Origin of the sequence: Pantoea sp. JK (genome assembly GCF_026130245.1) — a bacterium.
Lineage (GTDB): Bacteria > Pseudomonadota > Gammaproteobacteria > Enterobacterales > Enterobacteriaceae > Pantoea > Pantoea trifolii.
In genome coordinates this window covers 57,286-114,643 of sequence record NZ_JAINFN010000013.1, presented here as the reverse complement: position 1 = coordinate 114,643, position 57,358 = coordinate 57,286, and the positions used below count along the sequence as shown (strand labels likewise).

The window sequence follows — 57,358 nt, the reverse complement described above, 5'->3', positions numbered from 1 at the left end:
AATATTCTGTGGCGTGAAGGCCCGATGTTTGTCGATCTTGATGATGCCCGTAACGGACCAGCAGTGCAGGATTTGTGGATGCTGGTCAATGGCGATCGTCAGGAACAATTGATTCAATGGGACATTTTGCTGGAAGCCTATAATGAATTCGGTGATTTTGATTTACATGAATTGTCACTGATTGAGCCTTTACGCGCTATGCGCATGGTTTATTATTTGGCCTGGGTGGTACGCCGCTGGCAGGATCCCGCTTTTCCGCGCGCCTTTCCCTGGATGACAGATGAGGATTTTTGGCGCCGGCAGATTGCATTATTTATCGAGCAGGAAAGGCTGCTACAGGAACCGCCGTTGCAGCTTAGCCCGCAATATTAATGAAGTACTCAGGAGATTGTTTCACGATGAAAAAGATCATGTTTGCGCTGGTAGGTTTAATGCTGGCATTTGGCGCCTCAGCGGCACAGTTCAACGAGGGTAAGCAGTTCGTTACTTTGCCAAAGCCAGTGGCGGGTGAGCCGCAGGTTCTGGAGTTCTTCTCCTTCTTCTGCCCACATTGCTACCAGTTCGAACGCGTTTATCACGTGAGCGATGCAGTGAAAAAGAACCTGCCGGCGGATACGAAAGTGACCAAATACCACGTTGATTTCCTTGGCGGTCAATTCGGTCCGGTTGTCACTCAGGCATGGGCTGTTGCCATGGCGCTGGGCGTAGAAAGCAAAGTTACTGCACCGATCTTCGATGGTATTCAGAAAACCCAAACCGTTACCGATGCAGCAAGCCTGAAAGAGACCTTTATTAAAGCGGCGGGTATCTCTTCAGAAGATTACGATGCAGCGTGGAACAGCTTCGCTGTAAAAGCGCTAGTTGCGCAGCAGCAGAAAGCGGCAGCAGACGTCAATCTGCAAGGTGTGCCAGCAATCTTTGTTAACGGCAAATATATGGTTAACAACGGTGGCCTGGATACCAGCTCAATGGACAACTTCGTTGCTGATTACGCCAACGTAGTGAAATTCCTGGTAGAAAAGAAGTAATTTAGTTTTCAGAACGCCGGCACTGCCGGCGTTTTTTATTGCCTTTTCTCTCATACTTATAAGATGTATTTATTGACCTTCCGCTTAATATCCACATCGACGATCGTCTTTTAATTAGAGCGGATGAGGTCACGGTAAGTATTTAACTAACTGATATAATTTAATTTTTAATATTAAAGTAATTGCAATTAACGTAAATAACAATACGTTATGATTTTTACGCACAAACTTATCCACAGATTGATCCTTGCGATCCATGCCGCGTAACGACGAAAAAGATCCTGACTTCCCCGAGTGCATTCAACATTCTCCTCCGGTTGTGGCATCCTTATAGCCCTCATTATCGCAACGAAGAAAATACGAACCTATGGCGCAAATTGCAGAAAATCCCCTGATTCTGGTCGACGGCTCATCTTATCTGTACCGTGCATATCATGCCTTTCCGCCGCTAACGAACAGTGCAGGCGAGCCAACTGGCGCCATGTATGGTGTGCTCAACATGCTGAAAAGCTTGTTGATGCAGTATCAGCCAAGCCATGTGGCTGTGGTCTTCGATGCAAAAGGCAAAACTTTCCGCGATGAGCTGTTTGAGCACTACAAATCGCACCGTCCGCCGATGCCAGACGATCTGCGTGCGCAGATTGAGCCGCTGCATGAAATGGTGAAAGCGATGGGTCTGCCGCTATTGGCGGTTTCTGGCGTTGAGGCGGATGATGTCATCGGTACGCTGGCGCTAGAAGCGGAAAAACTCGGTCGCCCGGTGTTGATCAGCACCGGCGATAAAGATATGGCGCAGTTGGTGACGCCTGCGATCACCTTGATCAACACCATGACCAATACTGTGCTTGGTCCGGAAGAGGTCGAGCAGAAATATGGCGTGCCACCCGCGTTGATTATCGATTTCCTTGCCATGATGGGCGACAGCTCGGACAACATTCCGGGCGTGCCGGGCGTCGGTGAGAAAACCGCACAGGCGCTGCTGCAAGGCTTGGGTGGTATGCAGTCAATCTATGACAATCTCGATAAAGTGGCCGATCTCTCGTTCCGCGGCGCGAAAACCATGGCGGCTAAGCTGGAGCAAAATCGCGATGTCGCTTTCCTGTCTTATCAGCTGGCAACCATCAAAACCGATGTTGAAATGGATCTGACGTGCGATCAGCTCGTTGTCAATGAACCCAATGTAGAAGCACTGCAAACCTTGTTTAGCCGCTATGAATTTAAGCGCTGGATCACCGATTTGCAGGATGGCTCATGGCTGCAACAAGGTAAAAAGAGCAACGCGCAGACTAAGAAAGCGCACCTCAGCGAACCTGCTGCGCCCGCTGCCGAAGCGACCAGCGTGCTCTCTGCGGATGGCTACGTCACTATCCTCGATGAAGCGACATTTACTGAATGGCTGAAAAAGCTGAAAAGCGCCGAGCTCTTCGCTTTCGATCTTGAGACCGACTCGCTGGATACCTTAAGCGCCAACATTGTCGGTATTGGGTTTGCCGTCGCGCCGGGTGAAGCGGCTTATCTGCCGGTCGCCCACGATTATCTGGATGCGCCAGATCAGCTGGATCGTAGCGAAGTACTGAAGCAGCTAAAACCGCTGCTGGAAGATGGCAAAGCGGCGAAGGTTGGCCAGAATCTTAAATACGATCGTGGCGTGCTGAAGAATTACGACATCGAACTGAACGGCATCAAATTCGACACCATGCTGGAATCCTATTGCCTGAACAGCGTGGGTGGAAAACACGATATGGATAGCCTGGCCGCGCGCTGGCTGAACCATAAAACGGTGACGTTTGAAGAGATCGCGGGCAAAGGCAAAAATCAGCTCACTTTTAACCAAATTGCTATCGAGCAAGCCGGTCACTATGCGGCGGAAGATGCCGATGTCACGCTGCAATTGCATCTGAAAATGTGGGAGAAGCTGGAGCCGGAAGCGGGGCCGAAACAGGTATTTGAAGAGATCGAAATGCCGTTGTTGAAGGTGATATCGCGTATTGAGCGCAACGGTGTGCTGATTGACCAGAATATCCTGGCGAAACACTCGCAGGAGCTGACCACGCGTGTGGCCGAACTGGAGCTGAAAGCGCACGAGCTGGCGGGCGAACCGTTCAATCTCTCTTCACCTAAACAGCTGCAAACCATTCTGTTTGAAAAGCAGGGAATCAAGCCAACCAAGAAAACGCCGGGCGGCGCACCGTCGACCAGCGAAGAAGTATTGGCTGAGCTGGCGCTCGATTATCCATTGCCGAAAGTGATTCTTGAACATCGTGGTTTATCGAAGTTGAAATCGACTTACACCGATAAGCTGCCACTGATGATCAATCCGGTTACCGGCCGCGTGCATACTTCCTATCATCAGGCGGTAACCGCGACAGGACGACTCTCGTCTACCGATCCTAATCTGCAAAATATCCCGGTGCGCAACGAAGAAGGGCGCCGAATTCGCCAGGCGTTTATCGCCGGGCCGGGCAATCGTATTGTTGCTGCGGACTACTCACAGATTGAACTGCGCATCATGGCGCATTTGTCGCAAGATAAAGGTCTGCTGGATGCGTTTGCTCAGGGCGAAGATATCCACCGCGCCACCGCGTCAGAAGTATTTGGTGTGGCGCTTGGCAAAGTATCGGGCGAGCAGCGTCGCAGTGCTAAGGCGATCAACTTTGGCCTGATCTACGGAATGAGCGCGTTTGGTCTCTCTCGCCAGCTGAATATCGGCGCGGGTGAGGCGAAGAAATACATGGATCTCTACTTTGAACGCTATCCGGGCGTGTTGCGTTATATGGAAGAGACGCGCGCGAAGGCGGCAGAGAAAGGCTATGTTGAAACGCTTGATGGTCGTCGCTTGTGGCTGCCTGATATTACCTCCAGCAATGCCATTCGTCGTAAAGCAGCGGAGCGTGCGGCGATCAACGCCCCAATGCAAGGCACGGCGGCAGACATCATCAAACGCGCGATGATTGCGGTGGATGGCTGGCTGTTAGAGCAAAAAGACGATGCCGTGCGCATGATTATGCAGGTACACGATGAACTGGTGTTTGAGATTCGCAGCGACGCGGTAGATAGCTCGATTAAGACCATCCGTGACCTGATGGAGAACAGCATGAAGCTGGATGTGCCGCTGCAGGTTGAGGTCGGGTCCGGCGATAACTGGGATGAGGCGCACTGATTATGCGTATTCAGCGGTATTTGCGTGCCGCTGACATCATCATAAGAAAAATGTTTACTTAATCGGTTCAGCAACCTCACAAAGCGGTCTATTAAATGCGCGTTTTGTAACTACTTATCGGCTAAGCATTTTTTTAGTAATTAAACTACATCGCACACGTGAAAGTGTGATGAACTTAGTAAAAAAGATGTCGAATCCTGAAACTTAACAACAAAAAACCCTTTGTAGGGCGCGGAAAATCAGGTAGAGTTTGTCGCGTAGGGTACAGAGGTAAGATGTTCTATCTTTCAGACCTTTTACTTCACGTAATCGGATTTGGCTGAATATTTAGCCGCCCCAGTCATTTATGACTGGGGCGTTTTTTATTGGGCTTTTTCGCAAAAGCCGCAACAAAATTACTCTGCTGTTTCTTCGCCGTCGCCTTCTTGCGCAGGCTCCAGTTCGCTAAACCAGCTGTCCAACTTCTTACGCACAATATCAACGCCCATCTTCTTCAGTGACGAGAACATTTCTACCTGCACATCACCGTTAAAGGCCAACGACGCTTCGCGTACCATCGTCAGCTGTGCTTTACGCGCGCCGGATGCCAGCTTGTCGGCTTTGGTCAGCAAGACCAGCACGGGAATCTGGCTCTGCACGGCCCATTCAATCATGTTCTGATCGAGATCTTTCAGCGGATGGCGTATATCCATCAATACCACCAGGCCTTTCAATGCCTGGCGTTTCTGTAAATATTCCGCCAGAGACTTTTGCCATTTGCGCTTCATCTCTTCCGGAACCTGGGCATAGCCATAACCGGGTAAATCGACCAGACATTTACCTTCAACCACTTCAAACAGGTTAATCAGCTGGGTACGACCTGGCGTTTTACTGGTACGTGCCAGACCCTTTTGGTTGGTGATGGTGTTCAGCGCGCTGGATTTGCCTGCATTCGAGCGCCCGGCAAAAGCAACTTCTATGCCCACATCCGCCGGTAAATGGCGAATATCCGGGGCGCTGAGCATGAAATGGGTCATGTGATAGTTCAAAGCAGACAAAGTGAAACTCCAGCAAAATGAATCGGGCAATTGGGCTGATTATACCTGTAATGGCGCAAAAGTGCCCGATAGCGTCTAAACGCGTCATTTTGTAAGAGATCTATGATTTTTACTGCCAGCGATTACCGCTTCATGGAATATTAACAATGATTTTAGGCATTTAATTTCAATGGGTTGAAGTGTTTGTAGGAAATACCACTCTAAAATAGAGACAAGTCTCACTTGTTGATTTTACCTATTAGTCTACATTTGTTGTCAGTGCACGGCAGCACCCATCAGGATGATGAGCTCAGGAGTGTCGGGGATGACCAAGAGCATGGCGGGAAGCGATTCAGGCAGGAATCGAACAAGGACAGGGATTAATCGCAGGAGCGATGTGGCGATGGAGCAACCGGGACGTTGTGAGCCGTAAAGGATTTATTCAGTGTTTCCTTCGTATGAAGGTGCGATAAAAGGCGATAGCATAGGCTATCGCCTTTTTTCTTTGCTTACTTTCTGCTAGATTTCGCCGCAATTCTATACTGAACTCACAAAGCATCGCCGAGACCGGACACCATGAAGCAACCTGCATCAGCCCCGCGTGGCAAACCTGCTGCGAAAGCCAAACGCAAATCGCGTGAAGACCTTAATCAGGAAGCGCGCGATCGCAAACGCGATAAAAAGCATAGCGGCCATAAATCTGGCAGCCGCGCTAATCCGGAAACGCAAACCGCTGGCAAAGGTCAGGGTAAAAAAGCTCAGGATCCACGCCTGGGCAGCAAAACGCCGATTGCATTAGTCGCTGATGGTAAAATCCAGCCGGCGAAAAAGCCTGAAGCGAAGCCAAAGCCAAAAGCGGAAAAAGTTCGCCTGACGCCGCAAGAAGAGCTGGCGAAGCTGGAAAATGACGAACGTCTGGATACGCTGCTGGATCGCCTGGAAAACGGTGAAACCTTAAGTGGCGAAGATCAGGCCTGGCTGGATCAAACCTTAGACCGCATTGACGAGCTGATGGAAACGTTAGGCATCGCGCTGGATGACGAAGCGGAAGATGAGCAGGCTGAAGAAGATATGATGCGCCTGCTCAAAGGCAATTAAGGCCAATTTTGATCGGCATGCGTTTTCGCGCATGCCGTGCTAAACAGGTATTCACCTATGTTTTGGCCTGGATCAATTTTCGCGCTGCTACTGACATGTTATCTGATCTGGTTATTGTTTAAACTACGCCGCCTGTCGCGTCTGAAGTCGCGTTTACGTCGGCGTTCAGCCCATCGCTTCGTCCACTCTTCTGCTACGCGACCCTCTCTCAGACGACGTCACCGTAAGGAGTGAGCATGTCATCGCAGCAGATTGATTGGGATCAGCGCCTCATCGAAAAATACAATTACGCTGGCCCGCGTTATACCTCTTATCCTACCGCGCTTGAGTTCAGTGAGAACTTTGGCGAGGCTGATTTTCAGCACGCCGTGCAGCGCTATCCCGATCGTCCGTTATCGCTGTATGTGCATATCCCGTTTTGCCATCGTCTTTGCTACTTCTGCGGTTGCAATAAAATCGTGACACGCCAGCTGCATAAAGCCGATCGCTACCTCGATGTGCTGGAGCGGGAAATCCGCCAGCGTGCGCCCTTGTTTGCGGGGCGCAGCGTCACTCAGCTGCATTGGGGCGGCGGTACGCCGACATTCCTCAACCAGCAGCAGGTGAGCCGGTTGGTGGCGCTGCTACGCGATCATTTTACCATTGCCGATGATGTCGAAATGTCGATCGAGGTTGATCCGCGTGAAATCGAACCGGAGATGATCGATCATCTCCGCGCGGAAGGTTTCAATCGCCTGAGCATGGGCGTGCAGGACTTTAATAAAGCGGTGCAGGAGCGCGTGAATCGCGTGCAGGACGAAGAAACCATCTTCGCGCTGGTACAGCGTGCGCGTGAGCGGGGCTTCCGTTCGGTTAGCCTCGATCTGATTTATGGTTTGCCGCTGCAGACACCGGAAAGCTTCGCCTTCACTTTACAGCGCGTTATTGCACTTAATCCCGATCGCCTCAGCGTCTTCAACTATGCGCACATGCCGACGTTGTTCGCTGCGCAGCGCAAAATTAAAGATGACGAACTGCCAGGCGCGGCACAGAAACTACAAATCCTGCAGGAAACCATCGCCACCTTAACCGGCGAAGGTTACCAGTTTATCGGCATGGATCACTTCGCGCGTCCGGATGATGAACTGGCGGTGGCACAACGCGCCGGCGAACTGCATCGTAATTTTCAGGGCTACACCACGCAGGGCGAAACCGATCTGCTCGGTTTGGGCGTGTCGGCCATCAGTATGCTGGGCGACAGCTATGCGCAAAATCACAAAGAGTTGAAAGCCTATTACGCAGATGTCGAGCAGCGCGGCAATGCGCTGTGGCGCGGGCTCACGTTGAGTGATGATGATGGTTTGCGCCGCGATGTGATTAAAGCTTTAATCTGCAATTTCGCACTGGATTTTGCCGCGATAGAAGCGCAATACCCGATTGAGTTTGAACGTTATTTTGCCGAGGATTTAGCGCTGTTATCGCCGCTGGTGGCGGATGGATTAGTGCAACAGCGCGGTCGCAGTCTGCACGTTACTGGCGTCGGCCGTTTGCTGATTCGAAACATCTGTATGTGCTTCGATGTGTATATGCGCCAAAAGGTGCGCATGCAGCAGTTCTCGCGAGTGATATAAAAAAGGGGAGCTCATTCGCTCCCCTGTATCAAAACGCACAACGTGCGCGTTATTCCATTCCCAGCTCTTTCAACTTACGCGTAAGGGTATTACGTCCCCAGCCGAGCAAGCGTGCCGCTTCCTGTTTGTGCCCTTGCGTGTGACGCAGCGCGGTGGTGAGCAGGGTGCGCTCCATCTCCGGCTGTGCTTCCGACAACAGATTTTGATGACCGGAACGCAGGGCGCGATCTGCCCACTGCGCCAGCAGCGTGGCCCAGCTGTCCGGTAACGACTGCACCGGATTGTCTGGCGTGCTGGATTCAAACAGCTCAGGCGGCAGATCCTGAATCAATACTTCCTGGCCCGCTGCCATCACCGTCAACCAGCGACAGGTATTTTCCAGCTGGCGCACGTTACCGGACCAATGCAGACGCGTCAGCGCGGTTTCGGTTTCCGGATGCAGAATCTTCGCTTCCACGCCTAACTCACGTGCAGCGACCTGCAGGAAGTAACGCGCCAGGCGCGGAATATCCTCGCGGCGTTCACGCAGCGGCGGCAGATGAACGCGAATCACGTTAAGACGATGGAACAAGTCTTCACGGAATTTGCCTTCCTGCACGCGCAGCTCAAGATTCTGATGGGTTGCCGCGATAATACGCACATCCACTTTCACCGGCGCATAGCCGCCAACGCGATAAAACTGGCCATCGGCCAAAACGCGTAACAAGCGGGTCTGCACATCAAGCGGCATGTCACCAATTTCATCGAGGAACAGCGTGCCGCCATCGGCCTGCTCAAAACGTCCCTGACGAATCTGGTTCGCACCGGTAAATGCGCCTTTCTCGTGACCAAACAGCTCTGATTCAATCAAATCTTTGGGTATCGCCGCCATGTTCAGCGCGATAAAAGGGGACTTCGCACGCGGACTATGACGATGCAGCGCATGTGCCACCAACTCTTTACCGGTACCGGATTCACCGTTGATCAGCACGCTAATTGAGGAGCGTGAAAGACGACCAATGATGCGGAACACATCCTGCATGGCCGGCGCTTCGCCGATAATGTCGGTGGTTGGGCCGCTGACGGGCTGATTACGCGGCTGCTGCTGTTCCTGATAATGGCTAATCGCTCGCTCAACCAGCGCCACCGCTTCATCAATATCAAACGGCTTTGGCAGGTAATCAAACGCACCTTGCTGATAAGCACTGACGGCGGCATCCAGATCGGAGTGCGCGGTCATAATGATCACCGGCAGCATCGGATGACGCTGCTTAATCTGTTTCAGCAGCGTAAGTCCATCCATGCCAGGCATACGAATGTCTGACAATAATACGTCTGGGGTTTTGCTTGCGAGCGCGTCCAATACCTCGTTAGCGCTGTCAAAGGTTGCACAGCTCAAACCGGCTCCAGTGAGTGCCCTTTCAAGCACCCAGCGGATGGAGCTATCGTCATCGACGATCCAGACTATCCCTCGTTGCATAGAAACCTCACTGGCGAATAGGCAGGTAAACCGAGAATTCGGTGTGTCCTGGCCAACTGTTAAATTCTATTTTCCCTGAATGCTGATCGATCAGGCTACGGGCGATGGACAGACCTAAACCGGTGCCGCCTTCGCGTCCGCTAACCATCGGATAGAACAGGGTGTCTTGTAGCTGGGCCGGAATCCCTGGGCCATCATCTTCAATATCAATACGTGCAACTAAACGATAACGCGTGCCGTGCAGCGTGAGCTGGAAGGCCGTACGCGTGCGAATCACAATGGTACCGCCTTCATCGCCCAACGCTTGCAGCGCGTTACGCACCACATTCAACAGCACCTGTTCAATCTGGTCGGGATCGTGCGGCAGTTCCGGCAGGCTTGGATCGTAATCACGCACCAGCGAGACGTTATCCGGCAACTCCATCGACACCAGATTCACCACGCGCTCGGCGACCTGATGAATGCTTTGCGTTACGTGCAAGCCCGGCTGTTGCGGGCCGAGCAGGCGATCGACCAGATTACGCAGTCGATCGGCTTGCTCAATAATGATGCGTGTATATTCATGCAGGGAAGGATCGGGTAACGCGCGAGTCAGCAACTGCGCGGCACCACGTAATCCTCCCAGCGGGTTTTTGATTTCATGCGCCAGGCCGCGCACTAAATCGCGGGCCGCGACCTGCTGAGCATGCTGAATTTGTTCCTGGCTAAGACGACGTTGATTATCCATCGGCGCCATTTCCAGCAGAATAAAGCCATCCGGTAAGCGCTGTGCCGTGAGCGACATAATGTGCGCGCGGCCATCGACCACCAACGTGACTTCGCTATCGGTAAAGCCCTGGCCAGCTCCGAGACTCTCGCTCATCACCTCAATATTCAGCGAAAAATAGCCGGTTAATTCCGGTAATGGCGTGCCGAACAATTTACGTGAGCTTTGCGCCAGTAATTGCTGAGCCGCCGGATTGGCGTAATGGATAACTAAATCGTTATCGACCAGCAAAATACTGTTGATCAGGGAGTTGAGAATCTGCCCCGCGTCGGGCAGCGTGCCAGTTGCCATACAGCGTTCCTCTGCACTAATTTAGTGCATTATAGCCTTTCAGGACGGAAATCTGTGCTTCGAACCATGAATGCGCGGAGAAAAAAGCCCATCCGGAGATGGGCTAAAGTTTCCACGGCAATATAAAATCTTCGGCGTCTTTTACACCGCCGCTGCGTTGGCTGCACTCGTTCACCCGAGTCACTGAGTTATCTCAGCTCCCCGGGATTCTCTCGATTGCCGCCTTGCGGCGATGCAAAATCCGCGAATCTTTAATGCTGATTAAACGCTGTAGTACAGTTCGAACTCAACTGGGTGCGGAGTCATACGCACGCGGTCAACGTCTGACTTACGCAGTTCGATGTATGCATCGATAGCGTCATCAGTGAACACGCCGCCACGGGTCAGGAACTCGCGATCTTCGTTCAGTGCGTTCAGTGCTTCTTCCAGAGAACCTGCAACTTTTGGAATCTCAGCTTCTTCTTCCGGAGGCAGGTCATACAGGTTTTTGTCCATCGCATCGCCAGGGTGGATCTTGTTGATAACGCCATCAAGACCGGCCATCAGCAGCGCGGTGAATGCCAGGTATGGGTTAGCCGCTGGATCCGGGAAGCGTGCTTCGATACGACGTGCTTTCGGGCTAGCAACCACTGGGATACGGATAGAAGCAGAACGGTTACGGGCAGAGTAAGCCAGCATAACGGGCGCTTCGTAGCCTGGGACCAGACGCTTGTATGAGTTGGTGGTTGGGTTCGCCAGGGCGTTAATCGCTTTAGCGTGCTTAATGATACCGCCGATGTAGAACAGAGCAGTTTCAGACAGGCCGCCGTACTTGTCGCCAGAGAACAGGTTCACGCCGCCTTTTGACAGGGACATGTGGCAGTGCATACCAGAACCGTTATCACCGAACATTGGCTTAGGCATGAAGGTTGCAGTTTTGCCGTACGCGTGAGCGACGTTGTGCACCACGTATTTGTAGATCTGAATTTCGTCAGCTTTTTTGGTCATGGTGTTGAAGCGGGTTGCCACTTCGTTCTGACCAGCAGTCGCTACTTCGTGGTGATGTGCTTCAACCACCAGACCCATCTGCTCCATGGTCAGACACATGGCAGAACGGATGTCCTGTGCTGAGTCAACCGGTGGCACTGGGAAGTAACCGCCTTTCAGACCTGGACGGTGACCTTTGTTACCGCCTTCGTACTCTTTACCGGTGTTCCATGCTGCTTCGATATCGTCGATAGCAACGTGTGAACCTGAAGTAGAAGAACCGAAACGGATGTCATCGAACAGGAAGAACTCTGGCTCTGGTCCAAACAGCACGGTATCCGCGATGCCTGAAGAACGCAGGAACTCTTCTGCACGCTTAGCAATGGAGCGTGGGTCACGGTCATAGCCCTGCAGTGTGCCTGGCTCAAGGATGTCGCAACGGATGATCAGGGTCGAGTCTTCGAAGAACGGATCCATTACTGCAGTGGTTGCGTCCGGCATCAGCACCATGTCTGATTCGTTAATGCCTTTCCAGCCACCGATGGAGGAGCCATCGAACATTTTGCCTTCTTCGAAGAAGTCAGCGTTAACCTGGTGAGCAGGGATAGTAACGTGCTGTTCTTTACCTTTGGTATCGGTAAAACGCAGGTCAACAAACTTAACTTCATGCTCGTTCATCATCGAGAGAACGTGTTCAGCGGACATACTCAACTCTCCTGGAAATGGTCATTATCGTCATGGTGAGAGAACTTCGTTGCCGGGAATGTGTCATGACTGCTGACCATTCCTAACCAAAGATCTCGGCAAGCTCTATCAACCGTTTTATAACTGTCGTTTTCGCTTAAAATATATAAAGCGAATTCTGTGCCAACTTTATGACAATGGCGAAAATGGCGCTACAATGCGCCCTTTCGTGAGTCGAAGGCTGCACCAGGATGGATTGCATGCATCGTAATGGTGCGCCGCAGGTCAAGTTAAGCACTAATTTGGTGCAAATTGCCATCGCAGTGCAGATTAATGCACCGTAAACGGTGCTAAAAACCAGCGCTACGAGAAACTTTCGGCGAAATCTGTGATCATGTTCAGTCTTCCGCTTAATCCGTGTACAATACCGCGTTATTTCTATAATGCCTGAGGCAAAGCTGTGATCGAAAATTTGCGTAACATCGCCATCATCGCGCACGTTGACCATGGTAAGACCACCCTGGTTGACAAGCTGCTCCAACAGTCCGGTACTTTTGATGCTCGTACCGAAGCGACTGAGCGCGTAATGGACTCCAACGATTTGGAGAAAGAGCGTGGGATTACCATCCTCGCAAAAAACACCGCCATCAAATGGAATGACTACCGTATCAACATCGTTGATACCCCAGGACACGCCGACTTCGGTGGTGAAGTGGAGCGCGTCATGTCCATGGTGGATTCGGTGCTGCTGGTTGTAGATGCGATGGATGGCCCTATGCCGCAAACCCGCTTCGTAACCAAGAAAGCATTTGCTCATGGTTTGAAGCCGATTGTGGTTATCAACAAAGTTGACCGTCCGGGCGCGCGTCCTGATTGGGTTGTTGATCAGGTATTTGACCTGTTCGTTAACCTGGATGCGACTGACGAGCAGCTGGACTTCCCGATCATCTTCGCTTCGGCGTTGAATGGTATCGCGGGTCTGGAACACACCGACATGGCTGACGACATGACCCCGCTGTATCAGGCGATCGTTGACCACGTTTCTCCACCTCAGGTTGAAGTTGAAGCGCCACTGCAGATGCAAATCTCGCAGCTGGACTACAACAACTATCTGGGCGTGATCGGCATCGGCCGCATCAAGCGCGGTACCGTGAAGCCGAACCAGCAAGTCACTATCATTGATAGCGAAGGCAAAACCCGTAACGGTAAAGTCGGTAAAGTGCTGGGCCACCTTGGTCTGGAGCGTATCGAAAGCACCCTGGCGGAAGCGGGCGACATCATCGCGATCACCGGTCTGGGCGAGCTGAACATCTCTGACACCATCTGCGACACGCAGAATGTGGAAGCGTTGCCAGCCCTGAGCGTCGACGAACCAACCGTGACCATGTTCTTCAACGTGAACACCTCACCGTTCTGCGGTAAAGAAGGTAAGTTCGTGACTTCGCGCCAGATTCTGGAGCGTCTGAACAAAGAGCTGGTCCACAACGTGGCACTGCGCGTTGAAGAAACCGAAGATTCGGATGCGTTCCGCGTTTCTGGTCGTGGTGAGCTGCACTTGTCGGTTCTGATCGAGAACATGCGTCGTGAAGGTTTCGAGCTGGCGGTATCCCGTCCGAAAGTAATCTTCCGTGAGCACGAAGGCCGTAAGCAGGAGCCATTCGAAAACGTGACCCTCGACATCGAAGAAACCCACCAGGGTTCTGTGATGCAAGCGATGGGTGAGCGTAAAGGCGACCTGAAAAACATGGATCCAGATGGCAAAGGCCGTGTACGTCTTGACTACATGATCCCAAGCCGTGGTCTGATCGGCTTCCGTAACGAATTCATGACCATGACTTCAGGTACCGGTCTGCTGTACTCCACCTTCAGCCACTACGACGACGTTCGTCCAGGCGAAGTGGGCCAGCGTCAGAACGGCGTGCTGATCTCAAACGGTCAGGGTAAAGCGGTCGCGTTCGCCCTGTTCGGTCTGCAGGATCGCGGTAAGCTGTTCCTGGGTCACGGTGCGGAAGTGTATGAAGGCCAGATCATCGGTATTCACAGCCGTTCTAACGACCTGACAGTAAACTGCCTGACCGGTAAGAAACTGACCAACATGCGTGCGTCAGGTACTGACGAAGCCACCACTCTGGTTCCACCGCAGAAAATGACGCTGGAACAGGCTATCGAGTTCATCGATGATGACGAACTGGTAGAAGTGACTCCGTTGTCAGTCCGTATTCGTAAACGTCACCTGACCGAGAACGATCGTAAGCGTTCTTCTCGCGGCAGCAAAGAGTAAGCGAAACAGTCTGATATTGAGCCCCGCACTTGCGGGGCTTTTTTATGCCTGCAACCCGCTGCAACGCTCGCTTAATGAAGTTTGGCTCCGCCTCCAGATTACTGATTTCCCGCCTTTCGTCCCTGTTCAGCTCCCACTTTTGCCGCTAAAGTGAATGATCCAGGGAACGAAAAGAGGAGGCGTCATGCTGTACATCTTTGATTTAGGCAATGTGATTGTTGATATCGATTTCAATCGTGTGCTCGGCGTCTGGAGCGATTTGGGGCGCGTGCCGTTATCCACGCTGCAAAGTCGTTTCCGCATGGATGAGGCTTTTGAGCAACACGAACGCGGTGAAATCAGCGATCCGGAATTTGCTGCACGTATCTGCGACCAGCTGGATATCGCGCTGAGCTATCCGCAATTCACCGCTGGCTGGCAGGCGGTCTTTGTCGGCGTGCGTCCGGAAACGCTGGCGATCATGAACAAGCTGCGTGCCAAGGGCGAGCGCGTGGTGATCCTGTCCAATACCAATCAGCTGCACTTCGAGTTCTGGCCAACCCAATATCCCGATGTTCAACAGGCGGCCGATCATCTTTATATGTCGCAGGATATTGGCATGCGTAAGCCGGAAGCGCGCATCTATCACTATGTGCTGCAGCACGAAGGTTATCAGGCCAATCAGGCGGTGTTTTTCGATGATAACCAGGCCAATATCGACGCTGCGCGCGCGCTTGGTATTGAAAGCGTGCTGGTGGTTGATGATAAAACCGTGCCGGACTGGTTTGCGGGTCGTCTCTGAGTGCTGAACCAACGACATCTGCGCCACTCGGCGCATGCCTTTTATTTGTGGGTAAAACTGCTGTGGCGACGCATTGACGATGACAACATGACGACGCAGGCGGGTAATCTCGCCTACGTTTCATTGCTGGCATTGGTGCCGCTGATTGCCGTGGTGTTCGCGCTGTTTGCTGCTTTTCCGATGTTCTCGGATATCAGCGTGCAGTTGAAGAACTTCATTTTTACCAACTTCATCCCAGCAACGGGCGACGTGATTCAGCGTTATCTCGACCAGTTCGTCGCCAACGTCAATAAGATGACGGCGATTGGTATTGTGGGGTTGATCGTCACCGCGTTGCTGCTGATGCATTCGGTGGATAGCGCATTAAACGCCATCTGGCGCAGCGATAAGCCGCGTCCGATGGTCTATTCGTTTGCCGTTTACTGGATGATCTTAACGCTCGGGCCGCTGCTGGCGGGCGCAAGCTTAGCGCTCAGCTCCTATCTGTTATCGCTGCGGTGGTTGAGTGTGACAGGCGTAACCAGTCTGGTTGATCAGCTGCTCCGTATTTTCCCGCTGTGCCTCTCAATCCTCGCTTTCTGGCTGCTGTATAGCATTGTGCCGACGCGGCGCGTGCCCACGCGCGATGCACTTATCGGCGCCATCGTTGCCGGATTGCTGTTCGAGCTGGGCAAAAAAGGCTTTGCGCTCTATGTTACGATGTTCCCTTCGTATCAGTTAATTTACGGCGTTCTGGCGGTCATCCCCATTCTGTTCCTTTGGGTCTATTGGTCGTGGTGTATTGTGTTGTTAGGCGCGGAAATCACCGTCACGCTGGATGACTATCGCCAGCTAAAACAGCAGGAACGCGAAAAAGAACGTGAGGAAACATGATTGCTTTGATTCAGCGCGTCAGCCGCGCCAGTGTTAGCGTTGACGACGCAACAGTGGGCGAAATTGGCAATGGGTTATTGGTGTTATTGGGTGTGGAAAAGGGCGACGACGAACAAAAAGCGCAGCGTCTAACCGAGCGCGTGCTGGGCTACCGCATCTTTGCGGATGAGAACGACAAAATGAATCTCAATGTGCAGCAGGCAGGTGGCAGCGTGCTGGTGGTGTCGCAATTCACCCTCGCCGCAGATACCAATAAAGGTATGCGTCCCTCTTTCTCTGGCGGCGCAGAACCGGCGGAAGCCGAGCGCCTCTATGAATACTTTAGCGATTGCTGCCGAGCACAGGGCGTGGCCACCGCAAACGGGCGCTTCGCCGCCAATATGCAGGTTTCATTGGTAAACGATGGTCCGGTGACCTTCTGGTTACAGGTGTGAGGGTTTCAGCCGAGCGGCAAGGACTTAGCCACGTAAGCTTCGAACGAGAGAATCACTTTATGTATCATCTTCGCGTACCGCAAACGGCGGAAGAGCTGGATATGTATTACCAGTTCCGCTGGGAAATGTTACGAAAGCCGCTGCGTCAGCCGCAGGGTTCTGAGCGTGATGCCTGGGATGCGCTGGCACATCATCAAATGGTGGTGGATGAGCAGGGCAAACCGGTGGCGATCGGTCGTCTGTACATCAACGCTGAGAACGAAGCGGCGATTCGCTTCCTTGCCGTGCATCCTTCCGTGCAGGGCAAAGGTCTTGGCACGCTGGTGGCGATGACGCTGGAATCGGTTGCGCGTCAGGAAGGAGCGAAACGCGTCACCTGTAGCGCGCGTGAAGACGCGGTCGAATTCTTCGCCAAGCTTGGCTACGTCAATCAGGGTGAAATCACCGCGCCGCAAACCACGCCGGTGCGCCACTTCCTGATGATCAAACCGGTGGTGACGCTCGACGATATTCTGCATCGCGCCGACTGGTGCGGACAGCTGCAACAAGCCTGGTATGAGCACATCCCGTTGAGTGAAAAAATGGGCGTGCGCATTCTGCAATACACCGGGCAGAAATTCGTTACCACCATGCCCGAAGCGGGCAACCAGAATCCCCATCACACCTTATTTGCGGGCAGCCTGTTTTCGCTCGCCACGCTCACCGGTTGGGGTTTAATTTGGCTGCTGCTGCGCGAGCGCCATCTCGGTGGCACCATTATTCTGGCGGATGCGCATATTCGCTACAGCAAACCGATCAGCGGCCGTCCGGGCGCGATTGCCGATCTCGGATCGCTCAGCGGCGATCTAGACCGTTTGGCGCGAGGCCGCAAAGCGCGTGTACAGATGGAAGTGGAGCTGTTTGGTGATGATGAGCTGGGCGCGGTATTCGAAGGCGTGTATATCGTCTTGCCCGCCGATTCGGACGGGGCGCTGGAGGAGGGCGGTTCCGGCGCTCGTATCAACTAACACGTAGGGTCGCCATTCATGGCGACCTTTCTATTTTACCTCACTGAACCTGCCCGCCCCGCATCGTCTGCTGCACCGACTGCGCATCGGTCGTCACTGACAACGTACCCTCCACGCTTGGGCGCAGCGGCGCGCTGGCGTTCAACGAACCTTTCACCTGCAGCTGCAAATTACTGTTGCCACTTAACTGCAGCGTAGGCCAACCCCAATTTCCCAGCACGTTTGCCGGCACAGCCTGGCCTTTCAGATTCAGCGTCAGCGGACGTTGCGCATCCTGCCCAACCGTTGCTGAACCTTCCAGTAAACCGCTGCCGTTAAAGGCGCTCAACTCCGTTACCTGAATCTGCTGGTCATTGGCATTCAGCGCAATGGATGGATGGCGCAGATCGGTGCGATTGAAGGTGGCTTCAGCCGCGTTGAAGCTGGCTTTACCGGCCCAGATTCCCCACTGATGTTGACGTGCCAGCAGCAGGTTATCCGCGCTGCCATCCAGTGACGTCATCTGGAACGGGAACGCCGGATTGATATCAATAATCAGGTTACGGTTGGCGGTAGCGCGGGTTATCAGCACGCTATCCAGCCAATCCGGTAAGGTTTGCTGCCAGCGCTCACGCCAGTTTTGCGGCAAGGTATATTCCAGCCCGGCGACCGCCAGTTCATCCAGCGTTAAACGTTTGTCGCTGCGCGTCCAGTTGCCGCTGGCGCGCACCACGCCATTCACCCAACGCGAACTGAACTGCGTCAGCGCGATACCCTGCGGCGAGAGATCGGCATTAACGATAGGATCGTTGAGCTCAAAGCCACCGTTAATGAAATTCCCGGCGTTCATGGAGAGAGAGCCGCCATCGCTTTCCCAATCATCGCCGCGCAGCGTGACATTTTTCAGGGTTAAATCGAGATCGGTCACCGCCCAATCCGGTCCTTGCAGGCGCGCATCGGTCATATCCAGTCGGTTGATGCTCACTGATGGCACATCGCGCAGCGGATTGAGGAAGTCGCTCATGCTTTGATGGGTTTGCAAACGGATATCGTTGAGGCGCAGTTGGTCGATCTTCCAGTTACCCTGCGCATCACGTTCGGCGTTGCCGGTCATCGAACCGCGCGCCAGATCGGCACCGATATTGCTCAGCACCAGACGACGTTGCTTAATGCTGCCCTGCAGCAGCACGTTGTTGCCCGGCACACCATCCAGCGTCAGAGTGCCGGCGCTGATCTGGAACTGCGCGTCGCTGCCCAGCACGTCGTTAGGCAGCGGTTTCCACGGCAGAAGACCGCCGTTCACGCGCTGAGCGGTCATCGGCAACGCGCTATGCGGATTCTCAATGCGCACGTTATTCAGCTGCAGGCGATTGGCCTGAATCGGCAGCGTGGTATCGGGCGCTTGATTAGCCAGATTGATTTCACCGTCGCGTATTTCGATGCTGTTGAAGTGCAGCGGATCGCTAAACTGAACCAGCGCAAGGCCGAGATCAACGCGTTTCGCCACCAACACGGCGGGCTGGCCATCATGGCCAAAGCTGAAGTCATCGAGAATGATGTGCGAAGGAGAGGAGAAGCCGTGCTCAATCTTGCTGAGAGAGAGATGCCAGGCGGTTTTATCGCTTACCCAGCGGCTAAACCAACCTGCGCCCCATTGTGTTTGCAGCAACACATACAGCACTACCAGCGCCAGCAGAATTAGCAGCAGTAAGGTAAGGAAAAACTTGCCTAAAAATTTCATCGCACTCATCCATCCCGATATTTATCCGGTGAGTGGTTGTTATGCCTGAATTACCGTTACAGCTCAACAGCCTGGATGTAAATGCGGATAAATATCAGGCAGGCCGAAGCCTGCCGTCTGGATTACTTTTCTTGCGGGAAGATCAGGTTCAGCACGATGGCGGTAATACCACCGGCCGCAATACCAGATGAAAGCAGGGTTTTCAGCCAGTCTGGGGCAAATTGCAGAATCAGCGGCTGCTGAGAAACGCCCAAACCGACCGCCAGCGACAGCGCGATAATCATGATGGCACGACGATTCAGCGGCTCGCGTGAAACAATGCGCACGCCAGACGCGGCGATGGTACCGAACATCACAATGGTTGCTCCGCCCAGCACCGGTTCCGGAATGTGCTGCACAAAACCGCTCACGGCCGGGAACAGGCCAAGCACGATCAGCATCAGCGCCACGACAAACCCCACATAGCGGCTGGCAACGCCGGTAAGCTGAATCACGCCGTTGTTCTGGCCAAAACAGGAGTTCGGGAAAGTATTGAACAGCGCCGAGACAAAGGAGTTAAGCCCGTTTGCCAACACGCCGCCTTTCAGACGCTTCATATACAGCGGACCACTCACCGGCTGCTCGGAAACATCAGAGGTCGCGGTGATGTCGCCAATGGTTTCCAATGAGGTCACCATAAACACCAGCATCAGCGGAATCAGCAGATTCCAGTCAAAGCCCAGCCCATAGTAGAGCGGCGATGGCACGGCAATCAGCGGCTGATCGGCTGTCGTGCTGGTGGCAGGCAGCATATCCAGCGCCCAGGCCAGCGCATAACCTACCGCCATCGCGATCACCAGCGAAGCCACGCGCAGATAAGCATTACGCTGACGATTAAGCAGGATAATCACCACCAATACCGAAGCTGCCAGCAATAAGTTTTTCGGGGCACCGAACGTGTGATCGCTCATCGCAGCAAAGCCGCCGCCGATAGAGGTCAAACCGACCTGAATCAACGACAGACCAATAATCATCACCACAATGCCGGAAACCAGCGGCGTAATGATGCGGCGCGCCAGGTGCAGCACGCGTGACAGCACCATTTCGGTACACGACGCCACCATCAGCGTGCCAAACAGCGCCGCCATCATGGTTGGTACATCAACGCCGCCGTTTTTCAGCGCCATACCGCCCATGATCAGCGGCGTGACGAAGTTAAAACTGGTGCCCTGAATCGACAACAGGCCGGAACCCACCGGTCCCCAGGTTTTGATTTGCAGAATGGATGCCACGCCCGAGGCAAACAGCGACATGCTGATGATGTGCTGCGTATCCTGCGCCGGTAAACCCAGCGCCTGGCAAATTAATAGCGCGGGCGTAATCACCGCGACAAACATCGCCAGCAAATGCTGGCAGGCAGCAAACAAGGTTTGTGGTAACGGTGGACGATCTTCGAGGCGGTAAATCAGTTCACTTTTCGGGCTTGCAGCGCTGGCAGGCTGGCGAGTTTCAGCGGTGTTGACGGACATGGTGGACGTTCTCAATTACAACAAAGGGGCGATTTTAAACGGTTGCGTTGTGAAAGCAATCGTTTGCAATGCCCCTTTTTACTTCCGTTGATCTAGAGCGTAAACACCGTGCGGCAGCGGCTATCATCTTCCTGCCACGCCAGCGCAATGTCACTCAGCGGGCGCATCTGGAAGGCGATGGAAAAATCGCTCTCGGCGGCGGCCGTCAGCATTTCACCGATGCAGGCGATCAACTCTTTATCCGACACGCTGCCGAGGCCGCTGCCCATTAATGTCAGCCCGGACGAGCGCAGCAGCTTGCTGTGCAGGGTAATTTCCTGTCCGCTTAAGGAACCGATTTGCACAAAGCGCACCGTTTTTTCACCACCCGCCACGGCGGCGTGCATGATATCGAGCGCGCTCTGTCCCCACAGATAATCCAGCACCACATCAACGCCTTCTTTCATCAACGCCGGTAATGCGCCAGGCAATTCATCCAGCGAGAAAGTGAGGTCAGCACCCTGCGCACGCAGTTGATCCAGCGCGGCGCGATTACGCCCGGTGGCAATGATTTTTCCTGCGCCCAGATGCTGTGCAATACGCACCGCTAAACCGCCCGACGTGCCGGTTGCGCCATTGATCAATACAGTTTCACCGGTGCGCAGCTGGGCGCGTCGGGTTAATGCTGCCCAGGATGACATGCCCGGATTCGCCAGCGCGGCGGCCAGCACCGGATCCAGTGTGGCCGGCAACGAAATGATGCTTTCGGCGGGCACTAAGGTTCTTTCCGCCATGCTGCCCCACGGCGCATCAAAAGCGAGAAAGTAAACCGGATCGCCATTGCTCAGCGTGCCGGTACCATCAATGCCGGTAATAAAGGGATAGTGCGCGGCCGCGCTGTAATGGGTACCGGCGGCGCGTGCTTTCGCTAGCTGGCTGACGGCGGCGGCTGTTACTGTCACCACCACATGGCTTTCATCAGCCTGCGGTTCAGGGAAATCACCGTAAACCGGCAGTTCACCTGCCGCGGAAACAATCGCTGCTTTCATGCTTTCACCTTCAGTTAAGTGGAAACTATGTGTAATATGCACACATTAGGCTTGCCTCGGGATAACGTCAATGAAAAGTGTGCAAAATACACATAATAGTGCAGCATTCGATGATCTACATAATGCGCTGCTGATGATTGTTGGAACCTTCAACCGTCCGCAACGTGATGAATTACTGATAAAAGAGTCGAATATTCAGCTCGATCGCGCGCTGTTTCCTCTGCTGATTCAGATCGGTCGCTTCGGCCCAATTGGCGTGGTCGAACTGGCGGAGCGTGCCGGGCGTGATTACACCACGGTGAGTCGTCAGGTGGCGAAGCTGGAGGAGTTAGGGTTGGCGCAGCGGCAGAAAAACGCCAAAGACAAACGGGTGAATGAAGCGGTGATCACGGCGGCAGGTAAAGCGATGACCGACAAGATCGATGCGGCGCGCGCGCAGATCTATCAGAACCTGTTTGCCAGCTGGTCGGATGAAGAGCGCGCCGAGCTGGCGCGTCTGCTGCAGAAATTTGTCGGGGATTTTATGGCTATCGATAAAGCGATAACGTCAGATTAAGCGTTGCTGTAGCGCTCGGTTTCCGGCAGCCAGCGCTCAATCAGTGCCTGCGCCTGCTCGGGATAGTGCTGGTGGATATGACGCGCCACGCGCTGAACTTCGGGAATCATGCCCTGATCGCGCAGCAAATCCGCCACTTTAAACTCGGCGTTGCCGGTTTGACGTGTGCCGAGCATCTCACCTGGACCACGAATCTCCAGATCGTGCTGAGCAATCACGAAGCCGTCGTTGCTATCGCGCAGCACCTGCAAACGCTTCTGCGCGGTTTTGCTGAGCGGCGCTTTGTACAGCAACACGCAGTGTGAGGCGACAGCACCACGGCCCACGCGGCCGCGCAGCTGATGCAGCTGGGCCAAACCGAGACGTTCCGGGTTTTCGATAATCATCAGGCTGGCATTCGGCACATCCACGCCCACTTCGATAACCGTGGTGGCAATCAGCAGCTGGATTTCATTGGCCTTAAACGCCGCCATTACCGCCTGTTTTTCGGCGGGCTTCATGCGGCCGTGCACCAGACCAATCTGCAAATCGGGCAGGGCCACTTTCAGCTCTTCCCACGTTGCTTCCGCAGCCTGCGCTTCCAACACTTCCGACTCTTCAATCAGCGTACATACCCAATAAGCCTGACGTCCTTCGTGACAGGCACTTTGCACGCGGGTAATGATCTCACTGCGGCGGCTATCGGGAATCGCCACCGTGGTGACCGGCGTACGGCCTGGCGGTAATTCGTCGATGGTGGAGGTATCGAGATCGGCGTAAGCGGTCATTGCCAGCGTGCGCGGAATCGGCGTGGCGGTCATGATCAGCTGATGCGGATGGAAACCTTGTTCCTCACCTTTTTCCCACAAGGCTAAGCGCTGATGTACGCCAAAGCGGTGCTGTTCATCGATGATTACCAGCGCCATGCCGTTGAATTTTACCTGCTCCTGGAACAGCGCGTGGGTGCCGACCACCATCGCGACCTGGCCGCTGGCGATCGCTTCCTGCTGTGCTTCACGCGCTTTGCCTTTCTGCTTACCCGCCAGCCAGCCCACTTCGATTTCCAGCGGTGCAAACCACTGGCGGAAATTGTTGGCATGCTGCTCGGCCAGCAGTTCAGTCGGCGCCATCAGCGCCACCTGTTTGCCGTGCGCGATGACGTTCAGTGCCGCCAGAGCGGCCACCAGCGTTTTGCCGGAGCCAACATCGCCCTGCACCAAGCGCATCATCGGAAAATCGTTGGCCAGATCTTTTTCGATTTCTGCCACCACGCGTTTTTGCGCACCGGTTGGCGAGAAGGGCAGCGCCGCCAGCAGCTGATCAACCAGCTCGTGGCGCGCCGTCATCGGCAGCGCATGATGGCGCTGCGCACCGGCGCGTACCGCCAGCATGCTGAGGTTATGTGCCAGCAGCTCTTCCAGAATTAAACGTTTTTGTGCCGGATGGCGGCCGGTTTCCAGCTCGCTCAGACGCAAATCCGGCGGCGGACGATGCAGCGTTCGCAGGGCATCCGGCAGGCTAATCAGCCCGCCGCTCAGTTCTGACGGCAGCAGCTCGGCAATCGGGCAGCTTTCCAGCAGCGTCAACGCCTGATCGGTGAGATTGCGCAGTGTTGCCTGACGAATGCCTTCGGTGGTGGGATAAACCGGCGTCAGGGTTTCCTGCAGCTCAACGCCGCCTTGTTCGCCCTGCACGCGATACTCGGGATGAATGATTTCAGCACCGCGCTGACCGCGTTTAATCTCGCCATAGGCGGTAACGCGACGGCCCGGCGACAGGCTGTTTTTCATCCCGGCATTGAAATTGAAGAAGCGCATGGTCAGCATGCCGCTGCCATCGCTGATCTGGCACACCAACATGCGGCGGCGACCAAATGTGATTTCGCTGTTCAGCACTTCACCTTCCACCGTGGCATAAACGCCCGGCAGCAGGTCATTGATTTTATACAGTTGGGTGCGGTCTTCGTAGCGCAGTGGCAGATGCAGCAGTAAATCCTGAATGGTAAACAGGCCAAGTTTGGCCAGCTTGCCCGCCTGACTGGCGCCGACGCCGGTCAGGGTACTGAGCGGGATGGCATCCAGCAGACGGCCTTTCATTTTCTACCCGTCGATTGCATGGTGGCCCACCAATCGGCATCGGCTTCCACTTCGCCCTGGCCATTGATGTACGGATAAGGCAGATTTTTTTGTTTGGCGACGCGCGCCAGCACCGGATAACCGCCTTCAAACAGCAAACGCTGTTGCTCATCTTCATCCAGCAGGCTGTAGGTGCGTTGATACATGCCGGCATTCTGTCGCTGACGTTGTGCTTCATACAAAATCAGCGCGGAAGCCACCGAGACATTGAGCGACTGCACCATGCCGACCATCGGCACAATGATGTCCTGATCGGCCAGCGCCAGCGCTTCAGCGGTAATACCGGTTTTTTCCTGCCCCATCAGAATGCAGGTCGGTTTGGTGTAATCGATGTCGCGAAAATCTACCGCTTTGGCCGACAGATTGGTCGCCAGCACCTGCATGCCTTCATCCTTCAGATGACGCACCGCATCTGCAATATGCAGATGCGTTTTGACCTTCACCCAACTATTGCTGCCAGCCGAAGCGGAAACCATGGTGCGCATACGCACGCTTGGCCAGACGGCGTGCACTTCATGAATGCCCACCGCATCGGCGGTACGGATCACTGCCGAGACGTTATGCGGTTTATGCACCTGTTCCATGCAGACGGTGAGATCGTGCTGGCGCAGGGCCAGCATCTCCTGAATTCGGGCAAAACGTTGAGCGTTCATGGACTAATTACGGTTGCGGTGAACTTTGATCACGTCCGGCATTACGCGGATTTTGCGCATAATATTTGCCAGATGGACGCGATCGTTCGCGGTGAGACGGATAAAGGCGCTATACACGCGACCATCACGCTCTTCGGTATTCAGGCTCTGAATATTGGAACCGGCGGTGTTGATTGCCGCAGTCAGATTCGCCAGTGCGCCCTGATGATTGAACATGTCGACTTTAATCTCAGCGACAAATTCCTGATCGGTCACTTTATCCCACTCTACCGGCATGAACTTTTCAGGCTCTTTTTGGTAGCCGCGAATGTTACGGCAGGATTCGTGATGCACCACCAAACCTTTGCCGGGACTGACGTGCGCCACAATCGGGTCACCAGGAATCGGACGGCAGCATTTGGCGAAGGTAATCAGCACGCCATCCGCGCCTTTGATCGGCAGCTTTTTACGTTTGCTATTGCTCTGCGGCTCTTCATTGCCGGATTGCAGCAAGTTCTTCGCCACCACCACGCTCATGGCGTTGCCTAAGCCGATTTCTGCCAGCAAATCATCGATAGCGATCAGCTTCATGCGCTCAAGTTCGTGCTGAATGTTCTCAACTGGAATCTCTGCCAGCTTCTTGCTGCCGCCGAGCGCGTGGCTCAACAGACGACGACCAAGGTTGACGGAGTCTTCACGTTTGAGGTTTTTCAGCAGCTGACGGATTTTGGCGCGTGCTTTCGAGCTGACGACAAAATTGAGCCAGGCAGCGTTCGGGCGAGCGCCCGGCGCGGTAATGATTTCAATGGTTTGACCGCTGGTCAGCGATTGTGACAGCGGGTAAGGCTGGCGATCGACGCGTGCGCCGACGCAGGCATGACCGATATCGGTATGCACTGCATAGGCGAAATCGACCGGCGTGGCGCCAGCAGGTAATTCGACGATGCGGCCTTCCGGCGTGAACACGTAGATCTCATCCGGGAAGAGATCGGATTTCACGCTTTCGATAAATTCAAATGAGCTACCGGCGCTTTGTTGCAGCTCCAGCAGGCTTTGTAGCCAGCGTTGAGCACGAATCTGCGCGGTGGTGCCGCTGACTTCGCCGCTCTCTTTATACGCCCAGTGTGCTGCCACACCCATTTCTGCCATCTGATCCATATCTTCGGTACGGATCTGCACTTCAACCGGCACGCCGTGCGGGCCAATCATTGAAGTATGCAGCGATTGATAGCCGTTGGCCTTGGGAATGGCGATGTAATCTTTGACGCGTCCGGGACGCGGTTTGTACAAGCTGTGCATCTGTCCGAGCACGCGATAGCAGGTATCCAGATCTTTCACGATGACGCGAAAAGCATAGATATCCATGATCGAGTGAAAACGCTGCTCTTTCAGGTGCATTTTGCGGTAGATCGAGTAGAGATGTTTTTCGCGTCCACTTACGCGGCAGGGAATGCCTGCTTCCTGTAAGCGACCGTCGATTTCAGCAAGGATCTTCTGAATCATCTCTTTACGGTTACCGCGCGCCGCTTTCACCACCTCTTTAATCACGCGGAAACGGTTCGGGTAGAGCGCTTCAAAGCCGAGCTCTTCCAGTTCTGTTTTCAGGTGATGAATACCAAGGCGGTGCGCCAGAGGACTGTAAATCTCCAGCGTTTCCAGCGCGATACGGCGTTTTTTATCCGGACGTAACGCGCCGAGCGTGCGCATGTTGTGCGTGCGGTCAGCCAGTTTGATCAAGATGACACGGATATCCTGCACCATCGCCATGATCATTTTGCGGAAGTTTTCAGCCTGCGCTTCTTTCTTGTCGCGGAACTTCAGCTTATCGAGCTTGGATACACCTTCCACCAGTTCGGCAACGCTTTTACCAAACAGCTGTTCCATGTCCTGGTAAGTGGCGGGCGTATCTTCAATCACGTCATGCAGCAGCGCCGCCATTAGCGTTTCATGGTCGAGTTTCATCTCGGCCAGAATGCAGGCAACAGCAACAGGATGGGTGATATAAGGCTCGCCGCTGGAGCGTGTTTGACCCTCGTGAGCATCACGCGCGACTAGATAAGCTTGCTTGAGGCGCTTGATTTGCTCCTCAGGCAAGTATTTTTCAATCAGTTGATTGAGGCTTTCAAACAGATACAAGGGCGACCTGCGAAGTGCTGTTAACGACGACCTTCAGCGATAGCGGTAACGGCTTGTAACTCAGCGGCTTCCTGCTCATGCTGTTCCTGACGATCACGGACATCCAGAATCTGGGTAGTGATCAGACCTTCTTCGATTTCGCGCAGGGCGATAACGGTTGGCTTATCGTTCTCTTCCGGAACCAGCGCATCTTTACCGCCTACCTGCATCTGACGTGCACGACGTGCAGCGACCAACACCAGGTCAAAACGGTTACCAACTTTCTCTACTGCGTCCTGAACGGTTACGCGTGCCATAGGTGTGCTACTCCACAGATGATGAAGAAATGACTGGGCATAATACTGAAAGTGAATTCAGACTGCCAATAGTTTGCTGATTAAAGCATCATGTCGCGATTTTTGGCGACCCATACGCAGACGTTCTGCGCGAATAATGGTTTTCAGATCTGACAGCGCCAGATCGAAATCATCATTAACAATTAAATAGTCATACTCGGCGTAGTGGCTCATTTCTGCCACCGCCTGTTGCATACGACGGGCAATCACCTCTTCGCTGTCCTGACCGCGGCCACGCAGGCGACGGTCCAACTCTTCGGTAGAAGGCGGCAGCACAAAGATGCTGCGTGCGGCAGGCATTTTCTGGCGAATTTGCTGCGCACCTTGCCAGTCGATATCCAGGAAGACGTCCACGCCGGTCGCCAGCACCTGCTCAATCGCCGCGCGTGACGTACCGTAATAATTGCCAAACACTTCCGCATGTTCGAGGAAGTCGTCTGTGGCAATCATGGTCTCGAATACGGACTTAGAGACGAAATAGTAGTGCTCACCATGAGCTTCACCGGGACGCACGCCACGGGTGGTATGAGAAATAGACACCTGCGTATCGTACAGCGGTTGTGTCTTTAACAGCGCCTGAATCAGGCTGGATTTACCCGCGCCGCTGGGGGCGGAAACTATATAAAGCGTGCCTTGAGCCATGGTTATCTTGAATTGAGTAAAGAGCGGAGTCGATTTCCTGCACAGTATACACGGCTTGGGGTGGTCACGCAGCGTTTGCCGCTTGGCTGAGGCAATTCTTTTTTCTGTGAAGCCGCGCCAAAGGCTGATGTAGCAGGCTGCAACAGCGAATTAATCTCTGGAATCTGCCTCCAGCGCGCAATTTTCATGGCTGGTAAATGGCTGCGCTGCGCTCTCCAATAGCGAAAAAGGAGAGCGAAGATGAAAGGATGTCTGAGTTTATTGTGTTGCTTATTCAGCATCGGTTGTTGGGCCGAAGCGCTCTGCCCGAACTGGTCGCCGGTGCGTGCGGGGCAGGAAATCGCACAACTGCAAACCCAGCTACGACAATGGGATGACGCGTACTACCGGCAGGGCACCAATCTGGTGACCGATGCCGATTACGACAGCTTGCAACAGCGATTACAGCAGTGGCAGCGCTGTTTCACGCCGGCGCAAGCCACCTACGATGCACAACTCTCCACCGATGGCAGCACGCATCATCCGGTGGCGCATACCGGCGTGCGCAAACTGCGCGACAAGCTGGCGGTGGCGTACTGGATGCAGGATAAATCTGCGCTATGGCTGCAGCCGAAAGTCGATGGCGTCGCCGTCACCCTGGTGTATCGGCGAGGCAAGTTGGCGTCATTGATCAGCCGCGGCGATGGTTTGCGTGGCGAAGAGTGGCTGGCCAAATCCGCACATATTCCCTCCATTCCGCAGCGGCTGGATACTTTGCGTGAGGAAGTGGTGCTGCAAGGTGAGCTGTTTCTGCAAATGACCGATCATCAACAGTGGCGCGACGGTGGCAAGAACGCGCGTGCTCAGGTGGCGGGGGCGATGATGCGTCACGACAATAGCCCGCTGCTTGCGCGACTTGGCATATTTATCTGGGCGTGGCCGGATGGGCCAAATTCGATGCCCGATCGTCTGGCGCAGCTCACACAATGGGGATTTGGGCTGGCGCAGAGCTGGAGCCGTCAGGTGAGTAATGAAGAGGAAGTTGCGGTGTGGCGCGATCGCTGGTTCCGCGAATCGCTGCCGTTTGTCACCGACGGCGTGGTAATCCATCAGCCACCGCTCAGCGCAGGGCGCGACTGGCAGCCTGGTCAGGGCAGTTGGTCAGCGGCATGGAAATATCAACCGGCGGAAGTCAGCAGCGAAGTGCTGTCAGTGGATTTCAATGTGGGGCGCACGGGCAAGGTCGCCGTGGTGCTGAATCTGATACCGGTGCAACTGGAGGACAAAACCGTACGCCGGGTAAACATTGGTTCACTACGACGCTGGCGTGAATTAGATGTAATAGCAGGTGATGAGGTGACACTCACGCTGGCAGGTTTAGGCATTCCGCGACTGGAGCGGGTGATTTGGCGCGTGGCGCAGCGCGATTATCCAGCGTCTCCACAGAATGGCGAATTCAACGGCTTAACCTGTCTGCACTTTAGTGCAGACTGCCGGGCGCAGTTTTTGTCTCGCCTCAGCTGGCTCAGCCAGAAATCAGTACTCGATATTGTGGGCGTACAGCGCAGCAGCTGGCAGCGCCTGCTGGATAGCGGCGCTATCACCCATCTCTTTTCGTGGCTGACGCTGACGCCCGAGCAGATTGCGCAAGCCAATGGCATCACGCCAGCTCGCGCGCAACTTATCTGGCACCGCTTTAACCTGACGCGCCAGCAGCCGCTGCGGCGCTGGGTGAGTGCGCTTGGCTTACCACTGCCGCGCGCAGCGTTACAGGCGTTACCGGATGTGCAGTGGTCGCAGTTGCTGACGCGAACGGCGGAGAGCTGGCAGCAGTTGCCCGGCATCGGAAGCGTGCTGGCGCAGCGGATTGTGATGATGCTGCAGGATGCGCACCTGCAGCAGTTGATTCACTTTCTGCAGCAGCAGGAGATTCCTGCCACTGACTCAGTGCTCAGGATGGGGATAGTTGAAGATCGGCAAGCCGAGGCGGAAACGCAGCGCCAGCAAGCGGGCGAAAAAGCCGAACAGTAGCGTGATGATCACCACCGCTTCATGCGCCAGCGGCGTTTTCAGCAACAGGATGTACATCCAGCCCGAGGCGAATGCGATCCCGGCATACAGCTCTTTCTGGAACACCAGCGGAATGCGGTTGCAGAACATATCCCGCAGCACCCCGCCAAACACGCCAGTGATTACGGCGGCGATGGCGGCGATGATGGAAGCGTGGCCGCTATCCAGCGCAACCTGGGCGCCAATAATGGAGAACACCACCAAACCCAGCGCATCCAGCACCAGAAACACTTTGCGCAGGTGCGTCATTAGCGGCGCAACAAAAGTGGTCACAACCGCAGCCGCAGCAACGATCATGATGTATTCCGGGTTCTTAACCCAGCTGAGCGGATAGTGGCCCAGCAGAATGTCACGCACCGAACCGCCACCAATGGCGGTGACCGAAGCGATGATGATTACGCCAAACAGGTCCATTTTACGACGTCCTGCCGCCAGCGCGCCGGTCATGGCTTCGGCTGTAATACCAATAATATAGAGAACGGTTAATAACATAGAGCACTCCAATAAATTGGCGGCAAGGCTAAAGATTTCCCAGAGTGTAGACCACTGAGATTTTCTAAATACCGTGCTATCGGATTAGGCATTTTGATGGCGAGCATGCTAACAGGCTTAACGGGCGGGATAAATCGAGAGTTAATGACCTTTTCGCATAAGTATAAATGATGCGAAGAGGCTAAGAGCCTTTCTTCTTAAGTTCCATCCAGTTTGTGTCGTACGTGATTACTGGCAAATAAACCCGGCTTTCCGCTCTCAGGTATCACGCATAGCAACTATTGGACAGGCATGAAAACTCGCAACGAAGACATTCTCTTTTTCTCCTCTGACAAACTGGCAGCGCTGGGGCTTGAGAGTCTTTTGTCCAGGTTACCTGTGGCGTGTCAGGTGCATGAACTGTGGTCACTCAGCACGGTGATGGCGAAGTGTGAGAAGATGAAACCGCGTTTGCTGGTCTGTATCTTTCATGAAAATATGCCGCTAACCGGCACCTTAAAAGTGCTTTACGCTTTGCAGCAGCAGTTTCCCGCGATGCAAATCGTGGTCCTCACGCGACGTTTGTTACCGCTGATGCATGCGCTCAGTCGTTATCTGCCTTCTCTCACTGTTTTGGATTTAAAATCCTCGCGCCAAATGCTTTCCAGCCGCCTGCTCACCAGCATCAATACCAATGCCCAGATTCAGTTAGTAGAAGGCGCGGATATTCTTCTGCCAGACAGGCAATTAAGGGTGCTACTGATGTTGGCGTGGGGTTACAGCATCGAGCACATCGGCATCCGCTTAGGCATCAGTCATAAAACCGTGAATGCACACAAGCTCAATGCATTGTCGCGACTGCAGGTTAGAAGCAAAAATGATATGGCCGATCTGTATATGGTGATTGATGAGTTACGCATGATAGTGAGTTGGCTGCGCTTACAGCGTAACGGCAAGTTAAGTGAACTCAGTTTCCAATCACTGGAAGAGTTACTGGAAGCCTAAAAAGAAAAAAGCGTGCTGGCGACCAGCACGCGAACGCATCTTTTCAGATGCCCAGAGCCCACCATACAGACTTGTTTTTATTATCCGTTTCTTGCTCGCACGTTAGCGAAACTTTTCAGGCTAAAACGGTATTCTGGCTGGAACCAGGAGCGCCCGTAGTAGCAGTAGATCAGCATTCTGATGGATACCATCGCGAGGTAGCCCCAGATGGCGCATAGCACTGAAGGTGTTAGCCACACGGTAAACAGCGTGACGCCCAATCCCACCAGCACAGAAGATATTTCCGCAAAAGCGATACGCGAAAATTGGTTTTCTCGCTGTAATATGGCGCGATAATGTTGTCCCTGCGGAATAATGATGAATATGACCGACATCATCTCCAGCATGATTGCCATTTCGGGCTGATTCATTATACGACTGGAAATATCGCTGCCGATAAACAGTGCAGCAAATATTGCCAGTCCGCTTAATACATTCCCCCAATACAATATTGAGAGATCGCTGTTATTCAGGTTTTTACTTCTAATAATTTTATTACCAAATCCGCGATCGGCCAGCGTATCAATAATTAATAACATCACAATAGCAATGGCGAGTAGATCTAACTCGTTTGCCTGGAGTATTTGTGCCAGAAGTGAAAGTTGTAAAACACCAATGCCGACGATTTTAATCGATGACAAAATTGACCATTTAGCGTTGGTCAGATTTTTTTCTCTTATCGCCATATCCTGCTCATTATGGTACATGTACCAGTGCAATTAAGGGTTTACTCTAGCCACAGGCCAAAGCACAGGTCACATTAATGCAGCGATTCCTGACGCAACCCTGATATACCTTTCAGGTTTTGCCACGTAAAGATGCTCGCAATTAAATGATGTTCTGAATTAATAAAGATGCCCCTGGCGCTTAATGGTGTTGTTGTCTTAATGGTATCTCCTCCTGTGCGGAGGAAATCCGTAAGATCATTATAAAATCCCTTTGCGTTTATATATTCCCCGGCCAGCATCCGCCTGGCAATCTCAACAAATTCTTTTTCTGATAACAAAGGATAGGTTGAGCGATCCATGTTATTTCCCGGCTGTTGTTATTATGGTTACTGCTGTGTGTGGAAAGAGTTATACCGTGTTTTAATTAAATTAACACCATCAGAAAACTCCTATAAATAGACCGCAGGAATAAATGGTTTCAGAATTTGCATCAGAATGTATAAGGCGAGTGATTTACTATTTATTAGTACATTTCTTCATTCAGGACTGGTGAATGAAGAAATGTTAGAGGTAATTAGAAAAAACTTTGATAAATCAGAGTGACTCAGCATTTTCATGCACATCCTCACCAGGAATTTTCCTGCTGAGGATGCTTAAGCCGGGCTGGTGAATAACAGATAAACACATGAAGGTTTGAACAAAACAGTTAAACGCTACTGAGCAAAAAAGTAACCGATTTTTATTGATTGATTCCAGCATGCGTTAAAGAGGCGAGCACTGCATAATCCATTGATTCTAATGAGTTAACAGATGGAGAAGCTGTTCGAGGTCGCGTTTTACCCACGCTACATCCCCGGCAAACTTCTCGTCAGACATGAATGGTTGACGGTAAACCACCATCACCACTTCTGCGCCTTGCTCGTTAGCAATTACTCGCATCGGCATATAAATCTCTTTACCGTTTCCGTTATCAATCCAGTGATCCATCACGCCAAACGGATTGTGTGGGGTAAAGCGAATCTTCACCGTTCCTTCGGGACCTTTGGCTTTCCAGCTGTTCCCTTCCTGCGTCAGCGTACTGGCGCTGAGTCCGCTAGCCCATTTGGCAAAGCATTCAGGTTTCCAGATGGTTTCATACAAATCTAACCAGTTGCGTGGGACCGTGAGTGTGACTGTCTGAGATGGCAGCATGGAACCTCCTGATGAGCTAACAAGAAGTCATTAAAGCACGCTGATACCGGGCTGCAAACGGCCCGGTCATGGAAGTGTGGGACAGCAGCGGTTTCCGTGAAAACGCTGTAATCAGATAAACTTGCCGCGCCCCTGAATGTCCTGCTCTTCACCCGCACCATCAGCATGGCGCAGCACGAAGCGATCGGACTGCGCAACCACTGCGCAGCTATGGTTAGGGAAAATGCGCAGTAGCGTACCAACGGCTGGCGCCTGCTCGGCGTATTGCAGGAAACCATGCTCTTCCGACAGCTTCAACACTTCAAAGTGATTGCCATGCTCATCCACGGCGATACCAAATCCGCTGGCATTGGTGCCGTGCGGGCCTTTGTCTGAGCTAAGCATTTTGGAACCGGCATCGATAATGGCGAAGTGCGGATTGACGGCCACCACGCGCGTCACCACGCTCAGCGCCAATGCATCTGGCGTGCTGAGACCCAAACGCCATGCGGTGAGATCGAGCAACGCATAGTTGCCTGGACGGATTTCATCGCTGCCCTGTGCGACGGGCGCCGCCAATGCTGTTGGCGTTGAACCGACCGAAATCGGGCAGTGCGCAAAACCGGCGGAAATCAGGCGCTGTTGAAGATCCTGCATCAGTGCGATTTCCTGCATGGCCACTTCTGCAATCGCCGTGGCGTTGCCCGCGCCATAAGCGTGACCAGCATGTGAAACCAGACCAGAAAAAGTAAGGCCCGCATCCTGAATCTGCTGCGCCAGCGTAATGACCGTATCGCTGTGCGGATCAACGCCGATGCGGTGCAATCCCACATCTACCTTGATGGCTAACGCCAGCTGACAATCGGACTGGCGCTGATGTGCAGCTGCTATGGCCGCTACACCATTAGCGCTATCAGCAATGCAGGTAATGCGCGCCTGATGTTGTGCGGCCACCGCTAACAGCTCTTTCAGCGTCCCGGCATGCACTATCGGATAAGCCAGCAGCAGATCGCGTTCGCCACCCAGAATAAAAGCGATGCCTTCACTCGGTTTAGATACGGTAATACCACGCGCGCCGAGCATGCGCTGCTGCTCAGCAATCCAGACACTTTTATGGGTTTTGATGTGAGGGCGCAGCGCGACGCCAGCGGCATCGGCTTTTTGCTGCATCTGTTGCAGGTTACGCTGCAGGCGAGCGGCGTCAATTTCGAGGTAAGGCGTTAGTCGGTCGGCGATCAGAGGCCGCAACCAGCCAGCCTCAATATTCTGTTCCATCATAATAGTCCGCAGGTGATTACACAGTGCGGACTATGATTCATCAATGCTCGTCAGAATGCCAGCCGGCAAAATTTGCACATTCATGGCGACCTTTTCAAACTTGAGAGCTGCCGCTCTGGAATCCGCCGCCCAAATCCTCAATCAACACCACCGCAAGATTGATCTGTTGAGCCCGGAAGTGAGTCCGGCGCTAACATATTGCTGTTGAATGTTGGCGATACCCGCAGCCCGCTCAAGATTCTGCTGTGCCAGTTCAGCATTATTCCAGGCGAGATTAAGGTTGTCCCACGCGCGCGTCACGTTCGCGGCTAGCGTTAACTGGCTGGCCTGACGATCTAGCTCGCTGGCGCGTGCTTGCCCCAGCGCGGCTTCAGCGGCATCTTTTTTGCCGCCCCACAAATCAAAGGTGTAGCTCAATCCAACGCTAGCGGTGCGCAGCGTGCTGTAGCTTTTGCCCTCCAGCAGCGGATCATTCACTTTTGCCACGCGCGAGCGCGTAATGCCGGTGTTGAGATCGACATTCGGATAGCGCTCAGCATCGGCGGCAATCACCTGCGCATTGGCTTTATCCGCCTGCGCGTTGACCACCAGTAAATCCGGGCTGGAAGCCATCGCCTCATTAATCAGCTGATTGAGTTGAGCATCGTCAAAGCTTTGCCACCGTTCACTTTTCGGCCAATTCGCGGCGCTAAAATGTGCATCTTTCAGGGATTGATTGTCTTGCAGAGCGTTGCATCAAGCAGCGTGTTTTTGGTGTGTAAGCCGTGTGAATTGGCACAACTGGCCAGCAGCGCAGTGGCAACGGCCAGTGCGACAAATTTGCAATGAAAGTGCTGTGTCATGGTTCTGGTCAAAGAGAGGAGGAGGCGACCATTACAAGAGGCAGGGCAGATTTTGACAAACCTGTTTTTCGTTAAGAATGGTTGTTAAATGTGAGTAGAGAAAATGAGCAGCAGGCGAAAACCTGCTGCATCAAGAGATTAGATATAAAGAGACGCTTCACCCGGCGGGCGGGTTTTAAAGCGGCGGTGCAGCCACAGGTATTGATCGGGTGCGCGCAGAATTTCTTTCTCGATGACGCGATTCATATAAGCAGCGGCAGCGGCCTCATCTTCATACGGATAATTTTCCAGTTCTGGCTGAATGATCAGCTGATAACCACTTTTATCCTGATTGCGAATCAGCACGATGGTTAGCATCGCCGGTTTCGCCAGACGAGAAAGCACAAAGGTGCCGTTGGTAGTCGCCGCTTGTTTAACCGCAAACAGCGGGGCAAACACGCTGCCTTTCGGGCCGTAATCCTGATCCGGTGCGAACCACACCGCTTCGCCTTTTTTCAGCGCCTGCACCATGCCGCGCAAATCGCGGCGGTCAATCATCGCCTTATTTGAACGCATGCGACCTTTGGTTTGTGCCCACTCCATCGCCTGATTATTGTGCGGACGGTACATCGCCATCATTGGCTGGCATAAACCGGTAATGCGGCCGCCCAACTCCAGCGACATAAAGTGCACACCGATTACCATCACACCGCGCTGATGGCTCTGGGCGTGCTGCAAATTTTCGAGACCGCTGACTTTGAAGTAGCGACGTACGCGTGCATCGGACCAGAACCAGGCTATGCCGGTTTCTGCCAGCGCCATTCCCAGAGATTCGAAGTTGCCGGCGATCATCGCTTCTTTCTTCTCTTCATCAATATTGGGGAAGCACAGCTCGATATTACGGCGGGTGATGCGTTCGCGACGCTTGAGGAAGTGACGTGACAATTTGCCAGCGCCAGCGCCAAGCCGGATCAGAATAGGGTAAGGAAGTTGCACCAGCAGCCACAGCACACCTAGCCCAAACCAGGTAAACCAATAGCGGGGATGCAGAAGTTTGGAACGGAACTGCCTGGATTTCGTCATAACGCCTTCATGTCGGGAGAAAATGTATCGCACTAAGAAGAGGGTCCATGAGTTCCTGGCGGTACAACTGTTCTAATTACGACCAGTAGATTAACAAATAGTGCCGTCAAAGAAACGCGATCTCCACAATCTTTAAGATTAAAGGAAATCATTGATGAGGCGACTATTAGCAGGTTAATGGCGATCAAAATGATTTTATTGTTTACTTACAGATGGTTAATTACAGGGGGTATTTGGTTTGCTGCCTATTTTCGCTCGCTTAACATCACTTTAGAAATGTTTTTTTATCATTGCTGACAATTCACTAACGCTAGCGGCGGAAAACATACGCTATCCGGGTGTGGATGATTCTCTACCAGAGCGATTCTGCTATCAATCGATGAAGTAGCAAAGCCCGCGGCATTGCGGGCTTTGTGGAAGCTAAACTATTCGATGTTCTGAATCTGCTCACGCATCTGCTCAATCAGCACTTTCAGCTCAATCGCTGATGTGGTGATCTCAGCGTTAATCGATTTCGAAGCCAGCGTGTTCGACTCGCGGTTGAACTCCTGCATCATAAAGTCGAGGCGGCGGCCAACGGCTTCTTTCTTTTTCAGGATGTTGTAGGTCTCTTTGACGTGCGCATCCAGACGATCCAGCTCTTCCGAAACATCGGTGCGCTGCGCCATCATTACCAGTTCCTGCTCGAGGCGATTATTTTCCAGCTGCACTTCGGCTTCTTCCAGCTTGGTCACCAGACGCTCGCGCTGCCATTTGATCACTTCTGGCATCTGCGCGCGCACTTTGCTGACCTGGTGCGATACGCCTTCCAGACGCTGTTCAATCATCGCTTTCAGCGCGGTACCTTCGCTTTCACGCGCTTCGATAAAGTCATCCAATGCGCCATCCAGCGCCACCAGCAGCTCAGCATTAATAGCGTCGAGATCCTGTTCTTGCGCGGACATTACGCCCGGCCAGCGCAGAATATCCAGCGGATTAATCGCGCCTTCATCACTCTGCATCTTCACCCAGTTGGCGGCCTGCACCAGCTGCTTGGCCAGCGATTCATTCAGCTGCAGTTCGCCTTGCGCGCTGGCATCGGCGTCATAACGCAGGTTGCACTCGATTTTACCGCGCGTCAGACGATTGCGGATGCGCTCGCGGATTACTGGCTCCAGACCACGAAATTGCTCCGGCAGACGGATATAGGTTTCCAGATAGCGCTGGTTAACCGAACGGATTTCCCAGGCGGCGCTGCCCCAGTGGCCTTTGGCTTCGCGGCGGGCGTAAGCGGTCATACTGCGGATCATAGTCGTCTTCTCTTTTTCAGAAATGTTGGGTGAAGTATAGCGAGGCAGCCTCGACGCTAACAGGCATAAGCGCACTTAAGCTTGAATAACAAAAAATTACCCCTTTTGCTGACAGACACTTATGCTTAGCGCTGGTTCGCTTAAAAGGATGAAGTGATGTTCCGCTCTCTGGCTCTTCCTGCTTTATTAACCTTACTGCTCGCGGGCTGTCAGGCACCGTCGACCATAACGCAACAGATCCCGCCCAACACTACGCCGGTCGCGGTATGCGGTTCGGGTGACGTGATGATGCAAACCACGCTGTGGTTTGGCATGAACAAACCGAAAGGTGGCATTGTCAGCAGCAGCGAATGGCAGCAGTTTGTTGATAACGATGTGACGCCGCGTTTCAAAGACGGTTTATCGGTATATGACGCAAAAGGGCAGTGGCTGGGCGAGAACGGCAAGCTGGCGCGGGAAAACAGCAAAGCGCTGATGCTGATTCACAATCCGGATGTGGCGAGTTCTGAGAGCATCAATAAGCTGCGTGACGTGTATAAAAAGCGCTTTGAGCAGGAATCGGTGATGCGGGTTGATTCACTGGTGTGCGTGGCGTTTTAAAAAATGGCGGCCATGCAGCCGCCATGTGTTATCAGATAAACAGTCCGGCGAACGCGGCCGAGAGCAAACTCACCAGCGTGGAGCCATACACCAGCTTCCAGCCAAAGCGTGAAACCACATTGCCCTGTTTCTCGTTCAGGCCTTTAATCGCACCGGCAACGATGCCGATCGAGGCGAAGTTAGCGAACGAAACCAGGAACACCGACAGAATCCCCAGTCCGCGCGGCGTCATCTCAGACGCCACTTTCTTCAGCTCGATCATCGCGACAAATTCATTTGCCACCAGTTTGGTGGCCATAATACTCGCTGCCTGCAAGGCATCAGCGGACGGAATGCCTACCAGCCACGCAAATGGATAGAAAACGTAGCCGAGCAGCTGCTGGAAGCTGTAGCCAAATAGCGCCGCGAACAGCGCATTGATCGCCGCGATCAGCGCGATAAAACCAATTAGCATCGCCATGATGATCATCGCCACTTTAAAACCGGCGAGAATATATTCGCCCAGCATCTCAAAAAAACTCTGATCTTCGTGCAGCTTATCCAGCGCAATCTGCTCTTCGTTTTCCGGGCGGGTTGGATTGATGATCGAGAGGATAATAAAGGTGCTGAACATATTGAGCAGCAGCGCTGCAACCACATATTTGGCATCAATCATCGACATATATGCGCCAACAATCGACAGCGAAACCGTCGACATCGCCGTCGCCGCCATGGTGTACATACGCGGCGCAGAGATATCGGCGAGAATGCCTTTATAAGCGATGAAGTTCTCCGATTGGCCGAGAATCAAGGTGCTGACAGCGTTAAACGACTCCAGCTTGCCCATGCCATTCACTTTCGACAACAGAGTGCCAACCGCGCGAATCAGCAGCGGCAGAATGCGCCAGTGCTGCAAAATGCCGATCAGTGCGGAAATAAACACAATTGGGCAGAGCACGCCGAGGAAAATAAAGGCTAATCCCTGATCCGCCATATTACCGAAGACAAAGTTGGTCCCTTGCGCGGCGTAGGTTAATAAGGTCTCAAAGAAGCCGCTCACCGCAGAGACCACCGATTGGCCGCCCGCCGAGTGCAGGAAGAACCAGCCCAGCGCCGCTTCAACAATCAGCAGCTGAATAATAAAGCGGGGACGAATGTGTTTGCGGTCGTGGCTGACCAACAGCGCAAGGGCAAAGATCACCACCAGCGCCAGCAGGAAATGGAGTATCGCGATCATCATTTATCTTTTTTAGGGAGGAAACGCGCATTTAGCCACAGCCACCACAGAATTTCATCCAGGATTGTGGCGATCGCGGGCAGGACAGCCGCAGCTGAAGTCCGTATAATGCGCAGCCAAACCTAAGCAAGCCGGAGAGAAACCATGCGTCCAGCAGGCCGTAGTGCATCTGAAACACGTCCCGTCACACTCACTCGTCACTACACCAAACATGCAGAAGGCTCTGTGCTCGTTGAGTTCGGCGAAACCAAAGTGCTGTGCACCGCAACCGTCGAAGAGAGCGTGCCGCGTTTCCTCAAAGGCAAAGGTCAAGGCTGGATTACCGCTGAATATGGCATGCTGCCGCGTTCTACCCACAGCCGCATGGCGCGTGAAGCGGCCAAAGGCAAACAGGGCGGCCGTACGCTGGAGATTCAGCGTCTGATCGCCCGTTCACTGCGCGCGGCAGTGGATTTGGAAGCGCTGGGTGAATTCACCATCACGCTGGATTGCGACGTGATTCAGGCCGATGGCGGCACGCGTACCGCATCCATTACCGGTGCCTGCGTGGCGCTGGCCGATGCGTTGAATGCGCTGGTGGCTGCTGGCAAGCTGAAAGCCAGCCCGCTGAAAGGCATGGTGGCGGCGATTTCTGTGGGCATCGTCGGCGGTGAAGCGTTATGCGATCTGGAATATGTGGAAGATTCCGCCGCAGAAACTGACATGAACGTGGTGATGACCGAAGACGGTCGCATGATTGAAGTGCAAGGCACCGCAGAAGGTGAACCCTTCAGCCACGACGAGTTACTGCAGCTGCTGGCGCTGGCGCGAGGCGGCATTGAGCAGTTGATTCAGGCGCAGAAAGCGGCGCTAACTAATTGATGTAACAGGCGACCATAGAGTCGCCTTTTCTTTATTTGAGGAGTGAGAAATGAAAGCCTGGCAGCGTCAGTTTATTGAATTCGCCCTGAACAAAGGGGTGCTGAAGTTTGGTGAGTTCACCCTGAAATCGGGACGTAAAAGCCCCTATTTCTTCAATGCCGGTCTGTTTAATACTGGTCGCGATTTAGCGCTGTTAGGCCGCTTTTACGCACAGGCGTTGGTCGACGGCGGTGTTGATTTCGACCTGTTGTTTGGCCCGGCGTATAAAGGCATCCCGATTGCTACCACTACTGCGGTAGCGCTGGCCGATCATCATGAGCGTGATGTGCCTTACTGCTTTAACCGCAAAGAAGCCAAAGATCACGGCGAAGGCGGTTTGCTGGTCGGCAGCCCGCTGCAAGGCAAAGTGATGCTGGTGGATGATGTGATCACCGCCGGCACCGCGATTCGTGAATCAATGGATATCATCAGTGCGCATAACGCGACGTTAGCGGGCGTGTTGATTTCGCTGGATCGTCAGGAACGCGGCCGCAGCGATATTTCGGCGATTCAGGAAGTGGAACGCGACTATAAATGCAAAGTCACCGCAATCATTACGCTGGCTGAGCTGATTGATTATCTGGAAGAGAAACCGGAGATGGCTGATCATCTGGCGAAAGTGCGCGCGTATCGCAAAGAGTATGGGATTTAATTATTCGGTAATGAGGTCGGCATAAATGCCGACCTGGTCTTTTAAACCAACTGCGCAGCCATCAGCGGCCAGCGGCTATCGAAATCTGCGGTCGGACGAAAACGAAACTCCGAGCGCACATAGCGCGACAACAGCCCTTCACAAAACGCCAGCAACTGGCTCGCCAGCAGCGTTTCGTCGTTCTGGAAACCTTCACCATCACGCATTTTCTTCTCGCGCATCACCTGACGCAGCTGTACTTCAATCCGTTCGAACAGCTGGTTGATACGCCCTTGCAGGCGATCCTGTTCAAACATCAGCGCGTGGCCGGTCAAAATACGCGTCAGCCCCGGATTACGCTCACCAAATCCCAGAATCAGCTGCACGATTAAACGCAGTCGCGTCAGCGTCTCTTTTTCATCTTTAAGGATCAGATTGATGCGGGTAATCAGACTGTCTTCAATAAACTCGATAAGGCTGTCAAACATACGCGTTTTGCTGGGAAAGTGGCGATAGAGCGCCGCTTCCGATACGCCGACATTGGCGGCCAGCTTCGCAGTGGTGATGCGCTGACTGCCATCGCCCGACTCCAGCATTTGTGCCAGCGCCTGCAAAATCTCTTCGCGACGATTCCGTTTCGCGACTTTTTTTTCTGCCATGACCTTCAACACCCCTGAAATTCACCAAAAACAGGCAATACTGCCTCATCTGCCACAGACATAGCGGCCTGTGGCGACAAGAAATAAAAAGATGGCTAAGCGAAAAGTGTCGCGTGTTACTGACGGCCTGAGTGACCGAAGCCGCCTGCGCCGCGATCGCTGGTGTCAAAATCTTCCACCAGGTTAAATTCGGCCTGCACGACCGGCACGAAGACCAGCTGTGCCAAACGGTCGCCTGGCTGCAGCGTGAAGCTATCCTGACCACGGTTCCAGACGGAAACCATCAGTTGGCCCTGATAATCGGAATCGATTAAGCCGACCAGGTTGCCCAGCACGATGCCATGTTTATGGCCAAGACCGGAGCGCGGCAGAATCACGGCTGCCAGACCTGGATCGCCAATGTGGATCGCCAGACCGGTGGGTACCAGCGTGGTCATGCCTGGTGCGATTTCCAGTGCATCATCCAGGCAGGCGCGTAAATCGAGACCTGCGGAACCAGAGGTTGCATAAGTCGGCAGCGGGAATTCATTACCCACACGTGCATCAAGAATTTTAACGTCGATTTTTTTCATCATAACGGCTGACAATCTCGTCTATTAATTGTTGGCCAAGGAGCGTCTTATCGTTGAGCGGTAAGACTTTTTCTCCTTCCTGCCAAAAAAGGTGAAGAGCATTGGTGTCGCTATTGAAGCCCTGACCCGCCTGCGCCACATCGTTGGCACAAATCAGATCCAGGTTTTTCCGCACCCGTTTTTGCCGCGCGTATTCTTCCACATTCTGGGTTTCGGCAGCAAATCCCACAACGTAAGGGCGATTTTTCTGCAGCGTCGCCACGCCTGCGACAATATCGGGGTTCTTCACCAACTGCAGCGTGACGCTATCGTCGCCACCCTGTTTTTTGATTTTCTCTGCGGCAATGTTAGCCGCCCGGTAGTCTGCCACGGCTGCGCTAGCAATGAAAATATGTTGTTGCTGGATTTGCGCCATCACTGCTGCTTCCATCTCCAGCGCGCTGTCGACGTCCACGCGTTGCACGCCAGCTGGTGTTGGCAGCGCCACCGGACCGGCAACGAGCGTCACCTTCGCACCGCGTTTTGCTGCCGCAGCCGCAATCGCAAAGCCCATCTTACCCGAGCTGTGATTGCTGATATAACGCACCGGGTCCAGCGCTTCACGTGTTGGACCGGCGGTGATCATAATGTTGAGATGTTGCAGATCGTTGACGGGCGCAGCCCATTCCAGCGCGTGCGCCACAATTGCCAGCGGATCAAGCATGCGGCCGGGACCCATATCGCCGCACGCCTGGCTACCGCTGTCGGGTCCCCAAATCAACACGCCGCGCTGATGCAGACGTTGCAGGTTCTCTTGTGTGATCGCCGCGCGGTACATCTGCTGATTCATGGCCGGGACGATGGCAACGGGCGCGGCGCTTGCCAGACACGCGGTGGTGACCAAATCATTCGCCATACCGGCCGTCATGCGGGCAATCAGATCGGCGGTTGCCGGCGCCAGCACAATCAAATCGGCCCATTTTGCCAATTCAATATGGCCCATTGCCGCTTCCGCCGCTGGGTCGAGCAAATCATCAAATACCGGATAACCGGAAACCGCCTGCAGGCTCAGCGGGGTAATAAAAGCTTTGGCCGCTTCGGTCATCATTACGCGCACATCCGCACCGCGATCGCGCAGCCGACGCACCAGCTCCGGCGCTTTATACGCAGCGATGCCGCCGCTCACACCCAGCAGAATTTTCTTTCCGGCTAATCCCGTCATGTTGTTCGCCTCAAAGCAGATTGCCGCGTCAGGGGCGGCAGATGCAGGCAACTTTATCACAAAATCCGCAACGCGCCTTTTCACTGCCTGCGGCCTTTGCGAGCCGGCTCTGAAATCGTTCAATGGGTGCTGGCGCTGAATGTGGCTGACGCGCAGAATCGCCGCAACGCAGGGAGAAGATGGTCATGACGGAACTGGCACCACGGGAAAAACTGATGTTAATGGGCGCCGAAGTGCTAAGTGATGCTGAGCTGCTGGCGATTTTTTTGCGCACCGGTATTAGCGGCACCAGCGTGCTGCTGCTGGCACATCAGATGTTGAACGAGTTCGGTTCGCTCTATCGCATTATGACGGCCAGCAAAGAGGAGCTCGGGCAGATTAAAGGGGTGGGCAGCGCCAAAATGACGCAGCTGTATGCCATAGCTGAACTGGGAAGGCGATTTTTTGCCAGCCAGCTGGCGCGTGAGAATGTGATGGAGAATCCACAGGTGACGCGCCATTACCTGCAAAGCGTGCTGGCGCATCAGGAGCGCGAAGTGTTTATGGCGCTGTTCCTTGATAACCAGCACCGCGTGTTGCAGGCGCAGAAGATGTTCTCCGGCACGATTGCCAGCGTGGAAGTTCATCCGCGCGAAATCGTGCGCGAAGCGCTGAAACTCAACGCGGCAGCGGTGATTCTGGCGCACAATCACCCGTCGGGCATCGCTGAACCCAGCCGCGCCGATCGCGAAATTACCGGAAAAGTAGGACAAGCCTGCGCGCTGCTCAATATCCGTTTACTTGATCATTTGGTGATCGGTCACGGCGAGTTTACCTCTTTCGCCGAGCGCGGTTGGTTGTAATTCATCGATTCAACTGAACAGAAATAGGGCATTTTTGCGCGATCCAGAGGGATCTTTATCTGTTCGGGACTTGAGCACTTGGGCTGAGCGGCGTATACTACGCCACCTTTGAGAATCTCGGGTTTGGCGTTTGGGCCAGCTTAGCGGGTTCACATGGAACTCGCCTGGGCGGGCTAAGGCCTGACGAGGCGGCCAAAACCTAGTTTTTAAAGCTCGAGCTGATTTGATTTTTGGAGAATAGAAATGTCACGAGTCTGCCAGGTAACTGGAAAGCGTCCGGTAACGGGTAACAACCGTTCCCACGCAATGAACGCGACGAAACGCCGTTTCCTGCCGAACCTGCACTCTCACCGTTTCTGGGTTGAGAGCGAAAAGCGCTTCGTTACTCTGCGTGTATCTGCTAAAGGTATGCGTGTTATTGATAAAAAGGGCATCGATACGGTTCTGACCGAAATCCGCGCCCGTGGTGAGAAGTACTAAGGAACTGAATCATGGCTAAAGGTATTCGTGAGAAGATCAAGCTGGTTTCCTCTGCTGGTACAGGTCACTTCTATACCACCACGAAGAACAAGCGTACTAAACCAGAGAAATTAGAACTGAAAAAGTTCGATCCGGTTGTACGTCAGCACGTGATCTACAAAGAAGCTAAAATTAAGTAATTTTAGTTTTCTGTGAAAAACCCGGCTTCGGCCGGGTTTTTTGTTTCTGCGATTCGTTGAGGAGATGAGATGCCTGAATTACCTGAGGTAGAAACCAGTCGTCGCGGTATCGAACCCCATATGGTGGGTGCCACGATTCTGCATGCAGTGGTGCGCAATCCACGTTTGCGCTGGCCGGTCTCGCATGAAATCCACGCGCTGAGTGATCAACCAGTATTAAGCGTGCAGCGTCGCGCTAAATATCTGCTGCTCGAACTGCCGCATGGCTGGATCATCATTCACCTCGGCATGTCCGGCAGCCTGCGTGTGCTTCCCGGCGAACAACCGGCCGCTAAACATGACCACGTCGATTTGGTGATGAGCAACGGCAAAGTGCTGCGCTACACCGATCCACGTCGCTTTGGCGCCTGGCTGTGGAGCAGTGACCTTGCAGGCAGCAGCGTGTTGGCGCATCTCGGTCCGGAACCGCTCAGCAACGAATTTGATGGCGCTTATCTGTTTGAAAAGTCGCGCGGCAAACGCACCGTGATTAAACAGTGGCTGATGGATAACAAAGTGGTGGTGGGCGTCGGCAACATCTACGCCAGCGAATCGCTGTTCACCGCCGGGATCTTGCCCGATCGTTCGGCGATGAGTTTAAGTCAGGAAGAGGCGGAACTGCTGGTTAACACCATCAAAGCGGTGTTGCTGCGCTCGATTGAGCAGGGCGGCACCACGCTGCGTGATTTCCTGCAAACTGACGGTAAGCCGGGCTACTTTGCGCAAGAGCTGCAGGTTTACGGTCGCACCGGTGAACCTTGTCGCGCCTGCGGTACGCCGATTGTCAGCGGCAAGCATGGCCAGCGCAGCACCTTCTGGTGTCCACGCTGTCAGCACTGAGTTAAGGCTGTGCCAGCCGCGCCAGTAACGCCTTGTGCACCACGGCAGGCAGAAATGCCTGCACGTCACCGGCGTGGCGCGCCACTTCTTTGACCAGCGAAGAAGAGACGAACGAGAAACCTTCTGACGGCATCAGAAACACGCTTTCCAGCGTGGGCAACAGATGGCGATTCATCTGCGCCAGCTGCAGCTCATATTCAAAATCCGATACCGCACGCAATCCACGCACCAGCACATTGGCACTCTGCGCCTGGGCAAAGTTCGCCATCAGGTCGCTAAACCCAATCACTTCGACGTTCGGCAGATGTGTCGTCACCTGACGCGCCATATCTACGCGCTCATCCAGAGTGAACAGCGGCTTTTTACTCGGGCTGGCGGCAATCGCCACGACGATGCGGTCAAACATCTTCGCTGCTCGCGTCACAATATCCAGATGACCCAAAGTAAAGGGATCAAAGGTGCCGGGATAAATCGCTTTGGTACTCATACGCGACCTTGTGTTGAGGTGTGATGCAGCGCCCAGAGCGCCGAGTATTTGTTGAAAGTGTACTGCGCGTTAACCACCGCCAGGATCCAGCCCTGTTTGCCATCAAGAAAACCGGCGCGCAGCAGTAGCGTTTTAACGAACGCGCCGAGCGTGTGGCTAAAGATCGAGAACAAGCCGCAGCGTTTGCCGCGCTGGAAACGCTCATTTGCCCAGGCTTCGGCATAGTTCATCTGCTTACGCTGAAACGCAATCAGGTCGCGGCAGGTGAGATGTTGCAGATCGCCCGCCAGCTTCACTACCGGCGCACCTTGCGTCTCGAGTGATTCGTGTACCAGATTGTCGTTGTAATTGAGCTTGCGCGGATAAAGACGCATGACGCGGTCGGGATACCAGCCGCTGTGGCGCATAAAGCGGCCGAGAAACAGATTGCTGCGACCAAGGCTGTAAACGTTGTCCGATGCGGGCTGCGCGAGAACCTGCTCGATAGCGCGACGCAGTTCTGGCGTCACACGCTCGTCGGCATCGATCATCAAAATCATCTCGCCTCGCGCATGGGCCTGCGCGCGCTGGCGCTGCTTGCCAAATCCCTGCCAGCCTTCAGCCTGGAACACCTGCGCGCCCTGTTCGCGAGCCACCTGCACCGTGTTATCGCTGCTGCCAGAATCCAGCACCACAATCTCATCCGCCCAACTGACAGAAGCCAGCGCCTCCGGCAGCAGTTCAGCTTCGTTTTTGGCGATCATCACCACGGAGAGACGTTGGCGTTGCGACATGAATTAGTGAGCTCGCGGTGGTAAGTGAGGTTCGAGTAACTGTAGCAGACGCTGTAATGCGCCCTGATTTTGATGCAGCACGTCCACAGCATGGCGGCCGTAATAGCGGCGATAATCGTCATCCTGCAGCAGGTTAGCGACCTCTTTCTGCAGCGATACCACGTCAGTGACGGTAATCAGCCCTTCGGCTTGCTGCAGCTTGGCGCAGATATCTTTGAAGTTCCAGATATGCGGGCCCATCAACACCGGAATGGCATGCGCTGCCGGTTCCAGCGGGTTGTGACCGCCGCGCTCAACCAGGCTACCGCCCACAAAGGCGAGATCGGCGATACCGTATAGCATCATCAACTCGCCCATGGTGTCGCCAATCACCACTTGCGTGGAGCTTGAAGGAATTTCGCCGCTGCTGCGTAAGGTAAAGCTGAAGCCACGTTTTTGCGTCAGGTCGCAGGCATCTTTGAAACGTTCCGGATGGCGCGGCACCAAAATCAGCAGCAGATTGGGGAACTGTTGCAGCAGGCGGCGATGCGCATCGAGCACAATCGCTTCTTCGCCTTCGTGGGTGCTGGTGGCGATCCACACCGGACGACGCGATGCCCACTGACGACGCAGCGTGACCGCTTTTGCCGCCAGCTCTGGCGTCACGGAAATATCAAATTTGAGGCTGCCGGTAACGGTGAGATGCGAACGCTTCAGGCCAAGGCTGAGGAAACGGTCGCCATCTTCGGTGTTTTGCGCGGCAATCAGCGTGATGCGTTGCAGCAAGTCGCGCATAAAGCCGCCGAGCTTTTTGTAGCCTTTGGCCGAGCGCTCAGACAGGCGCGCGTTGGCAATCACCAGCGGAATCTTGCGCTGATGAAGAATACGAATGATGTTTGGCCACAGCTCGGTTTCCATGATGATTACCAGGCGTGGATCGACGGTATCAAGGAAACGGTTGATGGAACCTGGCAGATCGTACGGCAGGTAAACGTGGTGCACATCTTTGCCAAACGCTGACTGCGCACGTTCGGAGCCGGTCGGCGTCATGGTGGTGACGGTGATCGGTAGCGTCGGATAGCGGTGACGCAGCGCGCGCACCAGCGGCACCGCCGCCAGCGTCTCGCCGACGGAAACCGAGTGCAACACAATGCCATGCGGCAGCACTTTTCCAGTGCAATAGCCGTAGCGTTCTGCCCAACGTTTACGATAGGCCGGTGCTTTTCGACCGCGCAGCCACAGGCGCAGCCAGATGAGTGGCTGAATCAGATAGAGCAAGGCTGTGTATAGAGTCGTCATAGTTACCGTTACGACAGAATCGCGTCAAAAAACAGAGGAAAGGCGGCATGTTATCAGAAATTAACCGCCTGCTCATACCCCTTCGTCAGCGGGTCTGCAGCACTTGCTGATACAGCGAGGTCAGCGCTTGCGCCAGCCGCTGCGGGCCATAAGGTTCAATTCTGCGACGTGCGGCTTCGCCCATGGCAGAATTGTGTGAAAGCGCCGGTGTTGCTTTTACGGCTTCGTTTAACGCGTTGATATCTAATGCATCGCAAACAAAACCTTCCTGGCCCGCAGTGATAAACTCCGCGCCGCCGCAGCCGGTGCTGGTGATCACTGCCAGACCGCAGGCCATCGCTTCCAGCACCACATTCGGGAAGGGATCATAAAGCGTGGGCAGCAGCAGCGCATCGGCTGCATGGTAGAACGGTTGCACGTCCTGCTGTACGCCAACAAAGCGTAAGCGGTCGAGGCAATTGAGCTGGTTTGCCAGCTGCTGATAGCGCGACAACTGCTTATCCTGGCCGACCACCACCAGATAACGATCGCTTTTCGCCACCGCTTCAATTGCCGCCTTCAATCCTTTGCGCTCAAAGCCCGAGCCTACGTAAATCATTACCGTGGCATCTTGCGGCAGTTTGAGCTGCTGGCGTGCCGCATGGCGCAGTGCTTCGCTGGCTGGCTGGAAGCGTTGGCTATCAATGGCGTTATGAATCACATGGATCTTGCTGGCATCAAGCGTGAAGTGCCGCAAAATATCCTGCTTCACCATCTCTGAATTACAGATCACTGCTTTCAATGACGGCGCGTTGAACATGTCGGCTTCCGCCTGCAACACATAACGATGATAAGGGCTGAGGCGGGCACTTAAGCGTTGCCACGGCGACACGATGCGCGCGCGCTGCTCCAGCCAAACGCGATGCACGCCATCACCGGCACGAAAGATATCGCAACCGGCGATGCGTTCGTGGCTCTGCACAATATCGAACTTCTCGCGTTCCCAACATTCACGTGCGGCACGCGCAAAACCGCGCTCGCGCGAGATGCGACCAAATTTCGCCGGATTACAAATGTGCAGATGCCAGGCTGGATTCGGCGTGCCCTGCCAGCTGCGGGTGATGATATTGAGATCGAGCTGCTCGCTATCCAGCGCTTCCAGCGCCCGCGAAATAAAACGTTCTGCGCCGCCGTCTGGGCGGTATTTCTGCCGGACGATCGCCAGGCGTAACTTACTCATGCAAAAAACTCCGGGCGGCAGCCACCACATCCTCAACGGGAATGGCAGAAAGGTAGCGCTGTTGCGTGTTGGTATCGATGGCGTCTGGCGAGGGCAGCGGACCATAATCGCCGGCCCAAATCACGCGGTTGTGATCGCCCCACGGACGCCAGTGTTGCAGCTTGGTGGGGCCAAACAGCGCCAAACAAGGCGTTTCCAGCGCGGCGGCCATATGCATCGGCGCAGAGTCCACACCGATAAACAGCTGCGCCGCATCGATCAGCGCCGCCAGCTGCGGCAAGGATAATTCACCGGCCAGCGACACCACGTTATGGCTATGGCACAGCGACTGTATATTGGCGATCATCGCCATTTCTTTCTGGTCCGGCGCCGCAGTCAGTACCACGGTGCGGCCTTCGGCGACCAGCGCATCGATCAGCTGTGCGACTTTTTCATCTTCCCAGCATTTGAACAGCCAGCGTGAGGTGGGTTGCACCACCACAAATGGCATTTTCACCGCGTGCTGCGCCAGCACATCCTGCACTTTCCGTTGATCGGCTACGCTGAAATGCATTGAGGCTTTTGCGCCAGCGGCACTGATGCCCAGCGGCTTCAGCGCCGCCATATTCTGTTCGACCGTATGCAGCTGATGATGATCAGCCGTGCTGACCAGCTGATTGTGCATCCAGCGCCATAAGGCATTATCACGTTTGCGGAAGGCAAACCCAATGCGCACTGGCGCGCCAGAGAATCCGGTAATTATGGCGCTGCGCCACTGATCGGCAAGGTTAATCACAAGGTCATAATGGCAAGCACGCACCGCTGAAAGCAGCGCCATTTCATGTCGGAATTTCCGCCAGCCGCCTTCCTTCTTCCAGTTGCGATCGATGATGTGTAACTGGCGAATGGCCGGATGCGCTTCCAGCATTGGACGGGTTTCTTTATACAGCAGGACGTCAATGTTGGCCTGTGGATAGCGCTGGCGAAGCGCGTTAATCGCGGGCGTGGTCAGCAGCATATCGCCGTGATGGCGCAGCTTGATCAGCAGAATATTTTTCGGTGCATAGTGGTCTGGAATCGGGCTTGCCATACTCAAATGATCTCAGAATTCAGTCAGCTGATTGTAGGGCAAACCCCAAAGGCGTGAAAGCCAGACGCGGCGCTTATTTGTTACGCCAGCGGTAAATCCGGCTCAGCCACAACAGCAGTTGATACCATTGGCGTACGCCGCGCGCATTACGCAGCATGCGCTTATGGGTTTGCGTGGCAAACAGATCGGCAATCATCGCCTGACGCGCGCTCTCTTCCGGCTCGCGTCGAATACAGTGGCAGACGCTAAGCGCCTCGTGCGTGATCTGGTAGTGAAACGCCGGATAGATGTTCACTTTGTGGCGATAGCGTGCGTTGATCTCTTCCAATAATTGCGCAATTTTCAGGTAATGACGCTGATATTCGACGTTGCGCTGGCCGGTGCGTTTGCGATTACTGATTGAGGCATCATGCATGTAATAACGGTAAAGCACCCGATCGGTGTAGCGAACGCGTTGGGCATTAAGCATGAACTCAGTCGTCCATGGAATGTCCTGATGATGCAGGCCAGGTTCAAAGTAAAGTTTGAGCCGTTCGATCAAGTCACGGCGGTAAATGCCCAGCCAAACCACATGCATATAGCGATGCGTTTTAAGTGCTTTATTGAGCCACTCAGGGCCGCCGAGCACTTCGGTGCTGGTAAGGCGATCGAGAGGAATCAGTGGCTTCACTTGCTGGCTGGCTTTGAAATACCATTCTGCGTTGCACTGCGCAGCATCGAGATTGTCGTGTTCTGCCATCTCAACCAGCGTTTGATACATTGCCGGATCCATGGTGTCGTCGGCATCTGGAAACGAAACGTACTTACCGCGCGCTATCGCTAAGCCGGCATTGCGCGCGCGCGATACGCCACCGTTGGCCTGGTGAATCACTCGCACATGTGGGTGCTGCTGCGCGTAGGCGTCGGCACGTTCGCCGGAACCGTCGGTGGAACCATCATCGACAATGATGATTTCCAGCGAGGTAAGAGTTTGCGCCAGCAACGACTGCATGCAGGCGGCAAAATCATTGCCCGCATTGAACATGGGAATAATGAGGCTGAGTAACGGGGATGATCTTTCAGGCTGCATGCTCATGCTGTTTTACTGTTCTTCCGTCGCGCTAGGCGTTGCTGCTGCCTGGCGCTGATAAAATCATGAATATCGTTTAGCTTCCGCTGATCAAGTTCAAACAGCTGTTCAGCGGGATGCATAAATTTGTACTGTGCGTCGAAAACAAAAGATGAGGGCGCAATATGATTTGGCCCAATCAACAACACATCGCCCAGCGGGCGCTGCTCTTCAACGCAACATGGGCCATAAATCAAAATGATCGGCACCTGCTGCGCATCGGCGATATAGACATTGCCGGAATCTGACGCGATATAGAAATCCATTTCACCGATAGCCGCTGGCACGTCTTCTAATGGCACCTTGCCAACCAGGCTGATGAGGTTCTCGCGCGCGCCGACAACTTTATACAGCTCCTGCAAGCGTGATTGTTCATTCGGTGCGCCAAAGGCATAAAACTGGCAAGGCAGATCGCTCAAGTGGTTAAAAAGTCGCTGCCAAATTATCGGTGGGATCGTTTTTGCCTGATTACCTGCGGTAATACTGATGCCAATGCGAATGCCATCATGCTGGAATATTTCATCCGGCAGCGAGTTGGGTTGCCAAAGTGGTTGTGTGGCATGCTTAGGATAACTCTCTTTAGTGAACGAGCGATCGGCGAGTTTCAGGTAATTTTCCAGCGTCAGGGTATTTTTTTCATGTTCGACCACGCCGCTTGCAGTGAGGTAAAACAAACCCTGATAACTTTTGCGGCGATAACTTGAAAGAAACTGTTTGTTGCTGGCATTACAGCAAGCGGCAATAAACAGATTGAGATTGGTGGGATGCAATAGATAGATGTTGTCGTAGCGGTTGAGTATCTGCCACACCAACTTCATTTTTTTGACTAAGCCTGAACGATGCTCTTCGATATACCAGATGTTTTCCAGCGTGATATCGCGCGTGGCAAGAGCGGCAACGCTATTGCTCAATAGCGCATCGCTTTTTCCCAGATGGGTTAATAGCGGGGTGATATTAACGAAATCACCGATCTTGGCTGTTTGAATAACCAGATTTTTACCGGTTCGGCTGTGGAAGATTTTCATCACCCATTTGACCGGTAAAAAAAGTAAAAAGAGAATTACATACGTCAACGATCTATCCCCATGATACGGCCACACCGACATGGGGACCTATTAACCTGAAACGTGCTGAGTGCCTGAAAATAGAGGTACTTCCATTTCTGCCAGTTGCAAATACTGCTGACAAATAATCTTGAGACTATAAATGCTTAAGTCCAGATCTTGCAACTCAGGCGGATCGGCATAAATCTCGCGCATTCTCTGCGCGAGTGAATCAGCATTCAAATCCGCTAGACCGCGCGCCAGGTCGCCGGTCATGATGGCCGACGGCGCGCCGGGGCAGCGAGTACTTACCACGGATGTGCCGCAGCTCAAGGCTTCAACCAGTACATTGCCGAATCCTTCGCTGTCTGAACTCACCACTAACAGCCGAGCGTGGCGAATCCACGGGTAAGGATTTTTATGAAAACCTTCAAAGCGCACACGTTCTGCGATGCCTAAATCAGTGGCTTGCTGGCGTAATCTTTCCGTGATTTTTTCGCTCCCCTGACCCAATAAAACCAGCGGAGCAGTAATGCCACTCTGAGCATAGGCGGCCAGCAAACGATCGTGACGCTTAGTTTCATGGAAGCGTCCGACGTGCAGCACGAAATTGCGTCCTGCAAGTGGGCAAGGTTCTGCGGCCAGTCGGGAAATAAGTTCGAAATCAAATGGGTTAAAGATGACCTGCGCTTTGCTGGGTTTCACGCCGATATTATGAATCACATCATCAATGACGTATTGCGAGACGCCGATAAGCTGTTTACCGTGGTAAGTATCACGAATTTTCAGCCGCTTAAGCCATAAAGAGAAACCTGATTTTCGAGCAAGATAGGAGGCTGAAAAAACGCCGTGCAGGCAATACCAGGTTTTACTCGCATCCAGCGCACGTGCATAGCGAACAATGCGATCGGTTTTGTGCAGATTAGATAAAACCAAATCGAATTTTCCGTGCAGCGCTTCGCTTTGAAGCACGGCTTCATCTAACAAATGCGCACGACGATGGGTTTCAGTCAGTTTGCGCCACGGACGTGAACTTTTATCAATCACGGTCTGATAATCCACGCCCGCAGGAATGGGGTATTCGCAGACTTTGCGCAAGGAGAAAAGCGACACACGATGTCCCTGACTGATAAAACCCTCAGCCAGTGTCAGCACGACTTTTTCGGCACCGCCGCCCGGCAGGCCATCAATCACCATCAGAATGCGCTTCGACAAATTCTTTTGCTCCTAATCGCCAGCCTGTTTTGTATGACAATGCAGCTATCATCCCCTGATAAAACAGGACTGAATATAAGATAAATCAATTTATTAGGTATGTTTGGCTTCAGATATTGCTTATTGCTCTTAAGATGAACATTCTGCGTATGCGCGTCGATGTGCAGTCTAATTTACTCTAGTTTAACCACACTTATACTGCTAACAACATCTGTGGGAACACGCCAGATGAAATGTTTGCCCTCACTCAAGGGCTTGCGTACCATAGCGATGAGAAAGTGCTCATTTTACCGGATAAGTTATGGATAAGCCTGCGTTTTTAATTACTCTCGATACTGAAGGGGATAATCTTTGGCGCAATCGCAGCGGCAAGGTTACCACGCGAAATGTTCAGTTCCTGCCGCGCTTTCAGGCTTTATGTGAGAAATACGGGTTTAAACCTACCTGGCTAACCAATTACGAAATGGCGAGCGATGCGGCTTATGTTGAATTTGGTCGCGATCTACTGGCGCGCGGGCAAGGTGAAATCGGCATGCATCTTCATGCATGGTATAGCCCGCCGGAATACGCGTTGACCGATGATGACTGGCGCTATCAGCCTTATTTGATTGAATTTCCTGAAAATATTTTGCGCGACAAGGTCGCATACATGACCGATTTGCTGGAAAGCGCTTTTCAGCAGAAGATGACTAGCCATCGAGCCGGACGCTGGGCTTTTGATGAAGTTTACGCCCGAGCATTGATTGACAATGGTTATCTGGTTGATTGCTCCGTCACACCGCGCGTGGATTGGCGTAATTCATCTGGTGCGCCGCAAGGCAAAGGCGGCACCGATTACAGCCGTTTCCCCGATCATGCTTATTACCTTGATGTTCATGACATTTCCCGCGCAGGTAACAGTCCGTTGTTAGAGTTGCCGATGAGCATTCAATACCGCTATGGCACATTCACTAATCAGCTGAAAAAAGTGTGGAATGACGTACGCGGCAAGAAACGTGGTCCCTCTGTCAACTGGCTGCGTCCGGTTGGGGGCAATGTGGCGCAGATGAAGCAGGTGGTTGAGCAAACACTTAGCCAGGGAAATGATTACGTCGAATTCATGCTGCATTCGTCAGAATTCATGCCTGATGGCAGCCCCACATTTAAAAATGAAGCTGACATTGAGCGCCTTTATGATGATTTAGAGCAGCTTTTCAGTTGGCTACAATCACGTACTCAGGGTATGACGCTGACGGAATATGCGCTGCAGAAGAGAAACAGCGCTATCTAGCGGAGCGGTATAAATTTATACCGCAATTTCTTTCATCATCGTTGCAACATCTGTGGCTTGAATATCCGCCATGCTGTGTCCTTGCGCAGGGCGCAGCACGTACTGATTCTTACCATAACCACCAATCAACCCCGGATCGGTTGGACCGTAAAGTGTGATATTCGGACGATTCAGCGCCGCCGTAAGGTGACTCAAACCGGTATCCACCGACACCACCGCACGCGCGCCGGCTAACTGCTGCGCTACCTGCTCCAGCGTTAATTTTGGCAGTACTTCAACATGAGCGAACCCTTCGGCCAGACGCTGTGCGCGTTGGTGTTCATGCTCAGCGCCCCACGGCAACTTCACACGCAAACCTGTTGGCTGCACTAACTCAATCAGCGCACGCCAGTGTGATTCCGGCCAGTGTTTGTTATCACGCGTGGTGGCGTGCAGAAATACCAGATAAGGCTGAGCGTTGTCTGGCAGCGTAGAACGGAAATGCCCAGCAATCGCATAATCGCCCTGCGTCGTGGGTTTTTCATAGCCGAGGCTTTTGGCAAACAGCTCGCGCGTACGTTCCACCGCATGCTGCTGCTTGTTGATTTCATGGCGTTTGTCATACCACCAGCTGGCGAAAGGTTCGCGTGCGCTGCGGCTGTCTTGTCCGTGCTTCTCGCCTTTTGCCAGGCGTGTAACCAGCGCGGCGCTTTTAATCAGGCCTTGTGCATCAAGCACCACATCATACTGACGCGATTGCAGCTCACGCTTAAATTGCACACGCTCTTCACGCTGCTGGCTGCCGAACCAGTGCTTGCGCCAGCGGCGAATCGCCACCGGCAGCACTTTATCGACCGCCGGATGCCAGGCTGGGATTTGAGCGAAGTTCTCTTCAACCACCCAATCAAACCTGATGCCAGGAATCGCCTGCATCGCATCTGTCAGCGCCGGTAAGGTGTGCAGCACGTCTCCCATTGAGGAAGTTTTAACAATTAAAACGTGCATCTTTACTCCTGCACCGGATGCAACAGCGCGCTAAGTTCCTGATGAACGCGCGCTGGCTGAATATCGATCAGGCTCTGGTGGTAACCTTGTTCGGCGTCACCTTTGCGGACTTTGTGATAGCCGGTGATCAATCGAATAATGCGCGCATGTTGGGACAACGGCGGCGTGAAGTCCGGGCTGCTTGGGCCATACAGCGCCACCAGCGGACGATTCAATGCAGCAGCGATATGCATCAGGCCGGAATCGTTACTGACTACCGCCGCGCAGTTCGCCAGCAGAATCACCGCTTGCTCGAGCTGCGTATCACCTGCCAGATTTTTGCAGTGCGCACGCGCCACTTCAGACAGCGTCTGCACAATGGTGTCGCCGGTTTCGCGATCTTTCGCCGAACCGAACAGCACCACCTGATAACCTTCGCCAATCAGTTGCTCTGCCAGCGCTGCATAATGGTAGTGCGGCCAGCGCTTCGCCGGGCCAAACTCTGCGCCCGGGCAAAAGCCAATCACCGGACGATCGGCCGACAGCGCAAACTGTGCCGCCGTCATCTGCTTTTCATCGTCATCAACACGCAATTGCGGCCACAGCAATGGCTGTGTCAGCTGCTGCGCGGAAGCAACCGGTTTGTCATAGCCGAGCGCCACATAGCGCTCAACCATCAACGGAAAGGCCGCTTTGTCCAGCACGCGCACATCATTCAACACGCCATAGCGCATCTCGCCGCGCCAGCCAGTGCGACGTTTGATCCCGGCGAAAAA

55 protein-coding genes (2 of these 55 running past the window's edge) are annotated in these 57,358 nt (G+C 53.7%); 21 read left to right on the top strand and 34 right to left on the bottom strand.

The genetic code is table 11. The annotated features are described in order from the left end of the window. The 3 genes from PanJK_RS22495 to polA form a co-directional block, all read left to right on the top strand. On the top strand, positions 1–372 hold the 3' end of the coding sequence (locus tag PanJK_RS22495; RefSeq protein WP_265303125.1) for a serine/threonine protein kinase. 615 nt of this gene lie to the left of the window's left edge; 372 of the gene's 987 nt are visible here — the last part of the coding sequence; its start codon lies off the left edge, out of view; it ends in the stop codon at positions 370–372. 26 nt (positions 373–398) lie between these two features. Next, positions 399–1,028, top strand: a complete 630-nt coding sequence (gene dsbA, locus PanJK_RS22490; protein WP_256697874.1) for a thiol:disulfide interchange protein DsbA — start codon at positions 399–401, stop codon at positions 1,026–1,028. A gap of 367 nt (positions 1,029–1,395) precedes the next feature. Beyond that, positions 1,396–4,188 carry a DNA polymerase I gene (gene polA, locus PanJK_RS22485; protein ID WP_265303122.1) on the top strand — a complete coding sequence of 931 codons (2,793 nt, stop codon included), beginning with the start codon at positions 1,396–1,398 and terminating at the stop codon, positions 4,186–4,188. 395 nt (positions 4,189–4,583) lie between these two features. Here the strand turns inward: polA and yihA are convergent, their stop codons facing one another. Continuing rightward, positions 4,584–5,225, bottom strand: coding sequence for a ribosome biogenesis GTP-binding protein YihA/YsxC (yihA, locus tag PanJK_RS22480; protein WP_008109805.1), 642 nt, complete (start codon positions 5,223–5,225; stop codon positions 4,584–4,586). A gap of 555 nt (positions 5,226–5,780) precedes the next feature. On the opposite strand from yihA, the gene yihI reads away from it, so the two are divergent. Together yihI and hemN are read left to right on the top strand one after the other, a co-directional pair. Beyond that, positions 5,781–6,302 (top strand): Der GTPase-activating protein YihI, encoded by a 522-nt coding sequence (gene yihI / locus PanJK_RS22475; protein WP_265303119.1) that lies wholly within the window; start codon positions 5,781–5,783, stop codon positions 6,300–6,302. A gap of 236 nt (positions 6,303–6,538) precedes the next feature. Further along, positions 6,539–7,912: an oxygen-independent coproporphyrinogen III oxidase gene (hemN, locus tag PanJK_RS22470; protein ID WP_265303116.1), complete on the top strand. Its 1,374-nt coding sequence runs from the start codon at positions 6,539–6,541 to the stop codon at positions 7,910–7,912. Positions 7,913–7,961: 49 nt separating this feature from the next. On the opposite strand, the gene glnG is transcribed toward hemN, so the two are convergent. From glnG to glnA, 3 genes are all read right to left on the bottom strand, one after another. Continuing rightward, positions 7,962–9,371, bottom strand: coding sequence for a nitrogen regulation protein NR(I) (gene glnG, locus PanJK_RS22465; RefSeq protein ID WP_256697870.1), 1,410 nt, complete (start codon positions 9,369–9,371; stop codon positions 7,962–7,964). A 7-nt stretch (positions 9,372–9,378) separates the two neighbouring features. Beyond that, positions 9,379–10,428, bottom strand: a complete 1,050-nt coding sequence (glnL, locus tag PanJK_RS22460; RefSeq protein ID WP_008109798.1) for a nitrogen regulation protein NR(II) — start codon at positions 10,426–10,428, stop codon at positions 9,379–9,381. 261 nt (positions 10,429–10,689) lie between these two features. Continuing rightward, complete coding sequence (gene glnA / locus PanJK_RS22455; protein WP_256697869.1) at positions 10,690–12,099, bottom strand: glutamate--ammonia ligase; 1,410 nt, start codon at positions 12,097–12,099, stop codon at positions 10,690–10,692. Between the two features lie 439 nt (positions 12,100–12,538). On the opposite strand from glnA, the gene typA reads away from it, so the two are divergent. From typA to fabY, 5 genes are all read left to right on the top strand, one after another. Further along, the gene (gene typA / locus PanJK_RS22450; protein WP_008109794.1) at positions 12,539–14,359 is read left to right on the top strand and encodes a ribosome-dependent GTPase TypA; all 1,821 of its coding nucleotides are present in this window, start codon (positions 12,539–12,541) and stop codon (positions 14,357–14,359) included. Between the two features lie 184 nt (positions 14,360–14,543). Then, positions 14,544–15,140, top strand: coding sequence for a glucose-1-phosphatase (gene yihX, locus PanJK_RS22445; RefSeq protein ID WP_265303110.1), 597 nt, complete (start codon positions 14,544–14,546; stop codon positions 15,138–15,140). Between the two features lie 3 nt (positions 15,141–15,143). Further along, positions 15,144–16,013, top strand: coding sequence for a virulence factor BrkB family protein (locus PanJK_RS22440; protein ID WP_154183215.1), 870 nt, complete (start codon positions 15,144–15,146; stop codon positions 16,011–16,013). Further along, positions 16,010–16,447 carry a D-aminoacyl-tRNA deacylase gene (gene dtd / locus PanJK_RS22435; protein WP_265303107.1) on the top strand — a complete coding sequence of 146 codons (438 nt, stop codon included), beginning with the start codon at positions 16,010–16,012 and terminating at the stop codon, positions 16,445–16,447. Before PanJK_RS22440 ends, dtd begins: the two co-directional genes overlap by 4 nt. Before the next feature lie 59 nt (positions 16,448–16,506). After that, positions 16,507–17,454: a fatty acid biosynthesis protein FabY gene (gene fabY / locus PanJK_RS22430; RefSeq protein ID WP_008109787.1), complete on the top strand. Its 948-nt coding sequence runs from the start codon at positions 16,507–16,509 to the stop codon at positions 17,452–17,454. A gap of 40 nt (positions 17,455–17,494) precedes the next feature. On the opposite strand, the gene PanJK_RS22425 is transcribed toward fabY, so the two are convergent. The 3 genes from PanJK_RS22425 to PanJK_RS22415 form a co-directional block, all read right to left on the bottom strand. Further along, entirely contained in the window at positions 17,495–19,174 is a 1,680-nt protein-coding gene (locus PanJK_RS22425; protein ID WP_265303104.1) for an AsmA family protein, read from the bottom strand. A gap of 122 nt (positions 19,175–19,296) precedes the next feature. Continuing rightward, complete coding sequence (locus tag PanJK_RS22420; protein WP_265303102.1) at positions 19,297–20,682, bottom strand: nucleobase:cation symporter-2 family protein; 1,386 nt, start codon at positions 20,680–20,682, stop codon at positions 19,297–19,299. A 92-nt stretch (positions 20,683–20,774) separates the two neighbouring features. Beyond that, positions 20,775–21,710, bottom strand: coding sequence for a quinone oxidoreductase family protein (locus PanJK_RS22415; protein WP_265303099.1), 936 nt, complete (start codon positions 21,708–21,710; stop codon positions 20,775–20,777). A gap of 70 nt (positions 21,711–21,780) precedes the next feature. Between PanJK_RS22415 and PanJK_RS22410 the strand changes: the two genes are divergently transcribed. Continuing rightward, entirely contained in the window at positions 21,781–22,266 is a 486-nt protein-coding gene (locus PanJK_RS22410) for a MarR family winged helix-turn-helix transcriptional regulator (protein WP_265303097.1), read from the top strand. Here the strand turns inward: PanJK_RS22410 and recG are convergent. The 5 genes from recG to gmk are packed head-to-tail and all read right to left on the bottom strand — an operon-like array spanning position 22,263 to position 28,125. Beyond that, the gene (gene recG / locus PanJK_RS22405) at positions 22,263–24,341 is read right to left on the bottom strand and encodes an ATP-dependent DNA helicase RecG (protein ID WP_265303094.1); all 2,079 of its coding nucleotides are present in this window, start codon (positions 24,339–24,341) and stop codon (positions 22,263–22,265) included. The genes PanJK_RS22410 and recG overlap by 4 nt on opposite strands. After that, positions 24,338–25,033, bottom strand: a complete 696-nt coding sequence (gene trmH / locus PanJK_RS22400) for a tRNA (guanosine(18)-2'-O)-methyltransferase TrmH (RefSeq protein WP_176971639.1) — start codon at positions 25,031–25,033, stop codon at positions 24,338–24,340. The genes recG and trmH overlap by 4 nt, the downstream gene beginning before the upstream one ends. Before the next feature lie 3 nt (positions 25,034–25,036). After that, positions 25,037–27,148, bottom strand: coding sequence for a bifunctional GTP diphosphokinase/guanosine-3',5'-bis pyrophosphate 3'-pyrophosphohydrolase (gene spoT, locus PanJK_RS22395; protein ID WP_256697858.1), 2,112 nt, complete (start codon positions 27,146–27,148; stop codon positions 25,037–25,039). Between the two features lie 20 nt (positions 27,149–27,168). Beyond that, positions 27,169–27,444: a DNA-directed RNA polymerase subunit omega gene (gene rpoZ, locus PanJK_RS22390; RefSeq protein WP_007885265.1), complete on the bottom strand. Its 276-nt coding sequence runs from the start codon at positions 27,442–27,444 to the stop codon at positions 27,169–27,171. Between the two features lie 57 nt (positions 27,445–27,501). After that, positions 27,502–28,125 (bottom strand): guanylate kinase, encoded by a 624-nt coding sequence (gene gmk, locus PanJK_RS22385; RefSeq protein WP_265303089.1) that lies wholly within the window; start codon positions 28,123–28,125, stop codon positions 27,502–27,504. Between the two features lie 240 nt (positions 28,126–28,365). Here gmk and ligB point away from each other — a divergent pair, with 240 nt between their 5' ends. After that, complete coding sequence (ligB, locus tag PanJK_RS22380) at positions 28,366–30,135, top strand: NAD-dependent DNA ligase LigB (protein ID WP_265303087.1); 1,770 nt, start codon at positions 28,366–28,368, stop codon at positions 30,133–30,135. Here ligB and PanJK_RS22375 read toward each other — a convergent pair. Continuing rightward, positions 30,049–30,666: a trimeric intracellular cation channel family protein gene (locus tag PanJK_RS22375; RefSeq protein ID WP_008109765.1), complete on the bottom strand. Its 618-nt coding sequence runs from the start codon at positions 30,664–30,666 to the stop codon at positions 30,049–30,051. The two genes, ligB and PanJK_RS22375, sit on opposite strands and share 87 nt — an antisense overlap. 291 nt (positions 30,667–30,957) lie before the next feature. On the opposite strand from PanJK_RS22375, the gene PanJK_RS22370 reads away from it, so the two are divergent. Continuing rightward, on the top strand, positions 30,958–31,650 hold the full coding sequence (locus PanJK_RS22370) for a response regulator transcription factor (RefSeq protein WP_256697854.1): 693 nt from the start codon (positions 30,958–30,960) through the stop codon (positions 31,648–31,650). A gap of 80 nt (positions 31,651–31,730) precedes the next feature. Here the strand turns inward: PanJK_RS22370 and PanJK_RS22365 are convergent, their stop codons facing one another. The 7 genes from PanJK_RS22365 to PanJK_RS22335 form a co-directional block, all read right to left on the bottom strand. After that, on the bottom strand, positions 31,731–32,375 hold the full coding sequence (locus PanJK_RS22365; RefSeq protein WP_256697853.1) for an oligosaccharide flippase family protein: 645 nt from the start codon (positions 32,373–32,375) through the stop codon (positions 31,731–31,733). A gap of 74 nt (positions 32,376–32,449) precedes the next feature. Further along, positions 32,450–32,716: a hypothetical protein gene (locus PanJK_RS22360; protein ID WP_256697851.1), complete on the bottom strand. Its 267-nt coding sequence runs from the start codon at positions 32,714–32,716 to the stop codon at positions 32,450–32,452. Between the two features lie 436 nt (positions 32,717–33,152). Beyond that, a complete protein-coding gene (locus PanJK_RS22355; protein ID WP_256697850.1) occupies positions 33,153–33,548 on the bottom strand; it encodes a polyketide cyclase in 396 nt (131 codons plus the stop codon). Positions 33,549–33,659: 111 nt separating this feature from the next. Beyond that, positions 33,660–34,802: an alanine racemase gene (locus tag PanJK_RS22350; RefSeq protein ID WP_265303139.1), complete on the bottom strand. Its 1,143-nt coding sequence runs from the start codon at positions 34,800–34,802 to the stop codon at positions 33,660–33,662. 144 nt (positions 34,803–34,946) lie between these two features. Next, the gene (locus PanJK_RS22345) at positions 34,947–35,417 is read right to left on the bottom strand and encodes a TolC family protein (RefSeq protein ID WP_265303083.1); all 471 of its coding nucleotides are present in this window, start codon (positions 35,415–35,417) and stop codon (positions 34,947–34,949) included. Between the two features lie 368 nt (positions 35,418–35,785). Next, positions 35,786–36,709, bottom strand: a complete 924-nt coding sequence (gene lpxP / locus PanJK_RS22340; RefSeq protein WP_008109757.1) for a kdo(2)-lipid IV(A) palmitoleoyltransferase — start codon at positions 36,707–36,709, stop codon at positions 35,786–35,788. 425 nt (positions 36,710–37,134) lie between these two features. Continuing rightward, positions 37,135–37,998, bottom strand: coding sequence for a YicC/YloC family endoribonuclease (locus PanJK_RS22335; RefSeq protein WP_256697848.1), 864 nt, complete (start codon positions 37,996–37,998; stop codon positions 37,135–37,137). Positions 37,999–38,154: 156 nt separating this feature from the next. On the opposite strand from PanJK_RS22335, the gene PanJK_RS22330 reads away from it, so the two are divergent. Continuing rightward, positions 38,155–38,598, top strand: coding sequence for a DUF3574 domain-containing protein (locus PanJK_RS22330; RefSeq protein WP_265303080.1), 444 nt, complete (start codon positions 38,155–38,157; stop codon positions 38,596–38,598). A 31-nt stretch (positions 38,599–38,629) separates the two neighbouring features. On the opposite strand, the gene PanJK_RS22325 is transcribed toward PanJK_RS22330, so the two are convergent. Next, positions 38,630–39,814, bottom strand: coding sequence for a NupC/NupG family nucleoside CNT transporter (locus tag PanJK_RS22325; protein WP_265303078.1), 1,185 nt, complete (start codon positions 39,812–39,814; stop codon positions 38,630–38,632). A gap of 144 nt (positions 39,815–39,958) precedes the next feature. Between PanJK_RS22325 and rph the strand changes: the two genes are divergently transcribed. Both rph and pyrE read left to right on the top strand, forming a co-directional pair. Next, complete coding sequence (gene rph / locus PanJK_RS22320) at positions 39,959–40,675, top strand: ribonuclease PH (protein WP_061720334.1); 717 nt, start codon at positions 39,959–39,961, stop codon at positions 40,673–40,675. Positions 40,676–40,724: 49 nt separating this feature from the next. Further along, a complete protein-coding gene (gene pyrE, locus PanJK_RS22315) occupies positions 40,725–41,366 on the top strand; it encodes an orotate phosphoribosyltransferase (RefSeq protein WP_008109749.1) in 642 nt (213 codons plus the stop codon). Positions 41,367–41,407: 41 nt separating this feature from the next. On the opposite strand, the gene slmA is transcribed toward pyrE, so the two are convergent. From slmA to coaBC, 3 genes are all read right to left on the bottom strand, one after another. After that, entirely contained in the window at positions 41,408–42,004 is a 597-nt protein-coding gene (gene slmA, locus PanJK_RS22310; protein ID WP_007885293.1) for a nucleoid occlusion factor SlmA, read from the bottom strand. A gap of 116 nt (positions 42,005–42,120) precedes the next feature. Next, positions 42,121–42,579 (bottom strand): dUTP diphosphatase, encoded by a 459-nt coding sequence (gene dut / locus PanJK_RS22305; RefSeq protein WP_008109745.1) that lies wholly within the window; start codon positions 42,577–42,579, stop codon positions 42,121–42,123. Continuing rightward, on the bottom strand, positions 42,557–43,777 hold the full coding sequence (gene coaBC, locus PanJK_RS22300) for a bifunctional phosphopantothenoylcysteine decarboxylase/phosphopantothenate--cysteine ligase CoaBC (protein ID WP_265303073.1): 1,221 nt from the start codon (positions 43,775–43,777) through the stop codon (positions 42,557–42,559). The genes dut and coaBC overlap by 23 nt, the downstream gene beginning before the upstream one ends. Positions 43,778–43,962: 185 nt before the next feature. On the opposite strand from coaBC, the gene radC reads away from it, so the two are divergent. The 4 genes from radC to mutM all read left to right on the top strand — a co-directional run bounded on the left by radC (position 43,963) and on the right by mutM (position 46,157). After that, positions 43,963–44,619, top strand: a complete 657-nt coding sequence (radC, locus tag PanJK_RS22295) for a RadC family protein (protein ID WP_256697844.1) — start codon at positions 43,963–43,965, stop codon at positions 44,617–44,619. 243 nt (positions 44,620–44,862) lie between these two features. After that, complete coding sequence (rpmB, locus tag PanJK_RS22290) at positions 44,863–45,099, top strand: 50S ribosomal protein L28 (RefSeq protein WP_007885297.1); 237 nt, start codon at positions 44,863–44,865, stop codon at positions 45,097–45,099. An 11-nt stretch (positions 45,100–45,110) separates the two neighbouring features. Then, positions 45,111–45,278 (top strand): 50S ribosomal protein L33, encoded by a 168-nt coding sequence (gene rpmG, locus PanJK_RS22285; protein ID WP_001051798.1) that lies wholly within the window; start codon positions 45,111–45,113, stop codon positions 45,276–45,278. A 69-nt stretch (positions 45,279–45,347) separates the two neighbouring features. Continuing rightward, positions 45,348–46,157 carry a bifunctional DNA-formamidopyrimidine glycosylase/DNA-(apurinic or apyrimidinic site) lyase gene (mutM, locus tag PanJK_RS22280; RefSeq protein WP_256697843.1) on the top strand — a complete coding sequence of 270 codons (810 nt, stop codon included), beginning with the start codon at positions 45,348–45,350 and terminating at the stop codon, positions 46,155–46,157. Position 46,158: 1 nt separating this feature from the next. Here the strand turns inward: mutM and coaD are convergent, their stop codons facing one another. The 8 genes from coaD to PanJK_RS22240 all read right to left on the bottom strand — a co-directional run bounded on the left by coaD (position 46,159) and on the right by PanJK_RS22240 (position 54,331). Next, the gene (coaD, locus tag PanJK_RS22275; protein WP_265303059.1) at positions 46,159–46,644 is read right to left on the bottom strand and encodes a pantetheine-phosphate adenylyltransferase; all 486 of its coding nucleotides are present in this window, start codon (positions 46,642–46,644) and stop codon (positions 46,159–46,161) included. Then, on the bottom strand, positions 46,641–47,417 hold the full coding sequence (locus tag PanJK_RS22270) for a glycosyltransferase family 2 protein (RefSeq protein WP_265303057.1): 777 nt from the start codon (positions 47,415–47,417) through the stop codon (positions 46,641–46,643). Before PanJK_RS22270 ends, coaD begins: the two co-directional genes overlap by 4 nt. Positions 47,418–47,420: 3 nt before the next feature. Next, a complete protein-coding gene (gene waaA / locus PanJK_RS22265; RefSeq protein ID WP_265303055.1) occupies positions 47,421–48,695 on the bottom strand; it encodes a lipid IV(A) 3-deoxy-D-manno-octulosonic acid transferase in 1,275 nt (424 codons plus the stop codon). 85 nt (positions 48,696–48,780) lie between these two features. Then, on the bottom strand, positions 48,781–49,914 hold the full coding sequence (locus PanJK_RS22260) for a glycosyltransferase family 4 protein (protein ID WP_265303053.1): 1,134 nt from the start codon (positions 49,912–49,914) through the stop codon (positions 48,781–48,783). Then, on the bottom strand, positions 49,907–50,983 hold the full coding sequence (rfaQ, locus tag PanJK_RS22255) for a putative lipopolysaccharide heptosyltransferase III (protein ID WP_265303051.1): 1,077 nt from the start codon (positions 50,981–50,983) through the stop codon (positions 49,907–49,909). Before rfaQ ends, PanJK_RS22260 begins: the two co-directional genes overlap by 8 nt. A gap of 73 nt (positions 50,984–51,056) precedes the next feature. Continuing rightward, positions 51,057–52,058, bottom strand: a complete 1,002-nt coding sequence (locus tag PanJK_RS22250) for a glycosyltransferase (protein ID WP_265303049.1) — start codon at positions 52,056–52,058, stop codon at positions 51,057–51,059. Next, on the bottom strand, positions 52,055–53,164 hold the full coding sequence (locus PanJK_RS22245) for a glycosyltransferase family 9 protein (protein WP_265303046.1): 1,110 nt from the start codon (positions 53,162–53,164) through the stop codon (positions 52,055–52,057). Before PanJK_RS22245 ends, PanJK_RS22250 begins: the two co-directional genes overlap by 4 nt. A 42-nt stretch (positions 53,165–53,206) precedes the next feature. Beyond that, positions 53,207–54,331 carry a glycosyltransferase gene (locus PanJK_RS22240; protein WP_256698462.1) on the bottom strand — a complete coding sequence of 375 codons (1,125 nt, stop codon included), beginning with the start codon at positions 54,329–54,331 and terminating at the stop codon, positions 53,207–53,209. A 319-nt stretch (positions 54,332–54,650) separates the two neighbouring features. On the opposite strand from PanJK_RS22240, the gene PanJK_RS22235 reads away from it, so the two are divergent. Continuing rightward, on the top strand, positions 54,651–55,619 hold the full coding sequence (locus PanJK_RS22235) for a polysaccharide deacetylase family protein (RefSeq protein WP_256697832.1): 969 nt from the start codon (positions 54,651–54,653) through the stop codon (positions 55,617–55,619). A gap of 15 nt (positions 55,620–55,634) precedes the next feature. On the opposite strand, the gene rfaC is transcribed toward PanJK_RS22235, so the two are convergent. Both rfaC and rfaF read right to left on the bottom strand, forming a co-directional pair. Continuing rightward, a complete protein-coding gene (rfaC, locus tag PanJK_RS22230; protein ID WP_265303044.1) occupies positions 55,635–56,603 on the bottom strand; it encodes a lipopolysaccharide heptosyltransferase RfaC in 969 nt (322 codons plus the stop codon). A gap of 2 nt (positions 56,604–56,605) precedes the next feature. Beyond that, on the bottom strand, positions 56,606–57,358 hold the 3' portion of the coding sequence (gene rfaF, locus PanJK_RS22225; RefSeq protein ID WP_265303042.1) for an ADP-heptose--LPS heptosyltransferase RfaF. The gene runs 291 nt beyond the window's last position; 753 of the gene's 1,044 nt are visible here — the last part of the coding sequence; its start codon lies beyond the right edge, outside the window — the gene reads right to left on this strand; it ends in the stop codon at positions 56,606–56,608.

Coding starts and splice junctions, on each gene's coding strand:
- dsbA (WP_256697874.1), top strand. CDS start 399: ATGAAAAAGATCATGTTTGCGCTGGTAGGTTTAATGCTGGCATTTGGC.
- polA (WP_265303122.1), top strand. CDS start 1,396: ATGGCGCAAATTGCAGAAAATCCCCTGATTCTGGTCGACGGCTCATCT.
- yihI (WP_265303119.1), top strand. CDS start 5,781: ATGAAGCAACCTGCATCAGCCCCGCGTGGCAAACCTGCTGCGAAAGCC.
- hemN (WP_265303116.1), top strand. CDS start 6,539: ATGTCATCGCAGCAGATTGATTGGGATCAGCGCCTCATCGAAAAATAC.
- glnG (WP_256697870.1), bottom strand. CDS start 9,371: ATGCAACGAGGGATAGTCTGGATCGTCGATGACGATAGCTCCATCCGC.
- glnL (WP_008109798.1), bottom strand. CDS start 10,428: ATGGCAACTGGCACGCTGCCCGACGCGGGGCAGATTCTCAACTCCCTG.
- glnA (WP_256697869.1), bottom strand. CDS start 12,099: ATGTCCGCTGAACACGTTCTCTCGATGATGAACGAGCATGAAGTTAAG.
- yihX (WP_265303110.1), top strand. CDS start 14,544: ATGCTGTACATCTTTGATTTAGGCAATGTGATTGTTGATATCGATTTC.
- dtd (WP_265303107.1), top strand. CDS start 16,010: ATGATTGCTTTGATTCAGCGCGTCAGCCGCGCCAGTGTTAGCGTTGAC.
- fabY (WP_008109787.1), top strand. CDS start 16,507: ATGTATCATCTTCGCGTACCGCAAACGGCGGAAGAGCTGGATATGTAT.
- PanJK_RS22425 (WP_265303104.1), bottom strand. CDS start 19,174: ATGAAATTTTTAGGCAAGTTTTTCCTTACCTTACTGCTGCTAATTCTG.
- PanJK_RS22420 (WP_265303102.1), bottom strand. CDS start 20,682: ATGTCCGTCAACACCGCTGAAACTCGCCAGCCTGCCAGCGCTGCAAGC.
- PanJK_RS22415 (WP_265303099.1), bottom strand. CDS start 21,710: ATGAAAGCAGCGATTGTTTCCGCGGCAGGTGAACTGCCGGTTTACGGT.
- PanJK_RS22410 (WP_265303097.1), top strand. CDS start 21,781: ATGAAAAGTGTGCAAAATACACATAATAGTGCAGCATTCGATGATCTA.
- recG (WP_265303094.1), bottom strand. CDS start 24,341: ATGAAAGGCCGTCTGCTGGATGCCATCCCGCTCAGTACCCTGACCGGC.
- trmH (WP_176971639.1), bottom strand. CDS start 25,033: ATGAACGCTCAACGTTTTGCCCGAATTCAGGAGATGCTGGCCCTGCGC.
- rpoZ (WP_007885265.1), bottom strand. CDS start 27,444: ATGGCACGCGTAACCGTTCAGGACGCAGTAGAGAAAGTTGGTAACCGT.
- gmk (WP_265303089.1), bottom strand. CDS start 28,125: ATGGCTCAAGGCACGCTTTATATAGTTTCCGCCCCCAGCGGCGCGGGT.
- ligB (WP_265303087.1), top strand. CDS start 28,366: ATGAAAGGATGTCTGAGTTTATTGTGTTGCTTATTCAGCATCGGTTGT.
- PanJK_RS22375 (WP_008109765.1), bottom strand. CDS start 30,666: ATGTTATTAACCGTTCTCTATATTATTGGTATTACAGCCGAAGCCATG.
- PanJK_RS22370 (WP_256697854.1), top strand. CDS start 30,958: ATGAAAACTCGCAACGAAGACATTCTCTTTTTCTCCTCTGACAAACTG.
- PanJK_RS22365 (WP_256697853.1), bottom strand. CDS start 32,375: ATGGCGATAAGAGAAAAAAATCTGACCAACGCTAAATGGTCAATTTTG.
- PanJK_RS22360 (WP_256697851.1), bottom strand. CDS start 32,716: ATGGATCGCTCAACCTATCCTTTGTTATCAGAAAAAGAATTTGTTGAG.
- PanJK_RS22355 (WP_256697850.1), bottom strand. CDS start 33,548: ATGCTGCCATCTCAGACAGTCACACTCACGGTCCCACGCAACTGGTTA.
- PanJK_RS22350 (WP_265303139.1), bottom strand. CDS start 34,802: ATGGAACAGAATATTGAGGCTGGCTGGTTGCGGCCTCTGATCGCCGAC.
- PanJK_RS22345 (WP_265303083.1), bottom strand. CDS start 35,417: ATGGCTTCCAGCCCGGATTTACTGGTGGTCAACGCGCAGGCGGATAAA.
- lpxP (WP_008109757.1), bottom strand. CDS start 36,709: ATGACGAAATCCAGGCAGTTCCGTTCCAAACTTCTGCATCCCCGCTAT.
- PanJK_RS22335 (WP_256697848.1), bottom strand. CDS start 37,998: ATGATCCGCAGTATGACCGCTTACGCCCGCCGCGAAGCCAAAGGCCAC.
- PanJK_RS22330 (WP_265303080.1), top strand. CDS start 38,155: ATGTTCCGCTCTCTGGCTCTTCCTGCTTTATTAACCTTACTGCTCGCG.
- PanJK_RS22325 (WP_265303078.1), bottom strand. CDS start 39,814: ATGATCGCGATACTCCATTTCCTGCTGGCGCTGGTGGTGATCTTTGCC.
- rph (WP_061720334.1), top strand. CDS start 39,959: ATGCGTCCAGCAGGCCGTAGTGCATCTGAAACACGTCCCGTCACACTC.
- pyrE (WP_008109749.1), top strand. CDS start 40,725: ATGAAAGCCTGGCAGCGTCAGTTTATTGAATTCGCCCTGAACAAAGGG.
- slmA (WP_007885293.1), bottom strand. CDS start 42,004: ATGGCAGAAAAAAAAGTCGCGAAACGGAATCGTCGCGAAGAGATTTTG.
- dut (WP_008109745.1), bottom strand. CDS start 42,579: ATGATGAAAAAAATCGACGTTAAAATTCTTGATGCACGTGTGGGTAAT.
- coaBC (WP_265303073.1), bottom strand. CDS start 43,777: ATGACGGGATTAGCCGGAAAGAAAATTCTGCTGGGTGTGAGCGGCGGC.
- radC (WP_256697844.1), top strand. CDS start 43,963: ATGACGGAACTGGCACCACGGGAAAAACTGATGTTAATGGGCGCCGAA.
- rpmB (WP_007885297.1), top strand. CDS start 44,863: ATGTCACGAGTCTGCCAGGTAACTGGAAAGCGTCCGGTAACGGGTAAC.
- rpmG (WP_001051798.1), top strand. CDS start 45,111: ATGGCTAAAGGTATTCGTGAGAAGATCAAGCTGGTTTCCTCTGCTGGT.
- mutM (WP_256697843.1), top strand. CDS start 45,348: ATGCCTGAATTACCTGAGGTAGAAACCAGTCGTCGCGGTATCGAACCC.
- coaD (WP_265303059.1), bottom strand. CDS start 46,644: ATGAGTACCAAAGCGATTTATCCCGGCACCTTTGATCCCTTTACTTTG.
- PanJK_RS22270 (WP_265303057.1), bottom strand. CDS start 47,417: ATGTCGCAACGCCAACGTCTCTCCGTGGTGATGATCGCCAAAAACGAA.
- waaA (WP_265303055.1), bottom strand. CDS start 48,695: ATGACGACTCTATACACAGCCTTGCTCTATCTGATTCAGCCACTCATC.
- PanJK_RS22260 (WP_265303053.1), bottom strand. CDS start 49,914: ATGAGTAAGTTACGCCTGGCGATCGTCCGGCAGAAATACCGCCCAGAC.
- rfaQ (WP_265303051.1), bottom strand. CDS start 50,983: ATGGCAAGCCCGATTCCAGACCACTATGCACCGAAAAATATTCTGCTG.
- PanJK_RS22250 (WP_265303049.1), bottom strand. CDS start 52,058: ATGAGCATGCAGCCTGAAAGATCATCCCCGTTACTCAGCCTCATTATT.
- PanJK_RS22240 (WP_256698462.1), bottom strand. CDS start 54,331: ATGGTGATTGATGGCCTGCCGGGCGGCGGTGCCGAAAAAGTCGTGCTG.
- PanJK_RS22235 (WP_256697832.1), top strand. CDS start 54,651: ATGGATAAGCCTGCGTTTTTAATTACTCTCGATACTGAAGGGGATAAT.
- rfaC (WP_265303044.1), bottom strand. CDS start 56,603: ATGCACGTTTTAATTGTTAAAACTTCCTCAATGGGAGACGTGCTGCAC.